The sequence below is a fragment of the Aneurinibacillus uraniidurans genome, from assembly GCF_028471905.1.
Taxonomy (GTDB): Bacteria; Bacillota; Bacilli; order Aneurinibacillales; family Aneurinibacillaceae; genus Aneurinibacillus; species Aneurinibacillus uraniidurans.
In genome coordinates, this window is record NZ_CP116902.1 from 532501 (window position 1) to 590171 (window position 57671).

General features: G+C 46.3%; 56 protein-coding genes, 18 tRNA genes and 3 riboswitches (2 of these 77 only partly in view). Of the genes, 62 read left to right on the forward strand and 12 right to left on the reverse strand.

Annotated features, from left to right (window positions below; genetic code table 11):
• The 26 genes from PO771_RS02655 to PO771_RS02780 form a co-directional block, all read left to right on the forward strand.
• Positions 1 to 51, forward strand: a tRNA-Met gene (locus PO771_RS02655); it begins 25 nt to the left of the window's first position.
• A 78-nt stretch (positions 52 to 129) separates the two neighbouring features.
• Positions 130 to 206, forward strand: a tRNA-Asp gene (locus PO771_RS02660).
• Between the two features lie 7 nt (positions 207 to 213).
• Positions 214 to 286: transfer RNA gene (locus PO771_RS02665), tRNA-Thr, on the forward strand.
• Between the two features lie 13 nt (positions 287 to 299).
• A tRNA-Tyr gene (locus PO771_RS02670) sits at positions 300 to 384 on the forward strand.
• Between the two features lie 7 nt (positions 385 to 391).
• Positions 392 to 466 (forward strand) — tRNA-Gln (locus PO771_RS02675).
• A 9-nt stretch (positions 467 to 475) separates the two neighbouring features.
• Positions 476 to 551: transfer RNA gene (locus PO771_RS02680), tRNA-Lys, on the forward strand.
• Between the two features lie 27 nt (positions 552 to 578).
• Positions 579 to 661 (forward strand) — tRNA-Leu (locus tag PO771_RS02685).
• A gap of 5 nt (positions 662 to 666) precedes the next feature.
• Positions 667 to 739: transfer RNA gene (locus tag PO771_RS02690), tRNA-Gly, on the forward strand.
• Positions 740 to 754: 15 nt separating this feature from the next.
• Positions 755 to 826 (forward strand) — tRNA-Cys (locus PO771_RS02695).
• 11 nt (positions 827 to 837) lie between these two features.
• Positions 838 to 922, forward strand: a tRNA-Leu gene (locus PO771_RS02700).
• Positions 923 to 926: 4 nt separating this feature from the next.
• Positions 927 to 1000: transfer RNA gene (locus PO771_RS02705), tRNA-Gly, on the forward strand.
• A 12-nt stretch (positions 1001 to 1012) separates the two neighbouring features.
• A tRNA-Arg gene (locus PO771_RS02710) sits at positions 1013 to 1089 on the forward strand.
• Between the two features lie 8 nt (positions 1090 to 1097).
• Positions 1098 to 1174: transfer RNA gene (locus PO771_RS02715), tRNA-Pro, on the forward strand.
• A gap of 17 nt (positions 1175 to 1191) precedes the next feature.
• A tRNA-Met gene (locus PO771_RS02720) sits at positions 1192 to 1265 on the forward strand.
• Between the two features lie 8 nt (positions 1266 to 1273).
• Positions 1274 to 1347 (forward strand) — tRNA-Trp (locus PO771_RS02725).
• A 15-nt stretch (positions 1348 to 1362) separates the two neighbouring features.
• Positions 1363 to 1451: transfer RNA gene (locus tag PO771_RS02730), tRNA-Ser, on the forward strand.
• Between the two features lies 1 nt (position 1452).
• A tRNA-Ile gene (locus PO771_RS02735) sits at positions 1453 to 1529 on the forward strand.
• A 14-nt stretch (positions 1530 to 1543) separates the two neighbouring features.
• Positions 1544 to 1626, forward strand: a tRNA-Leu gene (locus tag PO771_RS02740).
• Positions 1627 to 1792: 166 nt separating this feature from the next.
• The gene (locus PO771_RS02745) at positions 1793 to 2065 is read left to right on the forward strand and encodes a hypothetical protein (RefSeq protein ID WP_272561755.1); all 273 of its coding nucleotides are present in this window, start codon (positions 1793 to 1795) and stop codon (positions 2063 to 2065) included.
• A 238-nt stretch (positions 2066 to 2303) separates the two neighbouring features.
• Positions 2304 to 2828: a GNAT family N-acetyltransferase gene (locus tag PO771_RS02750; RefSeq protein WP_272561756.1), complete on the forward strand. Its 525-nt coding sequence runs from the start codon at positions 2304 to 2306 to the stop codon at positions 2826 to 2828.
• Between the two features lie 397 nt (positions 2829 to 3225).
• Complete coding sequence (locus PO771_RS02755; RefSeq protein WP_272561757.1) at positions 3226 to 3702, forward strand: GNAT family N-acetyltransferase; 477 nt, start codon at positions 3226 to 3228, stop codon at positions 3700 to 3702.
• 117 nt (positions 3703 to 3819) lie between these two features.
• Positions 3820 to 3888, forward strand: a complete 69-nt coding sequence (locus PO771_RS02760) for a tail fiber protein (protein ID WP_272563086.1) — start codon at positions 3820 to 3822, stop codon at positions 3886 to 3888.
• An 838-nt stretch (positions 3889 to 4726) separates the two neighbouring features.
• Complete coding sequence (locus PO771_RS02765; RefSeq protein ID WP_272561758.1) at positions 4727 to 5314, forward strand: phage tail protein; 588 nt, start codon at positions 4727 to 4729, stop codon at positions 5312 to 5314.
• The gene (locus tag PO771_RS02770) at positions 5314 to 5787 is read left to right on the forward strand and encodes a GNAT family N-acetyltransferase (RefSeq protein WP_272561759.1); all 474 of its coding nucleotides are present in this window, start codon (positions 5314 to 5316) and stop codon (positions 5785 to 5787) included. Before PO771_RS02765 ends, PO771_RS02770 begins: the two co-directional genes overlap by 1 nt.
• 79 nt (positions 5788 to 5866) lie before the next feature.
• Positions 5867 to 6145: a hypothetical protein gene (locus tag PO771_RS02775; RefSeq protein WP_272561760.1), complete on the forward strand. Its 279-nt coding sequence runs from the start codon at positions 5867 to 5869 to the stop codon at positions 6143 to 6145.
• A gap of 414 nt (positions 6146 to 6559) precedes the next feature.
• The gene (locus PO771_RS02780) at positions 6560 to 6814 is read left to right on the forward strand and encodes a hypothetical protein (RefSeq protein ID WP_272561761.1); all 255 of its coding nucleotides are present in this window, start codon (positions 6560 to 6562) and stop codon (positions 6812 to 6814) included.
• On the opposite strand, the gene PO771_RS02785 is transcribed toward PO771_RS02780, so the two are convergent.
• On the reverse strand, positions 6780 to 6959 hold the full coding sequence (locus tag PO771_RS02785; RefSeq protein WP_422664975.1) for a hypothetical protein: 180 nt from the start codon (positions 6957 to 6959) through the stop codon (positions 6780 to 6782). The genes PO771_RS02780 and PO771_RS02785 overlap by 35 nt on opposite strands.
• A 372-nt stretch (positions 6960 to 7331) precedes the next feature.
• Between PO771_RS02785 and PO771_RS02790 the strand changes: the two genes are divergently transcribed.
• From PO771_RS02790 to PO771_RS02925, 28 genes are all read left to right on the forward strand, one after another.
• The gene (locus PO771_RS02790) at positions 7332 to 13349 is read left to right on the forward strand and encodes a DUF4073 domain-containing protein (protein ID WP_272561762.1); all 6018 of its coding nucleotides are present in this window, start codon (positions 7332 to 7334) and stop codon (positions 13347 to 13349) included.
• 139 nt (positions 13350 to 13488) lie between these two features.
• Complete coding sequence (locus PO771_RS02795) at positions 13489 to 13737, forward strand: phage tail protein (RefSeq protein ID WP_272561763.1); 249 nt, start codon at positions 13489 to 13491, stop codon at positions 13735 to 13737.
• Positions 13738 to 13897: 160 nt separating this feature from the next.
• Positions 13898 to 14350: a redoxin domain-containing protein gene (locus PO771_RS02800; protein ID WP_096463781.1), complete on the forward strand. Its 453-nt coding sequence runs from the start codon at positions 13898 to 13900 to the stop codon at positions 14348 to 14350.
• Positions 14350 to 14730 carry a glycine cleavage system protein GcvH gene (gene gcvH / locus PO771_RS02805; RefSeq protein WP_272561764.1) on the forward strand — a complete coding sequence of 127 codons (381 nt, stop codon included), beginning with the start codon at positions 14350 to 14352 and terminating at the stop codon, positions 14728 to 14730. Before PO771_RS02800 ends, gcvH begins: the two co-directional genes overlap by 1 nt.
• A 74-nt stretch (positions 14731 to 14804) precedes the next feature.
• Positions 14805 to 15356 (forward strand): glycerol-3-phosphate responsive antiterminator, encoded by a 552-nt coding sequence (locus tag PO771_RS02810; RefSeq protein ID WP_272561765.1) that lies wholly within the window; start codon positions 14805 to 14807, stop codon positions 15354 to 15356.
• Positions 15357 to 15509: 153 nt separating this feature from the next.
• The gene (locus tag PO771_RS02815) at positions 15510 to 16319 is read left to right on the forward strand and encodes an MIP/aquaporin family protein (RefSeq protein WP_272561766.1); all 810 of its coding nucleotides are present in this window, start codon (positions 15510 to 15512) and stop codon (positions 16317 to 16319) included.
• Positions 16320 to 16344: 25 nt separating this feature from the next.
• Entirely contained in the window at positions 16345 to 17835 is a 1491-nt protein-coding gene (glpK, locus tag PO771_RS02820; RefSeq protein WP_272561767.1) for a glycerol kinase GlpK, read from the forward strand.
• 147 nt (positions 17836 to 17982) lie between these two features.
• Positions 17983 to 19653 carry a glycerol-3-phosphate dehydrogenase/oxidase gene (locus PO771_RS02825; protein WP_272561768.1) on the forward strand — a complete coding sequence of 557 codons (1671 nt, stop codon included), beginning with the start codon at positions 17983 to 17985 and terminating at the stop codon, positions 19651 to 19653.
• Between the two features lie 61 nt (positions 19654 to 19714).
• Positions 19715 to 19948: a DUF2553 family protein gene (locus PO771_RS02830; protein ID WP_272561769.1), complete on the forward strand. Its 234-nt coding sequence runs from the start codon at positions 19715 to 19717 to the stop codon at positions 19946 to 19948.
• A gap of 111 nt (positions 19949 to 20059) precedes the next feature.
• The gene (locus tag PO771_RS02835) at positions 20060 to 20485 is read left to right on the forward strand and encodes a hypothetical protein (protein WP_272561770.1); all 426 of its coding nucleotides are present in this window, start codon (positions 20060 to 20062) and stop codon (positions 20483 to 20485) included.
• A 125-nt stretch (positions 20486 to 20610) separates the two neighbouring features.
• Complete coding sequence (gene sigI / locus PO771_RS02840) at positions 20611 to 21477, forward strand: RNA polymerase sigma-I factor (protein ID WP_272561771.1); 867 nt, start codon at positions 20611 to 20613, stop codon at positions 21475 to 21477.
• On the forward strand, positions 21404 to 22597 hold the full coding sequence (locus tag PO771_RS02845) for an anti-sigma factor domain-containing protein (protein ID WP_272561772.1): 1194 nt from the start codon (positions 21404 to 21406) through the stop codon (positions 22595 to 22597). The genes sigI and PO771_RS02845 overlap by 74 nt, the downstream gene beginning before the upstream one ends.
• Positions 22598 to 22832: 235 nt before the next feature.
• A complete protein-coding gene (sufC, locus tag PO771_RS02850; protein WP_272561773.1) occupies positions 22833 to 23621 on the forward strand; it encodes a Fe-S cluster assembly ATPase SufC in 789 nt (262 codons plus the stop codon).
• A 17-nt stretch (positions 23622 to 23638) separates the two neighbouring features.
• Positions 23639 to 24928, forward strand: coding sequence for a Fe-S cluster assembly protein SufD (sufD, locus tag PO771_RS02855; protein ID WP_272561774.1), 1290 nt, complete (start codon positions 23639 to 23641; stop codon positions 24926 to 24928).
• Positions 24928 to 26151 (forward strand): cysteine desulfurase, encoded by a 1224-nt coding sequence (locus PO771_RS02860; protein WP_272561775.1) that lies wholly within the window; start codon positions 24928 to 24930, stop codon positions 26149 to 26151. The genes sufD and PO771_RS02860 overlap by 1 nt, the downstream gene beginning before the upstream one ends.
• Positions 26138 to 26569, forward strand: a complete 432-nt coding sequence (sufU, locus tag PO771_RS02865) for a Fe-S cluster assembly sulfur transfer protein SufU (protein WP_272561776.1) — start codon at positions 26138 to 26140, stop codon at positions 26567 to 26569. Before PO771_RS02860 ends, sufU begins: the two co-directional genes overlap by 14 nt.
• A 47-nt stretch (positions 26570 to 26616) precedes the next feature.
• Entirely contained in the window at positions 26617 to 28017 is a 1401-nt protein-coding gene (gene sufB, locus PO771_RS02870) for a Fe-S cluster assembly protein SufB (RefSeq protein WP_272561777.1), read from the forward strand.
• A gap of 109 nt (positions 28018 to 28126) precedes the next feature.
• Positions 28127 to 28954: a sulfite exporter TauE/SafE family protein gene (locus PO771_RS02875; RefSeq protein WP_272561778.1), complete on the forward strand. Its 828-nt coding sequence runs from the start codon at positions 28127 to 28129 to the stop codon at positions 28952 to 28954.
• A gap of 53 nt (positions 28955 to 29007) precedes the next feature.
• A complete protein-coding gene (locus tag PO771_RS02880) occupies positions 29008 to 29265 on the forward strand; it encodes a DUF6154 family protein (protein ID WP_272561779.1) in 258 nt (85 codons plus the stop codon).
• Positions 29266 to 29330: 65 nt separating this feature from the next.
• Positions 29331 to 29633, forward strand: a complete 303-nt coding sequence (locus tag PO771_RS02885; protein WP_272561780.1) for a YunC family protein — start codon at positions 29331 to 29333, stop codon at positions 29631 to 29633.
• An 80-nt stretch (positions 29634 to 29713) separates the two neighbouring features.
• Positions 29714 to 30805: an HD-GYP domain-containing protein gene (locus tag PO771_RS02890; RefSeq protein WP_272561781.1), complete on the forward strand. Its 1092-nt coding sequence runs from the start codon at positions 29714 to 29716 to the stop codon at positions 30803 to 30805.
• A gap of 28 nt (positions 30806 to 30833) precedes the next feature.
• Positions 30834 to 32231, forward strand: a complete 1398-nt coding sequence (locus tag PO771_RS02895) for an FAD-dependent thymidylate synthase (RefSeq protein ID WP_272561782.1) — start codon at positions 30834 to 30836, stop codon at positions 32229 to 32231.
• A 171-nt stretch (positions 32232 to 32402) separates the two neighbouring features.
• Positions 32403 to 33458: a SpoIIE family protein phosphatase gene (locus tag PO771_RS02900; RefSeq protein WP_272561783.1), complete on the forward strand. Its 1056-nt coding sequence runs from the start codon at positions 32403 to 32405 to the stop codon at positions 33456 to 33458.
• Positions 33459 to 33498: 40 nt separating this feature from the next.
• Complete coding sequence (locus PO771_RS02905; protein ID WP_272561784.1) at positions 33499 to 33966, forward strand: ATP-binding protein; 468 nt, start codon at positions 33499 to 33501, stop codon at positions 33964 to 33966.
• Between the two features lie 21 nt (positions 33967 to 33987).
• Positions 33988 to 35670 carry a methyl-accepting chemotaxis protein gene (locus tag PO771_RS02910; RefSeq protein ID WP_272561785.1) on the forward strand — a complete coding sequence of 561 codons (1683 nt, stop codon included), beginning with the start codon at positions 33988 to 33990 and terminating at the stop codon, positions 35668 to 35670.
• A gap of 28 nt (positions 35671 to 35698) precedes the next feature.
• Positions 35699 to 36001 (forward strand): STAS domain-containing protein, encoded by a 303-nt coding sequence (locus tag PO771_RS02915; protein WP_272561786.1) that lies wholly within the window; start codon positions 35699 to 35701, stop codon positions 35999 to 36001.
• Positions 36002 to 36101: 100 nt separating this feature from the next.
• The gene (locus PO771_RS02920) at positions 36102 to 37181 is read left to right on the forward strand and encodes an AbrB family transcriptional regulator (RefSeq protein ID WP_272561787.1); all 1080 of its coding nucleotides are present in this window, start codon (positions 36102 to 36104) and stop codon (positions 37179 to 37181) included.
• Positions 37182 to 37311: 130 nt separating this feature from the next.
• A riboswitch (cyclic di-AMP (ydaO/yuaA leader) is annotated at positions 37312 to 37443 on the forward strand.
• 5 nt (positions 37444 to 37448) lie between these two features.
• Positions 37449 to 37913, forward strand: a complete 465-nt coding sequence (locus PO771_RS02925; RefSeq protein ID WP_272561788.1) for a C40 family peptidase — start codon at positions 37449 to 37451, stop codon at positions 37911 to 37913.
• A 59-nt stretch (positions 37914 to 37972) separates the two neighbouring features.
• Here the strand turns inward: PO771_RS02925 and PO771_RS02930 are convergent, their stop codons facing one another.
• Genes PO771_RS02930 through PO771_RS02950 form a run of 5 tightly spaced genes read right to left on the reverse strand, consistent with a single transcriptional unit; the run spans position 37973 to position 43783 of the window.
• Positions 37973 to 39115, reverse strand: coding sequence for a universal stress protein (locus PO771_RS02930; RefSeq protein WP_272561789.1), 1143 nt, complete (start codon positions 39113 to 39115; stop codon positions 37973 to 37975).
• Positions 39116 to 39169: 54 nt separating this feature from the next.
• Positions 39170 to 39733 (reverse strand): potassium-transporting ATPase subunit KdpC, encoded by a 564-nt coding sequence (gene kdpC / locus PO771_RS02935; protein ID WP_272561790.1) that lies wholly within the window; start codon positions 39731 to 39733, stop codon positions 39170 to 39172.
• A gap of 25 nt (positions 39734 to 39758) precedes the next feature.
• On the reverse strand, positions 39759 to 41795 hold the full coding sequence (gene kdpB / locus PO771_RS02940) for a potassium-transporting ATPase subunit KdpB (protein WP_272561791.1): 2037 nt from the start codon (positions 41793 to 41795) through the stop codon (positions 39759 to 39761).
• Positions 41796 to 41825: 30 nt separating this feature from the next.
• Complete coding sequence (gene kdpA / locus PO771_RS02945; RefSeq protein ID WP_272563087.1) at positions 41826 to 43496, reverse strand: potassium-transporting ATPase subunit KdpA; 1671 nt, start codon at positions 43494 to 43496, stop codon at positions 41826 to 41828.
• A gap of 20 nt (positions 43497 to 43516) precedes the next feature.
• The gene (locus PO771_RS02950; RefSeq protein ID WP_272561792.1) at positions 43517 to 43783 is read right to left on the reverse strand and encodes a hypothetical protein; all 267 of its coding nucleotides are present in this window, start codon (positions 43781 to 43783) and stop codon (positions 43517 to 43519) included.
• Between the two features lie 127 nt (positions 43784 to 43910).
• A riboswitch (cyclic di-AMP (ydaO/yuaA leader) is annotated at positions 43911 to 44054 on the reverse strand.
• A gap of 207 nt (positions 44055 to 44261) precedes the next feature.
• Positions 44262 to 44413, forward strand: a riboswitch (cyclic di-AMP (ydaO/yuaA leader).
• Between the two features lie 6 nt (positions 44414 to 44419).
• On the opposite strand from PO771_RS02950, the gene PO771_RS02955 reads away from it, so the two are divergent.
• The 3 genes from PO771_RS02955 (at position 44420) to PO771_RS02965 (ending at position 45958) form a co-directional block, all read left to right on the forward strand.
• The gene (locus PO771_RS02955) at positions 44420 to 44800 is read left to right on the forward strand and encodes a Na-translocating system protein MpsC family protein (RefSeq protein ID WP_272561793.1); all 381 of its coding nucleotides are present in this window, start codon (positions 44420 to 44422) and stop codon (positions 44798 to 44800) included.
• 96 nt (positions 44801 to 44896) lie between these two features.
• Positions 44897 to 45625 (forward strand): sporulation protein YunB, encoded by a 729-nt coding sequence (gene yunB / locus PO771_RS02960; RefSeq protein ID WP_272561794.1) that lies wholly within the window; start codon positions 44897 to 44899, stop codon positions 45623 to 45625.
• An 87-nt stretch (positions 45626 to 45712) separates the two neighbouring features.
• Positions 45713 to 45958 carry a hypothetical protein gene (locus tag PO771_RS02965; protein WP_272561795.1) on the forward strand — a complete coding sequence of 82 codons (246 nt, stop codon included), beginning with the start codon at positions 45713 to 45715 and terminating at the stop codon, positions 45956 to 45958.
• 202 nt (positions 45959 to 46160) lie between these two features.
• On the opposite strand, the gene PO771_RS02970 is transcribed toward PO771_RS02965, so the two are convergent.
• Genes PO771_RS02970 through PO771_RS02985 form a run of 4 tightly spaced genes read right to left on the reverse strand, consistent with a single transcriptional unit; the run spans position 46161 to position 49440 of the window.
• Entirely contained in the window at positions 46161 to 46829 is a 669-nt protein-coding gene (locus PO771_RS02970; protein WP_272561796.1) for an ABC transporter ATP-binding protein, read from the reverse strand.
• Between the two features lie 6 nt (positions 46830 to 46835).
• Positions 46836 to 47684 (reverse strand): ABC transporter permease, encoded by an 849-nt coding sequence (locus PO771_RS02975; RefSeq protein ID WP_272561797.1) that lies wholly within the window; start codon positions 47682 to 47684, stop codon positions 46836 to 46838.
• A gap of 2 nt (positions 47685 to 47686) precedes the next feature.
• Positions 47687 to 48253 (reverse strand): nitrous oxide reductase accessory protein NosL, encoded by a 567-nt coding sequence (locus PO771_RS02980; protein ID WP_272561798.1) that lies wholly within the window; start codon positions 48251 to 48253, stop codon positions 47687 to 47689.
• Positions 48254 to 48285: 32 nt separating this feature from the next.
• Positions 48286 to 49440, reverse strand: coding sequence for a right-handed parallel beta-helix repeat-containing protein (locus PO771_RS02985; protein ID WP_272561799.1), 1155 nt, complete (start codon positions 49438 to 49440; stop codon positions 48286 to 48288).
• A 217-nt stretch (positions 49441 to 49657) separates the two neighbouring features.
• Between PO771_RS02985 and PO771_RS02990 the strand changes: the two genes are divergently transcribed.
• The gene (locus tag PO771_RS02990) at positions 49658 to 50953 is read left to right on the forward strand and encodes a pyrimidine-nucleoside phosphorylase (protein WP_272561800.1); all 1296 of its coding nucleotides are present in this window, start codon (positions 49658 to 49660) and stop codon (positions 50951 to 50953) included.
• Positions 50954 to 51120: 167 nt separating this feature from the next.
• Positions 51121 to 52074: an NAD(P)H-dependent flavin oxidoreductase gene (locus PO771_RS02995; RefSeq protein ID WP_272563088.1), complete on the forward strand. Its 954-nt coding sequence runs from the start codon at positions 51121 to 51123 to the stop codon at positions 52072 to 52074.
• Between the two features lie 123 nt (positions 52075 to 52197).
• Here the strand turns inward: PO771_RS02995 and PO771_RS03000 are convergent, their stop codons facing one another.
• On the reverse strand, positions 52198 to 52533 hold the full coding sequence (locus PO771_RS03000; protein WP_272561801.1) for a L,D-transpeptidase: 336 nt from the start codon (positions 52531 to 52533) through the stop codon (positions 52198 to 52200).
• Positions 52534 to 52886: 353 nt separating this feature from the next.
• Positions 52887 to 53801 carry a DMT family transporter gene (locus PO771_RS03005; RefSeq protein ID WP_272561802.1) on the reverse strand — a complete coding sequence of 305 codons (915 nt, stop codon included), beginning with the start codon at positions 53799 to 53801 and terminating at the stop codon, positions 52887 to 52889.
• 110 nt (positions 53802 to 53911) lie between these two features.
• Between PO771_RS03005 and pdxR the strand changes: the two genes are divergently transcribed.
• From pdxR to PO771_RS03020, 3 genes are all read left to right on the forward strand, one after another.
• Positions 53912 to 55402, forward strand: coding sequence for a MocR-like pyridoxine biosynthesis transcription factor PdxR (gene pdxR, locus PO771_RS03010; RefSeq protein WP_272561803.1), 1491 nt, complete (start codon positions 53912 to 53914; stop codon positions 55400 to 55402).
• 146 nt (positions 55403 to 55548) lie between these two features.
• Positions 55549 to 56862 (forward strand): phytoene desaturase family protein, encoded by a 1314-nt coding sequence (locus PO771_RS03015; protein ID WP_272561804.1) that lies wholly within the window; start codon positions 55549 to 55551, stop codon positions 56860 to 56862.
• A 340-nt stretch (positions 56863 to 57202) separates the two neighbouring features.
• Positions 57203 to 57671, forward strand: partial view of a DUF2935 domain-containing protein gene (locus tag PO771_RS03020; RefSeq protein ID WP_272561805.1) — the 5' portion only. The gene runs 338 nt beyond the window's last position; the window shows 469 of its 807 coding nt (coding positions 1–469); the start codon lies at positions 57203 to 57205; its stop codon lies beyond the right edge, outside the window.

Genomic DNA, 57671 nt, shown 5'->3' on the forward strand with positions numbered 1-57671 from the left:
GTCGGGCTCATAACCCGAAGGTCGCAGGTTCAAGTCCTGCCCCCGCAACCATAATATCATCCTAACTACGTCGGGTTATGTTCTAAGCTAGGATGAGACTGTAGTGCCTGAAAGGTGCAACCATAATGCGGAGCCGTGGTGAAGTTGGAGTTCACGCTGGACTGTCACTCCGGAGGTCGCGGGTTCGAGTCCCGTCGGCTCCGCCATGAATAAGCCGGTGTAGCTCAACTGGTAGAGCACCTGACTTGTAATCAGGGGGTTGAGGGTTCAAGTCCTTTCGCCGGCATTTAAATAAATATGGAGGGGTAGCGAAGTGGCTAAACGCGGCGGACTGTAAATCCGCTCCCTGTGGGTTCGGCGGTTCGAATCCGTCCCCCTCCACCAGTTTTATTGGGGTATAGCCAAGCGGTAAGGCAACGGACTTTGACTCCGTCACTCCCTGGTTCGAATCCAGGTACCCCAGCCATTTTATAGCGAGCCATTAGCTCAGTTGGTAGAGCACCTGACTTTTAATCAGGGTGTCACTGGTTCGAGTCCAGTATGGCTCACCATTTATCCATATGCGGTAAATGAATTATGCGGGTGTGGCGGAATTGGCAGACGCACTAGACTTAGGATCTAGCGCTTCGGCGTGGGGGTTCAAGTCCCTCCACCCGCACCATACATGCGGACATAGCTCAGTTGGTAGAGCACGACCTTGCCAAGGTCGGGGTCGCGAGTTCGAGTCTCGTTGTCCGCTTTTCTTGGTATTTCTGGAGGTATAGCCAAGTGGTAAGGCCAAGGTCTGCAAAACCTTTATTCCCCGGTTCAAATCCGGGTACCTCCTGTACATCTTATGCCGATGTGGCGGAATTGGCAGACGCGCACGACTCAAAATCGTGTTCCTTCTGGAGTGTCGGTTCGACCCCGACCATCGGTACCATATTGCGGGTGTAGTTCAATGGTAGAACATCAGCCTTCCAAGCTGAATACGTGGGTTCGATTCCCATCACCCGCTCCATCAAGTTCATATGTGCCCGTAGCTCAATCGGATAGAGTGTCTGACTACGAATCAGAAGGTTGGGAGTTCGAGTCTCTCCGGGCACGCCATAGTATGTCGGGAAGTAGCTCAGCTTGGTAGAGTACCTGGTTTGGGACCAGGGTGTCGCAGGTTCGAATCCTGTCTTCCCGACCATTTTTATGTCTACATATGGCGGTGTAGCTCAGCTGGCTAGAGCGTACGGTTCATACCCGTAAGGTCGGGGGTTCGATCCCCTCCGCCGCTACTTTATATAGGGGCATAGTTTAACGGTAGAACAGAGGTCTCCAAAACCTCCAGTGTGGGTTCGATTCCTACTGCCCCTGCCAGTTTTTCATACATGTGGAGGGATACCGAAGTGGTCATAACGGGGCGGTCTTGAAAACCGTTAGGGTGCAAGCCCACGCGGGTTCGAATCCTGCTCCCTCCGCCATGGGCCTATAGCTCAGTTGGTTAGAGCGCACGCCTGATAAGCGTGAGGTCGGCTGTTCGAGTCAGCCTAGGCCCACCATTTATATAGATTTTGCGGTCGTGGTGGAATTGGCAGACACGCTATCTTGAGGGGGTAGTGATCCATGATCGTGCGAGTTCGAGTCTCGCCGACCGCATCATATAAAGGCAAAAGTAACATAGCCCTGTGGTTCTCTATTAGATTGAGAGCACAGGGCTATGTTTGTATTATTTCACGCTAGTACAAAAAAGTTTCTTGATCTTTGTTACTTTTTAAAAATATGATGACAGTAGAATTGAATGATAGGTATAGGTGGGACGGATGTGTTAAGTGAAGTAATATTGGAATTGGTGTCAACACAGCAAAAAGACCCATATGCACTGATATGGAGAAGGCTATTTGTTATTCTATATAAAATAAAGCGTAATGCTGATTTAAAGGGAGATACGGTGACCTTATATCAAGTGAATGGGTATGACATGATCTACACACCTGATGAAAGAAAGTTTAAATTGCAAGCAGAAGGTATCACCTTTAATTTAAAAATTGATGAACTTGTTACGGGAATATGTGAAGGAAGGTTCTTACCTTCTTAAATTAAAGATAATAAGAAATAAAAGATGAGTAGGGTTATCCTGTAAGCAGTTGGTCGAATCGCTTGTGGGATACCCCTTTTTTAAATTTATCTATTGGATATAGTATCCACATCGCGTTCTTTTTTCGATGAGCTTCCTTTTATCTACTTACATCAACCCAATGTTCAGAAAATGTTCAGGACCGTTTGATAAGATGAAATTATGATTGTAAGAGTTCGAGGCTGGAGGTGAAAGTAGCTTGATTCATACACGCAATGTGACTGCCTATGATACATCCTTCCTTTATCAAGCCTATAAGGAGGCAAGAGAGAAGGAACTTTCACAAATGGGATGGGATGCAGAAGAGCAGGAAGGACTTCTTCGTGTGCAGTTCGACATGCAGAGACGTTCGTATGCGCTTCAGCATCTAGCGGCTGATCATAACATTATCTTGCTTGATACGGTGCGCATCGGTCAGATTATGACCAAAATCACGGATCGTTCTATCTGGATTATTGATGTTTCTTTGCTTGCAGAATACCAAAATAAAGGGATTGGTACGCGTTTGATTCATGATATTCAAGCGAGAGCAGAAGAGACGGGGAAGGCTGTACGTTTACATGTACTGCATAACAATCCAGCGCAATGTTTGTATGAACGACTTGGGTTTTATAGGGTAGGGGAGAAGTTTCCTTATGTTGCTATGGAATGGCTGCATAATCAAACAACAAGAGCAAGTAGAAAGGAAGAAGAGGTTCCACTTATGTTTGGTGACATGAAATGAGTGATGTTTGAACGGTATCAAACTGTTTATCTTCATCCTTGTGGAAAGAAACGAAGACATTGTCATGCTTCTTGGCCGTACACTCCAAACAATCTGTAGCTATTTAAAGTTTATCGAGAAAAAGGACTGGTAGGGCTTGAACTTCGACATTATCCTCTACATCACTAATGCAAGTTGTAAAAAAGAGTTTATCTCGAGAGAAGAAGTTGCGGCGATTGTTCAGCAACTTCTCCAAAAGTCTGAATTAATCAACTAAAGATCAAGAGAAAAAAAGGAAGAGGGTTATCCTGCAAGCAGCTCGTTCAGTAGCTTGTGGGATACCCTTTTTTGCATTTTATCTATCTGAATGTAGTCATTCACATCGCGTTCTTTGTTAGAGGATGGAGGTGAAAATAGCTTGATTCATACACGCAATGCGACTGCTGCTGATGCTTCTTTCCTTTATCAAGTCTATAAGGAGACAAGAGAGAAGGAACTTGTACAAGTAGGCTGGGGTGAGGAAGAACTGGAAGTATTTCTTCGTATGCAGTTTGCTATGCAGAGACGTTCGTACGAGCTTCAGCATCGAACAGCCAATCATAACATTATTCTGCTTGGTACGGTGCGTATCGGTCAGATTATGACTGAAGTCACAAATCAAGTCACAAATCAAGTCATATGGTTTATTGATGTGTCTTTACTTGCCGAATATCAAAATAAAGGAATTGGCACACGTTTGATTCACGATATTCAAGCGAGAGCAGAGGAGGCTGGGAAGGTTGTGCATCTACATGTACTGCATAACAATCTAGCGCAGCGTTTGTATGAGCGACTCGGATTTTATAGGATAGGGGAGAAATTTCCTTATATTGCTATGGAGTGGAAGCCTACCTGAAAAATCATTATGAAAAAGGGGGAAAGTTTTACGATGAGTGATCAATACATTGGAGAGATTCGTATGTTTGCAGGAAGCTATGCTCCGTAAGGCTGGGCATTATGTAAAGGGCAACTCTTGAGCATTTCGGAAAATGAAGCTTTATATACATTATTGGGAACGACATATGGTTGGATGGTCAAATAAATTTTGATTTGCCAGATCTGCGAGGACGACTTCCGGTTCATATAAACAATTCCATCAGTCTTGGCGCTAAAGATGATGCGAAGACAGTTACGCTGACAACTTCACATTTGCCAGCACATACCTATGTGGCAAATGCAATGTCGACAGCAGGGACTAAATCGTCGCTAACTAATGTCGTATGGGCTGATTCAACTCAAGAAAACTATTTGCAATAGGATAAGGTTTAATGTCTGCCTAAAAAGCGAAGAAAATCAAACCGTTTTTGCATAGGTTTTCTTCAAGGTAAACTTTCGTTGATGTTTAATATTGTAAAATAAAATAGATTTTTTGTTGTTACATTGTTCAACAAAATAATTGGTAACCCTTATTGCTTATTCATTTACCTGGAATTCTCCTTTCTCTGGTGTACGATCCTAACGTTCCATTTGATCATAGCTTTGCTGATAACTGTATAAGTTGAACTAAAGATTTTTTATTATTTTTGTCGAAGTAAAACTTTATCCTAAATTGTAACGATGGAGAGACGATTAAAAAATGAGTGAAAACCATGTGTGTATTCATCATGCCAAGCTCATTTAAGCGTTTTTACAGGAACATACAGCGTGTTTATCGCTTGTATTTCTATTTTTAGTTTACATAATTTTGTGATTTGTTCAGAAAATGTTCAGAGCGATTTGATAAGATGAAGAAGTAGTCGCAAGAGTATAGAGGGGGTATCTATGTTAAATAAATCTCATAAGTATTATATTACATAAAATTCTATATATTTAGATAACTATATTGTATTTTTGTGTTATTGTATTAGATGGTAATTAAATTGAAAAGAGGATGTGTAAAAATGGACGCTTTTATTGGGACGATTTTGCCGTGGGCAGTGAACTGGGCACCAGTGGGTTGGTTGCCGTGTAATGGTCAACAGTTGAACATCAATCAATATCAAGCGCTGTACTCCTTGATTGGCACCCAGTACGGTGGCAATGGCACGACTACCTTTAATTTGCCGGACTTGCGCGGGCGAGTTCCCGTTGGAATGGGGCAACAAGCAGGCGGTACCAACTTTGTCATTGGTACTACCGGAGGTGTTGAGAGTTCAACGCTGACCATCAACCAACTACCGCCGCATAATCATACTTTTTCCGGTACTGCGAATGTAAGCTTAGGGGCACCTGCGAATGCAGCAGCACCGACAACCAATACGCCTGCTGCGAACACGAGCCTTTCCGTGGCTAAAGATTCAACGGGTGATGTGGCAAACATTTACAACACAAGTGCTCCCACAATGATGACGGCAACGATGAATGTGGCGACTACGGTCAACGGAACTACGGCAGTAAGCGGTAACGGACAATCGTTCTCCAACATGCAGCCGTACCAGGTTATCAATTACATCATTTGTGTAGAGGGTCTGTATCCGTCGCGCCCATAATGTTCGAACACGTAGTAACTTTGCGAACTGTTGAAGAAGTGGATGAGACGATTCTTCTGCATCTTTTTTTCAACAGTAGCCCGGATTTGCAGAACATGCCAATCCCGGACGATGCCAAGAGCGTACTCGTTCGACAACAGTTCCTGGCCGAGCAGTATTTTTTAAAGACGCACTTTCCTGATGCTGATGTATGCGTGATCTTTTTGAATGAACAACCTATCGGGAGATTGAATGTGCACAGAGGGCAGGAAGCGTATCGAATTCTGGCGATTGCACTCCTTCCTGAATTCCGTAGCATGGGGGTCGGAAGAAGTTTGCTAGAAGATATACTGCAAGAGGCCGCGAACTGCAGGAAAAAGGTGTGTCTGCAAGTCGCCTGGCATAACGGTTTGGCGCGAGCTCTCTATGAGCGATTAGGATTTGAAATGGTTGAAGATAAGGGGGTTTATTGCGAGATGCAATGGATTCCCTGATCCTTGTTTTTGGGAATGGGAGATAGTGTAACAGGGTTAAAAATCAAAATCTTTACTCAGTTTAAAGGCAACGTTCTGTATGTTTGGTATTACTATTACAAGTAAGGGGGGAGGTTGCTATGGGAAAAAGAAAGTCATCTTTAAAGGGATGATATGGTTGTCCTTGCTTTGTATGGCCATTACTTTGGCATCACCAGTACAATTGGTGTTTTACCCGATATCGGCTTACGCGGCAACGACACCAGGGAGTGAGTATTTTGAAGGTGTAGCCGTGCAAGGTACAGCGATTGAAACCCAAGATATAAACGATTGGAATTTTAGTATGGTCAGTAATTCAGGACTTAGTGCGAAGACGTAAGTTAAAAACACTCCTAATCCCCCAGTTACGTCTAAGTGTTTATTTTTTTCGGCATCTAGTGGGCAAGGGCAGACTGATTATGGGCTAGTTTAATCAAAAACGGGAGCTGCTTTTAAACTTAATTATTTTAGAGTTATAGAACTAAATACTTCGGCCAATACGTATACAATTGTAGGATATCTTAATGGGCAACTTGTTTCAGGGGCAACGAAAACATTTACCCCAACTTATAATCTCTATACAGATGTTGACTTTTCTGCCGATACTGCCTGGAACAACATTAATGAGTTTAGAATTTATGCAAGTACAACGATTAAGCTGGTTTTTGACGATCTTACTGTCAGTGATCCAGTAACTTCTACGCCAACCAATGCGGCCACGCCGAGCATTGGTACGCAGCCAGCGGACAAAACAGTGAACGTGGAAGATTCCACGTCGCTGAGCGTGGCAGCAAGTGTAAGTGACAGTGGAACACTGAGCTACAGCAATACGACGAATAGTACTAGCGAAGGCACAGCTATTACCGAAGCGATGAACGAAACGTATGCACCACCGGCGGGCACAGCGGGAACGACGTACTACTATGTATATAAGTTTACTTTGGTGTTTCGACATCTGGATCGCTTTTTTATCTTTATGAAATCGATTGAAAATAACCGCCTCTTTTAGCTACTTCTTTTCCTAGATATCCTTCCATAATAAGGCGAACAATCATGACTCGTTGGCGAAGAAAGCTATCTTTTAGCATCCGTTCTTCTTTACGAAGTGATTTTATCGTCCATTCATGCGTATCTGTAATCGTTACTCGTTTCATGAAGTACCCACTCTTTCCTTTTCCTTAGGATCAATTTTTCCAGTTCGTCCAAGATTTACATGAATGTCGATACTTTAATGTGAATTTATATAGTATTTGTAGTTTTACAAGCAGAAATGACAGAAGTTGAAATTAAGTAGAAACAGGATATATCCATAAGGGAATGTCTGCAATAAGAACAGTGACCACAAAATAAAGTTTCTTGATGCTTATAGAATTCTTCACCTATACCATTAAGAAACTAGATTTGGTTCCCTATTTCTTAATGTGTGTGAACGATATTTTAAACAGGTTTACTGCAGCATTAGGAAATTGATGATATATAGGAGCTTCTTGAATGTTTTTTATGCACGAAAAAGAGGAGGTATCAAGTTGATAATAAGATATCAAAAAAAATTTCTGATTTGCTTGTTAATTGCCCAAATTTTATTATTAGTAACCCCGGTTGGTAAGATTTATGCGGCTCCAATTACTTTTTCAAAAGTAACTGGGGCAAATAATCCATTGAATGGAGTGGGAGCACAGACAGCTAGTACGACATCAGGAAGCATTGATTATAATAGCGATGGTTATGATGACTTGGCGATACGTACTAGTGATGATCGTTCAGTAGATGTATGGAAGAACAATGGGGATGGAACGTTTACAAAATTGACAGGGACGAGTTCACCATTTTATGGGATAAATTTTGGAGATGGGACAGCAAATCCGATTATATTTCAACCAGGTGCTTCATGTGTGTTTGGGGATTGGGATGGCGACGGTGATACGGACATATGGAATGCTAGGTATAATGAGATGTATCGAAATGACAATGGAGTATTCACAAAAGTAACCGGAACAAGCAATCCATTGAATGGAGTGGGAGCACAGACAGCTAATACGAAATCAGGAAGCATTGACTATAATAGCGATGGTTATGATGACTTGGCGATACGTACTAGTGATGATCGTTCAGTAGATGTATGGAAGAACAATGGGGATGGAACGTTTACAAAATTGACAGGGACGAGTTCACCATTTTATGGGATAAATTTTGGAGATGGGACAGCAAATCCGATTATATTTCAACCAGGTACTTCATGTGTGTTTGGGGATTGGGATGGCGACGGTGATACGGACATATGGAATGCTAGGTATAATGAGATGTATCGAAATGACAATGGAGTATTCACAAAAGTAACCGGAATAAGCAATCCATTGAATGGAGTGGGAGCACAGACAGCTAATACGACATCAGGAAGCATTGACTATAATAGCGATGGTTATGATGACTTGGCGATACGTACTAGTGATAATCGTTCAGTAGATGTATGGAAGAACAATGGGGATGGAACGTTTACAAAATTGACAGGGACGAGTTCACCATTTTATGGGATAAATTTTGGAGATGGGACAGCAAATCCGATTATATTTCAACCAGGTGCTTCATGTGTGTTTGGGGATTGGGACAGCGATGGAGATACGGACATATGGAATGCTAGGTATAATGAGATGTATGTCCAATCCGACTCGCCTCCTAAGTTGATTGGCTCAACACCAGTTAATAATGGAACAAACTTCACGCCGAGCGGAAATATTGTGTTGAACTTTAATGAACCGATAGCATCTGCAGGTAATAAAACGATAAAGATTTATCGTTCTTCGGATAAAAGTGTTGTTGAGAGTATAGAAGCCAATTCTGCTCGTGTGACAGGTATTGGTACGAATTCAATTACAATTGATCCGAATGTCACGCTATTGGATAATACAACTTATTATGTAACGATTGAAAAAAGTGCATTCTTTGATATTGATGGTCAAACGTATCAAGGTATTAAAAAAAGTAATCTATTTAAATTTACGACAGGTACTAGTACAACTCCGACGTATACAATTGCAACAATAGGAGATCAGTCTCTTACAGCTGTAACCGGGGGATACACAGGAGGAACGCAGGAAACGAAGTCCGTCACGATTACCCGGACCGGAACGGGAGATCTGGCAAATCTGGCAGTAGCGTTAAGCGGAACGAATGCAGCTGATTTTGAGATTACGCAGCCACTGGCCCCAACGTTAAATGGCGGAACGCCATCTACTACCTTTACGGTGAAAGCAAAAGATGGATTGGCAGCGGGAACCTACACGGCAACCGTTACCGTGACGGCCACGAACATGACGGCCCAAACGTTTACAGTAACACAGGTGGTAGGTGCAGCCCCAACCTATACGATCTCTCCGATAGCGGATCAAACCCTCACGGGATTGACGGCAGGATACACAGGAGGAACGCAGGAAACGAAGTCCGTCACGATTACCCGGACCGGAACGGGAGATCTGGCAAATCTGGCAGTAGCGTTAAGCGGAACGAATGCAGCTGATTTTGAGATTACGCAGCCACTGGCCCCAACGTTAAATGGCGGAACGCCATCTACTACCTTTACGGTGAAAGCAAAAGATGGATTGGCAGCGGGAACCTACACGGCAACCGTTACCGTGACGGCCACGAACATGACGGCCCAAACGTTTACAGTAACACAGGTGGTAGGTGCGGTCCCAACCTATACGATCTCTCCGATAGCGGATCAAACCCTCACGGGATTGACGGCAGGATACACAGGAGGAACGCAGGAAACGAAGTCCGTCACGATTACCCGGACCGGAACGGGAGATCTGGCAAATCTGGCAGTAGCGTTAAGCGGAACGAATGCAGCTGATTTTGAGATTACGCAGCCACTGGCCCCAACGTTAAATGGCGGAACGCCATCTACTACCTTTACGGTGAAAGCAAAAGATGGATTGGCAGCGGGAACCTACACGGCAACCGTTACCGTGACGGCCACGAACATGACGGCCCAAACGTTTACAGTAACACAGGTGGTAGGTGCGGTCCCAACCTATACGATCTCTCCGATAGCGGATCAAACCCTCACGGGATTGACGGCAGGATACACAGGAGGAACGCAGGAAACGAAGTCCGTCACGATTACCCGGACCGGAACGGGAGATCTGGCAAATCTGGCAGTAGCGTTAAGTGGAACGAATGGGAATGATTTTGAGATTACGCAGCCACTGGCCCCAACGTTAAATGGCGGAACGCCATCCACTACCTTTACGGTGAAAGCGAAAGATGGATTGGCAGCGGGAACCTACACGGCAACCGTTACCGTGACGGCCACGAACATGACGGCCCAAACGTTTACAGTAACACAGGTGGTAGGTGCAGCCCCAACCTATACGATCTCTCCGATAGCGGATCAAACCCTCACGGGATTGACGGCAGGATACACAGGAGGAACGCAGGAAACGAAGTCCGTCACGATTACCCGGACCGGAACGGGAGATCTGGCAAATCTGGCAGTAGCGTTAAGTGGAACGAATGGGAATGATTTTGAGATTACGCAGCCACTGGCCCCAACGTTAAATGGCGGAACACCATCCACTACCTTTACGGTGAAAGCGAAAGATGGATTGGCAGCAGGAACCTACACGGCAACCGTTACCGTGACGGCCACGAACATGACGGCCCAAACGTTTACAGTAACACAGGTGGTAGGTGCGGTCCCAACCTATACGATCTCTCCGATAGCGGATCAAACCCTCACGGGATTGACGGCAGGATACACAGGAGGAACGCAGGAAACGAAGTCCGTCACGATTACCCGGAACGGAACGGGAGATCTGGCAAATCTGGCAGTAGCGTTAAGTGGAACGAATGGGAATGATTTTGAGATTACGCAGCCACTGGCCCCAACGTTAAATGGCGGAACGCCATCCACTACCTTTACGGTGAAAGCGAAAGATGGATTGGCAGCGGGAACCTACACGGCAACCGTTACCGTGACGGCCACGAACATGACGGCCCAAACGTTTACGGTGACACAGGTGGTAGGTGCGGCCCCAACCTATACGATCTCTCCGATAGCGGATCAAACCCTCACGGGATTGACGGCAGGATACACGGGAGGAACACAAGAAACGAAGTCCGTCATGATTACCCGGACAGGAACGGGAGATCTGGCAAATCTGGCAGTAGAGTTAAGCGGAACGAATGGGAATGATTTTGAGATTACGCAGCCACTGGCCCCAATGTTAAATGGCGGAACGCCATCTACTACCTTTACGGTGAAAGCGAAAGATGGATTGGCAGCGGGAACCTACACGGCAACCGTCACCGTGACGGCCACGAACATGACGGCCCAAACGTTTACGGTGACACAGGTGGTAGGTGCGGCCCCAACCTATACGATCTCTCCGATAGCGGATCAAACCCTCACGGGATTGACGGCAGGATACACAGGAGGAACGCAGGAAACGAAGTCCGTCACGATTACCCGGACCGGAACGGGAGATCTGGCAAATCTGGCAGTAGCGTTAAGTGGAACGAATGGGAATGATTTTGAGATTACGCAGCCACTGGCCCCAACGTTAAATGGCGGAACGCCATCCACTACCTTTACGGTGAAAGCGAAAGATGGATTGGCAGCGGGAACCTACACGGCAACCGTCACTGTGACAGCAACGAACATGTCAGCTCAAACGTTTACGGTAATTCAAGTGGTGAGTACGGAATCAGCACAGAATGCTAGTCTGAGCCTCTCCACAGCGAACTTTGACAAGAAAACAGAGAATCAGTCGGATGTTGTTATCGCGATGACTTTGCATGGAAATATGTTTAACGGCATTCAGCATGGCGGGGCAATGTTAACTGAGGGTATGGATTACACGGTAACTTCAGGAGATACGGTCACCATTAAGAAGGAATACCTGGAAAAACAAAGCCTGGGAACAGTAACATTATTATTTATTTTTAATGGCGGCCAGCCTCAAAATTTGGCGATAACGATTAGTAATACGACGCCGATTCCAGCTGCACCGAGTGTAACAGCTAATGATATAACGAACAAACTGGTAGGTGCGGACGGGACAATGGAATACTCTACAAACAACGGAATGAACTGGATGACGTATGATCCAGGCAATGAGCCAGTGTTTAATGGAACCTTTACAGTCCTAGTGCGGGTAAAAGCAAGTGGACATATTCCTGCAGGAGCCACTACAAGTGTAAGCTTTACGACAAATCCTTCTGCAAACACCGGCGGAGGCGGTGGTGGCGGAAGTAGCACACCAACACAATCTACTACATCAAGTACGCCAAATACATGGGTTGAAGTACTGGTTAATGGGAAGGCTGAAAATGCAGGAATTGTCTCAACCACCAAAGTGAACGATCAAACCGTAACAACCATTGCGGTTGATCCGAAGAAACTCGACGACAAACTAGCAGCAGAGGGTCAACATGCGATCATCACCATTCCAGTGAAGACAAAGTCTGATGTTCTGGTTGGAGAACTAACCGGACAAATGGTCAAAAACATGGAACGAAAGCAGGCGGTCATCGAAATCAAAACTGATAAGGCATCGTATACGGTGCCCGCACAGCAGATTAACATTGACGCCGTATCTGAGCAAATCGGCAAGAGTGTGAACCTGCAAGACATTAAAGTAAAGATAGAGATTTCCAAACCGACAGCAGAAACCACCAAGATCGTGGAAAATGCAGCCGTAAAAGGAGAATTCACGATCGTAGCCTTACCGCTCAATTTCACAGTCAAAGGTACGTATGGGGATAAAACAATTGATGTTTTCAAGTTCAACGCATATGTAGAACGAACCATCGCCATTCCAGACGGAGTAGACCCGAACAAGATTACAACAGGCGTGGTCGTAGAACCGGATGGAACCGTTCGGCATGTACCGACGAAAGTGGTTAAAATCGATGGGAAGTATTTTGCGAAAATCCATAGTTTAACAAACAGTACGTATTCCATTGTCTGGCATCCTCTGGAGTTTAAAGATGTAGAGAAACACTGGGCGAAGAATGCGGTGAATGACATGGGTTCACGGATGGTGATTAGCGGCGTCGGTCATGATCTCTTTAATCCAGACCAGGATATTACGCGTGCAGAGTTTGCGGCAATCATGGTTCGTGGGTTAGGGATTAAGCAAGAGGATGGTGCTGTGCCATTTACAGATGTCAAAGCAGCAGATTGGTACAGTGGAGCGGTGCAAGCCGCGTACAAGTACAATCTGATCCGTGGGTTTGAGGATGGTACCTTCCGCCCGAACGACAAGATTACGCGGGAACAGGCGATGGCTATTATCGCCAAAGCGATGAAAATCACCGATCTGCAAGCAAAACTTCAGCCTAAAGAAGCAGGAGAACTGTTGCTTCCATTCATAGATGCGAAACAGGCATCGGAGTGGGCGAAGGAAGGGGTTGCAGATTGCGTGCAAGCAGGTCTGGTTTCCGGTAGAAATGGTCAGCAACTGGCACCAAAAGAGTTTATCTCGAGAGCGGAGGTTGCGGCGATTGTTCAGCGACTTTTACAAAAGTCTGAGTTAATTTAACGAAAGAGGCAAGATTTAAAGAGCCTGACATATTCTCTTATAGGGTAGTATGTTAGGCTTTTTTAGGTAACTTGAAATGATCGCATAAACGAATATCTCATTCAAAACGAAAAAAATTTCGAAAAGGAGTATAGGGGATATGGAATTTTTTATGGGGAGTATTATACAATGGCCAATGGATCGAGCACCTGAGGGTTGGAAGCTTTGTGATGGGCAATTACTACCAATTACTCAATATCAAGCACTGTATTCTCTAATAGGCAACAAATACGGTGGTGACGGAAGAACAAACTTTGCTTTACCCGACTTGCGTGGACGATCCGCCAATCCTGCGACAGCTATGAATTGCATTATTTGCATAGATGGAAGATATCCTGACAGACCATAACTATAAAGAATCCCCACTATCTAAGCTATAGGTATAGTGGGGATTTCTATTTCTAAGCCTCTTTAGTCTTGGATGCAATCACCCGCATCGAGTATAATTGTAATGGGTGTGCATAATACTATTATGTGGAAAAGCATCGAAAATAAGGAGGCTACTCTTCATGAAATTGCGTGATGAAATGCCGGAATTTACAGGTGTGGCTGAGTGGGTAAATGGCAGCGTGGCAAAAGCCGAGCTGGCAGGTGCGCCTGTACTTGTTCATTTCTGGTCGATTAGCTGTCATTCCTGTAAAGAGACGCTGCCACAGCTGATTGAATGGCGTGATCAGTACCGGGATAAGGGGCTTCGTGTAATCAGTATTCATATGCCTCGCTCGGAAAAAGACACAGAAGTTGGCCCTGTTAAAGAAGCGATTCAGCAGTATGGTTTAACGCACCCTGTTGCAATTGATAACAACCATAAAATCGTGGACGCGTATCAAAACCAGTATGTTCCGGCTTACTACCTGTTCGATGAAGAACAGAAACTCCGTCATTATCAGGCAGGAGAGAAGGGGCTTAGCATGCTTGCGAAACGTTTGAGCCGCGTGATGGGATCGGAGGAATTGGCATAATGAATCTACCAACCAATTTGAAATACAGCGAAGAACATGAGTGGGTGCGCGTAGAAGGAAATAAAGCGTATGTGGGCATTACTGAATTCGCGCAGTCAGAACTCGGTGATATCGTATTTGTTGAGCTTCCGTCTGTTGGGACAGATGTGAAGCAGGACGACCCGTTCGGAAGTGTCGAGTCCGTGAAAACGGTATCAGAACTGTATGCTCCGGTTAGTGGAAAAGTGATCGAAGTGAACAAGGGACTTGAGGACTCGCCTGAGCTTGTCAACGAATCACCCTATGAGAAAGCGTGGATGATTGCTGTTGAACTGTCTGACCCATCTGAATTGGATAAATTAATGGATGCGGCTGCATATGAAGCGATGACGAAAGAATAAAAGATTGGTACGATAGCAGGAGGAGGCCGCTGTGCCGACTCCTGTTTTTCATTCTGGTCACAAGGTGGGACGCCATGAGCTTTCACGGACAACATATTCTTCCAGCCGCACGCGATATGAAAGATTTTGAGAAAATCCTTGAGAGCCCCTATGAATATGGCGTTTTTCTCGATACGCATATCGCTCGGCTCAAAAGCCTGTACAAAGCCGCACACGATGCGAAGAAAAAAATGTTCCTGCATGCGGATCTTGTCCATGGCTTGAAAAATGATGAATACGCAACAGAATACATATGTCAGGAATTCAAGCCCGTCGGTGTCATCTCGACTCGAGCCAATGTCATTTTGAAAGCCCGGCAAAAAGGGGTACTGGCTATTCAACGTGTGTTTTTGCTTGATACAAACGCGCTTGAAAAAAGTTATACGCTTCTAGAGAAGACGAAACCAGACTATATTGAGGTGCTGCCAGGGGCGATGCCGCATATTATCACCGAGGTGAAGCAGCGGGCGGGCATTCCTATTTTTGCGGGTGGCTTGATACGAACAAGAGAAGATGTAGAGCGGGCGCTCGCTGCCGGTGCGACGGCGGTAACAACTTCTAATCGTGAACTCTGGGATATGTATTGACAACGTTTTCATTTTGACATATCATAGGAAACAAGTTAATACATGTGACGGAGAAATGGAGACTCACACGAATGTCCTTTTTACAAGAAAGGACGTTTCGTTGTGAGTCTCTTTTCTTTTGTCTAAAACAAAAAAAGAGAAGGGGACAGTACGATGACAGCTTTCTGGGGAGAAGTTGTAGGAACGATGATTCTCATTATTCTCGGGGGAGGTGTGTGTGCCGGCACTGCGCTTAAGAAATCATTCGCACAGAACTCGGGCTGGATCGTCATTACGATGGGCTGGGGACTAGCTGTGGCGGTGGCTGCGTATTCGGTTGGACGCATTAGCGGCGCACATTTGAATCCTGCCCTGACATTAGCGCTTGCGGCTGCGGGAAAATTTCCGTGGGCACAAGTTCCATCCTATATTGCGGGACAGATGCTGGGGGCATTTCTCGGCGCAATTGTCGTATACTTACATTATCTGCCGCATTGGGCGGAAACAGAGGATGCAGGTACGAAACTTGGTGTATTCTCGACGGGTCCCGCGGTGCCGTATACATTTGCCAATTTGCTTAGTGAAATGATCGGAACGTTTATTCTTGTACTTGGCATTCTTGCAATCGGTGCTAATAAATTTGCGGATGGACTCAATCCGTTCATTGTCGGGTTCCTGATTGTCAGCATCGGGCTGTCGCTCGGTGGTACAACTGGATACGCGATCAATCCGGCACGGGATTTGGGACCACGTATCGCTCATTTCTTGCTACCGATTGCAGGGAAAGGTTCATCGAATTGGGGATATGCATGGATTCCGGTTGTTGGTCCGATCCTTGGCGGTATGCTGGGAGGACTGTTTTATAAGGCAGTTTTTGAGCATCAGGTGACAGTTGGGCTGTGGTATGTGCTTGCTGCGATTGTCATTGTGCTGGGGATTGCCCGTGTTGCTGGTGTGAAGCCTGTTTCTGGACAAGCAAACTAAACTAGAAAATAGAGGGGATACGGACATGGAAACATACATCTTATCACTCGATCAAGGGACAACAAGCTCTCGTGCGATTTTATTTAATAAAAAAGGGAGCGTTGTGCATGTGGCACAGCGCGAATTCACGCAGCACTTCCCACAGCCAGGCTGGGTAGAGCACAATGCGAATGAAATTTGGGGCTCGATCCTATCTGTGATTAGCTCTTGCTTGTCTGAAGCAGGTGTCAAACCGGAGCAGATCGCAGGTATCGGCATCACGAATCAGCGAGAAACGACGGTTGTATGGGACAAACATACAGGCAATCCGATATACAATGCCATTGTATGGCAGTCCCGCCAGACGAGCGGCATTTGTGATGCGTTAAAAGAGCAAGGATTGAATGATACATTCCGAGCGAAAACAGGTCTGTTGATTGATGCGTATTTCTCAGGCACAAAAGTGAAATGGATTCTCGATCATGTTGAGGGAGCAAGAGAGAAAGCGGAAGCAGGCGATTTGCTATTTGGTACAATCGACACGTGGCTGATTTGGAAGCTGTCGGGTGGCCAGGTGCACGTTACCGACTATTCAAATGCATCCCGTACGCTGATGTACAACATTCATGAATTGAAATGGGATGAGGAGCTGCTCGATATTTTGACCGTTCCGAAATCCATGCTGCCGGATGTGCGCCCTTCCTCTGAAATATATGGCTATACATCTGATGATTTCTTCTTTGGTCATCGGGTACCGATTGCAGGGGCAGCTGGTGATCAGCAGGCTGCACTGTTTGGGCAGGCGTGCTACGAAGAGGGGATGGCGAAAAACACATACGGAACAGGCTGCTTCATGCTGATGAACACAGGCGAGAAGGCTGTTGCCTCTGAACATGGTCTGCTGACAACGATTGCCTGGGGCTTGAATGGAAAAGTCGAGTATGCGCTGGAAGGCAGTATTTTCGTGGCAGGGTCGGCAATTCAGTGGCTGCGTGATGGTTTGCGCATGCTGAAAAACGCATCGGACAGCGAAGACTACGCGGCTCGTGTAGAATCGACAGAAGGCGTATACGTGGTACCGGCGTTTGTTGGACTTGGTACGCCGTACTGGGATAGCGACGTGCGCGGGGCGATGTTTGGTCTAACACGCGGTACAAGCAAAGAGCACTTCATCCGTGCTGTGCTCGAATCATTGGCTTACCAGACAAAAGACGTGTTGATGGCCATGGAGGCAGACTCCGGTATTTCACTGAAGACGCTTCGGGTCGATGGTGGTGCCGTGAAAAATAATTTCCTTATGCAGTTCCAGAGCGATATGTTGAGCGTTCCGGTTGAACGCCCGGATGTAAATGAAACAACGGCACTTGGGGCAGCGTATCTAGCAGGTCTTGCGGTTGGCTACTGGCAAGATACCGCAGAGATCTCTGAACAGTGGAACCGTGAGCACTGCTTTACGCCAGAGATGGCGGAAGCGACACGCGATCGTCTTTATGAAGGATGGAAAAAAGCTGTTCGTGCCGCGCTTGCTTTTAAATAATCCGTAACTGTGATACAATAAACACAAGTTAATAAATCGGTTGGAGCTTAGGAGAGACCACACTGCGCGATGATGATTCATGAGAATGATCGTCGTGTATGTTGTGGTCTCTTTTTTTGCATCCTTATGCCCATAGGAGGAATAAACATGGCACAACAATTTTCTGGATTGAAACGAGCCGAACAACTGGCGGCTATAAATAAACATGTATACGATATGATCGTAATTGGCGGCGGGATCACAGGGGCCGGGATTGCGTTGGATGCCACGACGCGTGGGATAAATGTGGCGGTATTTGAGATGCAGGATTTCGCAGCGGGTACATCAAGCCGCTCTACGAAGCTTGTGCATGGTGGATTGCGGTATCTGAAACAGTTCGAAGTGAAAATGGTGGCAGAAGTCGGTAAGGAACGGGCGATTGTGTATGAGAATGGTCCACATGTAACGACACCGGAGTGGATGCTTTTGCCGATGCACAAAGGCGGTACATTCGGCCCGTTCAGCACATCGATTGGCCTGCGTGTGTATGATTTCCTCGCCGGAGTAAAACGTTCAGAATGGCGTTCGATGCTGAGTCCGGAGCAGACGCTTGCGAAGGAGCCGCTTGTGAAACAGGAAGGTCTTAAAGGTGGCGGCTATTATGTAGAATACCGGACCGATGATGCGCGTCTGACGATTGAAGTGATGAAAGAAGCGGTACATCGTGGTGCGACAGCGATGAATTACGCGAAAGTGGATGCGTTCATTTATGATGAAGCAGGCAAAGTAAAAGGAGTGCGTGTCATTGATGTGCTGACAGGTACGGAATATGAAGTATACGCGAAAAAAATCGTCAATGCAGCTGGTCCGTGGGTCGATACGCTGCGGGAGAAGGATGGCTCGAAAACAGGCAAGAAGCTGCAATTATCGAAAGGTGTGCACCTTGTGATTGACCAGTCACGCTTTCCACTGAAGCAGGCGATTTACTTTGATACACCGGACGGGCGCATGGTATTTGCGATTCCGCGCGATGGGAAGGCGTATGTCGGAACAACGGATACGTTTTATAAGGAGGACGCGGTACATCCAAAAATGACGGTTGCAGACCGTAAGTATGTCATTGATGCGATTAACTATATGTTCCCAAGTGTAAAGATTACGGAAGACGATATTGAATCAAGCTGGGCAGGTGTTCGCCCGCTTATTTATGAAGAAGGAAAATCTGCTTCCGAGATCTCGCGCAAGGATGAAATCTGGCAGTCTGCGTCCGGTCTTATTACGATTGCAGGCGGCAAGCTGACAGGCTACCGCAAGATGGCCGAGTTAGTGGTAGACCTGGTGGCGAACTTGCTAAAGCAAGAAGGAAACGGCAGCTACAAGGCGTGCAGTACGAAGCATATGCCGATTTCCGGCGGTGCTGTTGGCGGCTCGGCAGGGTTCCCGGCATTTGTGCAGCGAAAAGCAGATGAAGGGGTTGGGCACGGTCTGACGCGTGAGCAGGCACAGCATCTGGTGCACATGTACGGCTCAAACGTTGACCATCTATATGACATCATCGCCAAGCGCGGAACAGAAGCCAAAGAGGCAGGGCTTGCACCTGATGTATTTGCACAGCTTGTCTATGCGATCGAACAGGAAATGGTCGTAAAGCCGGTTGATTTCTTTATTCGCCGTACAGGTGCATTGTTCTTTAATATCAGCTGGGTGAGAGCGTGGAAAACGCCGGTCATCACGTATATGGCAAATGATCTCGGCTGGAGTGATGAGGAGAAGCGGGCATACACAGATGAGCTTGAGCAGCGCTTAACAGAAGCTGTTGTGCCTGAGGAGCTTTTGTAAGGAGTAAGTTCGGCTGACTTTGCGCATCCTATTGGTACACTGTAGGAAAGGTGGGAGGCGCATGTCAGATATGAATCGTATTGATGTGACCAATAAAGTGCGCGGTGAAGTAACGGAAGATTGCATTGTGCTGACATTGAACGGTCAGGAAATCGGCCAGGTTCCGTTCAACGCAGCTGACTGCTGTATGAATGCGGGCTATGCCATTGATCAGCAGCGTATTTTTCGGATGGATACGACGGACACGGTACATCGGTCGAGTTATGTGGATGGTTGTGACATGGGGTGGTGCTAGTGAGCATCGCCCTTTTTTACCTGAATTTATCGGTGTTAAAAAAGGATACAGATTGATAGAATAGAATATAGATAGAGTAATAGCGTTGCTGTACGCAGAGGAGGAGTCTGGATGAGCTTTTGCTGTGGAGCGAGCATGATTGGCGCACTGGGAAGCCTGCGTCATTACAAAACACAGATTCATAATGTTCCGATTTTATATTGTCCGGTATGCAACCGTATTGATGTTCATCCTGATATAGAGGAAGAATATGAAATTCTCGCTGAATATGCACATGCGGACTTGGCTCCCGAAGTTGATTTCCGCGAGTATGTGACAGGTGATAGTGTAGAGCAGCTTTTTGAGAACTGTGTATCTGTTGATAATGGAAATATTTCGCAAATTTTACGTATGCAAATCGATAACGCCCTTGATTTGCTGACGATTGCTAGACAGCTTGATGATAAGGTATGGACGGAAGAATTGAAGAATCGACTAAATAAATTGAGCCGCCGATTAAGTCGTTGGGAGGCCCAAAGTAACAAATCTATGCCGTAAGACCTGCTTGCCGAACGGGAAACCATCGCTCTACAATAGAGTGATGGTTTTTTGTATTTGCATACATTTGCTCCCCTCATAAAACGTGGAGAGCAAACGAATGTATATGAAACGAGGTGAACATCGTGTTACTCACGCTTTTCCTGGGGAAATGGCGCCGGAAATCACAAGCTCTCAGGGAAAATGACAATCAGTATGTACATAACTTGATTGAACGAATACACCAGGGAGAGGATGAGTGGCGCAATGAGCTTCTGACACAGTATCGACCGTTTATCGGTACAGTTGTTTCTAAGGTATGTAAACGATACATTGATCAGTCACAAGATGAGGAGTTTAGCATTGGACTGGAAGCATTTAATGAAGCGATTACCGGGTATTCCGCACAGAAAGGAAGCTCATTCCTGTCCTTTGCTGATCTGGTTATCCGCCGCCGTGTGATTGATTTTATTCGAAAAAATAGACAACGAATTGTAACGGTGTCGCTTGATGAAGCGCTAGACCCGGAAGCCCCTGAATACAACGTATGGGATGCACAGGCGGCGGTAGATCGGTATCAGCTTGATCAAGAGGCTGAGTACCGACGGGAAGAAATCTTCCATTATCGCGAGCGGCTGGAGCAGTTTGCGATTAAGCTAGAAGAATTACCGGACCATACGCCGCAGCATGCGGATGCCCGGAGTAATATGATTCAGATTGCTCGCGTAATTGCCGAAAAAACAGAGCTTCGGGAATCTTTCCTGGAAAAGAAGAAAATCCCGGTTAAGTATTTGCTTCAATATGTTCCCTTTTCGCGTAAGACGGTGGAACGGAACCGTAATTATATTGTGGCGATTACTTTACTTTTTATTGAGGATTATCAGTATTTACGCTCCTACATTCAGACAGAGGATATAGAGGGAAAGGGGGAGCCGCGCGATGAAGAAGGGCATCGTGCTCAAACGACAGGATCATCATTGGATTGTGATGACGCCGGACGGGAGATTTCATAAAATCCGCTCTGATGGTCGTGACGTGATAGAGGGTGAAGAAATTGAATTTGCCCTGCCTCAGGAACAACGGATTCGAACGATGCGTCGTCCGTGGAGAAATGTAACGTATGCGGCTGCGGCTTGCCTGCTGCTTTTGTTATCTGGTATACCGCTCTGGAATTTGTTATTTACGACTGCATATGCTGCTGTTTCCATTGATATTAATCCAAGTTTTGAGCTTGAAGTCAACAAACAGTATCAGGTGACGGACTTGCATCCGTTAAACGAGGAAGCAAAGACACTAGCCCCTTCAATTGCATGGAAGGATAGAGAGTTGACCGCTGTGACATCTGACATTATTCAAGATGCGAAGAAAAGCGGCTTTCTAAAGCAGAATCAAGATATTTTGATTGTGCCGGTTGGACTTGACAATGCAGACGCGTCTCGGGAAGTTCTTCATAAAATTGAACAGCAAGCATCTGTATTAGCTCAGCAGGGAGGCGAAGGTGTAACCGTTACGTTGATGGAGGGGACAAAGGAAGCGCGTGAGGCAGCACAGAAGGAGGGGATGTCTGTCGGAAAGTACGCACTGTATGATTCCGTGCGGCACATGGACAGTTCTTTCTCAGCCGATCAGATCAAGAAGCTGAGTATTACCGAGATCTCATCAGCAATTGGTGGAATCGACCGTGTACCAAATGCAAAGCATTATACGAGTCAACCTACACGTAAACCAGATGATATACTGAAACCGACTGTACAGCCAGAAGTGAAAAGGACGACGGAGCCAACTGCTACCCAGCCGGATAAGGTAACGAAAGTAGATACAAGTAAGCACGAGTCGGTATCTTCTAAAAAGGAAAATCATATGCCTGATACACAGGAAAGTGGGCCGAAGACAAAGGTGATTCCAAAAGCTGTGGTGGAAGAGACGAAGCGTAAGGCGGCAGCACAGGAGAAGAAAGAATCGGGTCGTACAGAGGAAGAGAAAAAGTACAAGTCAGAGTACGGCCAGCTTCAGCAGGAGCAAAGTCAAGGCGGGCAAGCTGCTGATGATGAAGAAAAGAAGCGCAATGACTCTTATAAAAAAGAACGGGAGAAAAAACAGCCTCATTTTTCAGATCCGCTGCAAGACGAATGAGGAAAGGAATAAAAACAGGGGTGTCACGAGATGATAAGTTCATCTCGATGACACCCCTTTTATACGTGCACACAACACTTTCCAAACAATTTTGTTTAAAAAATATGGCTATATGTCTTTCCTTGATTTTCAACTATGTTATACTATATATTAAAAGATGGATTTGTACAATTTGTTTACAATACGTGGCACGATAATGCCATGTTTACCTTGTATAACTGGAGGGAATTCAACTATGGCAGGAACACCGCATTTACAGATAAAAGACTTACGCGTTGCAATTGATAATAAACAGATTCTCAAAGGATTGAACCTTGAAATTAAGGGTGGCGAAGTACACGCGATTATGGGACCGAACGGAACGGGTAAATCGACACTCGCTTCTTCTATCATGGGTCATCCAAAATATACAGTTACAGGCGGCTCGGTTGTTCTTGACGGTGCAGACGTACTGGACATGGAAGTGGACGAGCGTGCACGCAAAGGATTATTCCTCGCGATGCAATATCCAAGTGAGATTAGTGGTGTAACGAATGCTGATTTTCTGCGCAGTGCCATTAACGCACGCCAGGAAGAAGGCAAAGAGATTTCTCTGATTAAGTTCATTCGCCAAATGGATAAGCAAATGGAAATGCTTGAGATGGATTCTTCTTTCTCGCAGCGCTATGTAAATGAAGGCTTCTCCGGTGGGGAGAAGAAACGTAATGAAATTCTCCAGATGTCGATGATCAAGCCGCGGATCGCGATTCTTGATGAAATCGATTCTGGTCTTGATATCGATGCATTGAAAGTAGTAGCTCGTGGCGTAAACGAACTGCGCAGCCCAGAAATGGGTGTACTGATGATTACCCACTACCAGCGTCTGCTTAACTACATTAAGCCTGACTTCATCCACGTTATGATGCAAGGACGAATCGTGAAATCTGGTGGCCCAGAACTGGCACTTAAACTTGAAGAAAACGGCTATGACTGGATTAAAGAAGAGCTTGGCATTCAGGATGAAACTGTAGACGCAGAAGCGTAAGTAAGGAGGGTACAAACATGAGCGTAGAAACGAACGTGCGATTCGATAAGGAAAGCATGGCGCGTTTTTTCCAGGGAGAGCCGGAATGGGTAGCACAGCTTCGCGAAGCTGGATATGCCGACTATCAGCAGCTGCCGCTGCCGAAGCTGGAAAAAACGAAGCTTGATAAATGGAACGTAGACCAATTCGTTCCCTATAAAGAAGAAGCATCTGTTGCTTCGATAGAAGAACTTCCGCAGAACGTTAAAGACTTGCTTGAAGAAAACAACCCAAACGTACTCGTCCAGAAGCATTCTAGCGTGATCTGTACACAGTTCGACGCTGCACTTAAAGAACAGGGCGTTCTGTTCATGCCGTTAACACAGGCGGTGCGCGAACATAGTGATCTTGTGCAGAAGTACTTGTTTGCAAGTGGCGTGGAAAAACATAAAGTATCCGCATTGCATCAGGCGCTCTGGAACGGTGGGGTATTCGTCTACGTACCGAAAAATGTAGAAGTAAAACAACCGTTGCAGATCGTTGTATGGGGCGAAGATGAGGAAGTAGCTCTTATGCCGCATGTCCTGATCGTAGCTGACACGAACAGCCAGGTAACAGTGGTGGAAAATGTACTCGGCGCTGATTATAAGCAACCGGTTGTATACAACAGCATGGTGGAAGTATTCGCACAAGGTGGAGCGAAAGTGCAGTATGCGTCGGTTCGTTCCCTCGCAGAAAATGTAACGGATTATACGTATCGTCGTGCTATTACGGAAAACGATGCGCGTGTTGAATGGCTTTTTGGTGATATGAACAACGGTAACACCGTATCCAATACGACAACGATCCTTAAAGGAAACGGTTCTTCTACAGATGCCAAATCTGTTGCAATCGGAACCGGAAAACAGAAAGAAAACTTTACTGTTCGGGTGCTTCACCTTGGCACACATACAGACAGTAATATCCTCTCACGTGGAGTTATGACAGAGGAATCAACCGCTATTTTCAACGGCATTACCGAGATGAAAAAGGGTGCCGAGAAATCAAATGGTGAACAGGCCGAAAACTTACTCATGATTGGTGAAGGCGCACGCGGGGATGCGAATCCGATTCTTCTGATTGATGAAGATGATGTAATGGCAGGTCACGCTGCTTCTGTTGGCCCGGTTAGCCCACTTCAAGTCTATTATCTCATGTCGCGTGGGATTAAACGTCGCGAGGCAGAACGTCTGATCATTAATGGATTCCTTGCACCGGTAACAGATACACTGCCACTTGAGAGCATGCAGAAGCGTCTGAGTGCGATCATTGAAAGGAAGCTGTCGTAATGAATGCTAAAGAGATTCGTGAACTGTTTCCCATTCTAAACCAGCAAGTGAACGGACATCCGCTTGTTTACCTCGATAGTGCGGCTACTTCCCAGAAGCCGGTTCAGGTCATTGAAGCGATTGACCGTTATTATCGTGAATATAACTCCAACGTTCACCGGGGTGTCCATACACTTGGCACATTGGCGACAGACGGATATGAAGGTGCACGTGAAAAAGTCCGCGGCTTCATTAATGCGAAGGAATCAGCCGAAATCATCTTCACACGCGGCACCACAACAGGTGTAAACTTCGTGGCGCATGGCTATGCCCGCAACTTCATCAAAGAGGGCGATGAGATCGTCATCACTCAGGTGGAGCACCATAGTAACTTCATTCCATGGCAACAAATTGCCAAGCAAACGGGCGCTACACTGAAGTTTATTCCGCTTGCAGAAGACGGAACGATTACGGTAGAAGCGGCAGAACAGACGATTACACCGAATACGAAGCTTGTCGCGCTGGGCTACGTGTCCAACGTACTCGGTTCAATCAACCCTGTGAAGGAAGTGGCTGCGATCGCACACCGCCACGGCGCTGTGATATTTGTAGATGCTGCCCAGGCAGCTCCGCATATCAAAGTCGATGTACAAGATATCGACTGCGACTTCCTCGCATTTTCTGGCCACAAAATGGCAGGTCCGACAGGCATCGGTGTTCTGTACGGTAAGCGCAAATGGCTGGAGAAAATGGAGCCGGTTGAATTCGGAGGCGAGATGATCGACTTCGTTGATTTATATGATTCAACATGGAAAGAACTTCCGTGGAAATTCGAAGGCGGCACACCGATCATCGCAGGTGCGATTGGACTCGGTGCTGCGATTGACTTCATCGAATCGATTGGTTTAGATGCGATCCGTGCGCATGAGCACAAGCTTGTACAATATGCGATGGATCAATTGAGCACGATTGAAGGTCTTACGATTTATGGGCCAAAAGAACGGAGCGGTCTCGTAACGTTCACGATGCAGGAAGCCCATCCGCATGATATTGCAACAGTACTCGACACAGAAGGAATTGCCGTGCGTGCCGGACACCACTGCTGCCAACCACTCATGAAATGGCTGAACGTATCGTCGACAGCCCGCGCCAGCTTCTATGTGTATAACACAGAAGAAGACGTGGACGCGCTCGTGAAAGGGCTAATTAAAACAAAGGAGTACTTCGGCAATGTCTTCTCTTGATGATTTGTACCGCCGCGTCATTATGGACCACTATCAAAAACCGCGCAATAAAGGCGAGTTTGGTGACGGGGCTTTAACAGTCAATATGAATAACCCAACCTGCGGTGACCGCATTCAATTGCAGATGAAGGTAGAAGACGGCAAAGTGACGGAAGCACGCTTTACCGGCGAAGGATGCTCGATTAGCATGTCATCCGCATCGATGATGACGGAAGCCATCACAGGTATGGACGTGGATCGTGCACTGAAAACAGCTGAACTTTTCTCACGTATGATGAAGGGTGAGGCAACAGAGGACGAAATTGAGGAGGCCGACCTTGGCGATATTGAAGCGCTACAGGGTGTAAGCAAGTTCCCGGCCCGGATTAAGTGTGCGACTCTGGCATGGAAGGCGATGGAGAAAGGATTGCGGGAGTAGCATCACGACCATGAGGAGGCGTAGCGCCTCGCAAGGAGGAACGATCAATGAGTAAAAAAGCACCTGAGTTATCTTCAGAGTATCAATATGGATTTCATGATAAAGACATTTCTGTCTTCCGTGCTAAGAAAGGTCTAACACGAGAAATCGTCGAAGAAATCTCTCGGATTAAAGGTGAAGAACAGTGGATGCTCGACTTCCGTCTGAAATCCCTTGAGATTTTTGAGAGCCTTTCGATGCCACAGTGGGGCGGAGATTTGACAGAACTTGATTTTAATAGCATTACGTACTATGTTAAGCCGTCCGAGAAACAGGGACGTGACTGGAGCGAAGTGCCGGAAGAAATCAAGAATACATTCGATCGTCTGGGCATTCCAGAAGCGGAGCAGAAATACCTTGCAGGTGTATCTGCCCAGTACGAATCTGAAGTTGTGTACCACAATATGCAGGAAGACCTCGAAAAAATGGGGGTTATCTTCTGTGATATGGATTCGGCTGTTCGTGAACATCCAGAGATCGTTAAGCAGCACTTCAGTAAAGTAATTCCACCAACGGATAACAAGTTTGCCGCATTGAACAGCGCCGTTTGGTCAGGCGGAAGCTTTATTTATGTACCACCGGGCATCAAATGCGAAACACCGCTGCAGGCATACTTCCGCATTAACTCCGAGAACATGGGGCAGTTCGAGCGTACGTTGATTATTGCAGATGAAGACAGCTTCGTGCACTACGTAGAAGGCTGTACAGCGCCAATCTACGGTACCGATTCTCTTCACAGTGCGGTTGTTGAGATCGTCGTGAAGAAAGGTGCCCGTTGCCGTTATACAACGATCCAGAACTGGTCATCGAACGTTTACAACCTCGTTACGAAGCGTGCGGTTGCAGAAGAAGATGCGACAATGGAATGGATTGATGGCAACATCGGCAGTAAGCTGACGATGAAATATCCAGCTGTTGTGATGACAGGCCCTCGTGCGAAAGGTGTTGTCATCTCGATCGCGGTAGCAGGCAAAGGTCAGCATCAGGATGCGGGTGCCAAAATGGTTCACTTAGCGCCGGATTGCAGCTCAACAATTGTATCGAAAAGTATCAGTAAGCATGGTGGTAAAGTAACATACCGTGGACTTTCAAGCTTTGGCCGTAAATCGGAAGGGTCTAAGTCCAACATCAAATGTGATACGATTATTCTTGATAAGTTGTCTACATCCGATACGATTCCGTACAACGAAATTTTGAATAATAACATTACACTTGAGCACGAAGCAACGGTTTCGAAAGTAAGCGAAGAGCAGCTCTTCTATTTGATGAGTCGTGGTCTTAAAGAAGAGGAAGCGACTCAGATGATTATCATGGGCTTTATCGAACCGTTTACGAAAGAACTTCCAATGGAATATGCAGTAGAGATGAACCGTTTGATCCAGTTTGAAATGGAAGGCTCAATCGGCTAATCGATCTTAATATGTGCAGGAAAACTCCCGAATCAATCGTTCGGGAGTTTTTTGTGTGTTATGATAATCATATACTATAGAGAAAGTCCAACAGGAAGCGAGGGAAGATATGTCTGTTTTTAGTCTCGTCATTCTGACGCTCGTCGGGATTTTTGCGGGGGCATTCGGGAGCATGCTGGGCTTAGGCGGTGGAATTATTCTGGTTCCAGCTCTGTTCTACCTTCCATCCCTTATATCCGGTGTACCACCGATTACGCCGCAGCTCGCAGTCGGCACATCGCTTATGCTAATTATTATTACGTCGTTATCTTCTACGCTGAGCTATTCAAAAAAGAAGCTGATTGATGTTTCCAGCGCATTGCTGTTTTTTGTTGGAAGCGCACCGGGTTCTATACTAGGTGCCTGGCTGTCCACACGCTTTGATTCGAAATCATTTACGCTTTATTACGGATTATTTATGTTACTGATGCTTGTCATTCTTACATACCGAAAGCGCTTGTCTCCGCGTAACATGAATTGGAAAATAACAAAGACGTATGTCGATGTGTCCGGACAAACTTATACATATGGATACTCGCGGTCGCTGGCTATTATCATTGCGTTTGTCGTGGGAACGATGTCGAGTGTATTTGGCATCGGCGGCGGTGCATTACTTGTTCCGTTCATGCTGGTGCTGTTTCGCTTCCCGCCACATATGGCGGCTGCGACATCGATGCTTGTTATTTTGCTGTCTTCGATTGTCGGTAGTGTGACGCATGTCGTTCTTGGACACATCATCTGGAGTGCTGTTCTTGCGATCGCTCCTGGTGCCTGGATTGGCGGCAAGCTGGGCAGTGCACTGGCAGGCAAACTGCCGGGTAACCGAATTGAATTGATCTTGCGATTAGTCTTGCTGTTTCTTGCGATCCGCATGCTTTGGCATGGCTTGGTGGCGTAGTAGATGACTTAGATAGATAGAAAAGATCGAAATATTAGGAGGGGAATGCTTGTATGAAACTGGTAAATGACATTTATAACATGTATCGTGATAAATTGATTGGAGAAGAAGAAGATGTAACGATGCTTGTGATGGGGCTTTTGCATGAGCGTACGAAAGAAGAAATGATCAACTGGGTTAATGAAATGCAAGAGACGGAAGTGTATCAGATGCTCGGATTATATCTGCTGGAGATGCTGCGTCTGAAGCTGGCAGATGAAGGGATTGCCGTTCCAACCCATCATGATGTTGGGACACAGCGTTTTCATTAGAACAGACACCCAAACTTTGTGGGTGACATACTGTAAAGAGAAGTGGGAAAGGGGAGTATACGATCATGATGGAGATGAAGCCACTGCTGATTGAGGGACGTCCAGTAACAGCTATTACGGTACAGCTTCCAAAAACAACGCTGCTTGCGATTACAACAGATAAGGGCTATATCATGTGCGGAGCACTTGATATCGGGTTATTGAATGCGAAGCTGGCTGACAGAGGAATTCTTGCAGGACGTGCGGTTGGCGTTAGGACGATTGAACAGCTTCTGGAAGCCCCGTTGGAATCCGTAACGATTGCGGCTGAGGAACTAGGTATCACGGCCGGAACGATTGGCAGAGATGCGCTGCTAAAAATGATGTAAATTGTATGAAAAGCTTTCCATTTGGAAGGCTTTTTTATGTATAATGGGCATATGAAACTAAAGACAAGGGGCAAAAGATTATGAGACTGCTCTCCATAACTCGTTGTGAGCCTGGAATGAAGCTTGCTAAGCCCATTTTTACCGACACAGGGGCGGTGTTACTAAATACAGAGGTTTTGCTTACAAGCACAATGATCCGTCGCCTCCAGGAAAAGGGGATCAATACTTTATACATATATGACGATGCAACCAAAGATATAGAAGCGGGGGAAGTGATCTCCGAGAAAGTCAGACGGACAGCCGCACGTACGATTTATCATACTTTCAATGAAATTTTGGGGTCGGACCAGAAATGGAGAGCCCGGCTTTCACCAAGTGCGATTGCAGATTTTCGTAATATATTTGAAGATATTTTACTAGACTTGAAGCAGAATCGGCAGGCGATGAACTTGCTGACAAATATTTGTGCACAGGATCATTATATTTATGCACACTCTTTAAATGTAGCCATTTATGCGGCAGCACTCGCACTGCATCTTGGATATCCCGACAAGGATATTGTTGAGCTTGGAATGGGAGCACTTCTTCATGATATTGGAAAGTTACGCGTTCCAGGCGAAGTGCTGTATAAACCGGGGCGTCTGACAGATGATGAATTTATTGAAATGAAAAAGCATGCTGAATATGGCTTTGAATTTTTACGCAATCAGGAAGGTGTGTCTTTGCTTGCCGCACACTGTGCCTTTCAGCATCATGAGCGACTGGATGGAACAGGGTACCCGCGGGGGCTAAAAGGGGATGAGATTCATCGTTATGCCCGCGTTTTGGCTGTGTGCGATGTATTCGACGCAGTAACAACGAATCGCGTGTATCGATCTGCCATGCTGCCGCATGACGCGATGGAGATTTTATATACGGGCTCGGGCACACATTTTGAACCGGAAATAGTAGATGCCTTCCGGCGGACGGTTGCGATTTATCCGATTGGGTTAACGGTGCAGCTTAATACAGGAGAAACAGGAGTTGTGGTTGATTATAATCGCAATGTACCGGCACGCCCGGTTGTGCGTGTGACCCGACTTCCAGATGGTAGTGTACCGTCCCGTTATTACGAGATTGATTTAGCCAAAGAGTTGACAGTCATGATTGTGAAATGCGATGCTATCCTATAACGCATTTTTTGAATGAGGTGTATCGATCATGGGTCTGGAAAACTATGTAACCAGTATAGAGGATAATGTATATGCGATTAAGAATGTGCCGACGGAAGTAGTCGGCACTGTTTTTGCTAAAGTAAGTCGTAGCCCACGCAGTTTTCGCGACAATCTATTCGACTTGATCAAGGAAGATATGCTGAATTTACCGGATGCGGATATGATTGCAATGTTTAAGCAGTCGAATGCACATGCCGGTGGATTCATGAAAAAATGGGGTGTCGACTATGGGCACTCAAGTATCAAGGAGCATGCGTTTGCACAGTTTTGTATTGAAGGGGTATCCCGCTGGTTTACCGAAGCGTTAGAGACTGTACAGGCAGCGAAGTGGCTGTCATTTACCGAGTTTAGTCTGCGCTATCAGAAGCCAGAAGACTTTGTCGTTCCTGTTGAATTAGACAAGCACACGGAAGTAAAAGAACGGTATCTAGCATTTGGTCAGAAATGCCTTGCACGCTATGAAGAGCTCGTGCCGCTCTTTTTTGAATTGATTAAAGCGAAAAATCCAGCGATCACAGACGGTGCCGCAGAGAAATTGGCGTATGAGAATGCGCGTAATGCACTGCCGCTTGCAACGAAATCAAACGTTGCGATTACGGGCAATGCACGGGCGATCTCAGATGCGATTGCCGAGCTTCTTGCGCATGAAGGGTATAGTCAAGAGTTTGTAGAGACCGCCGAGAAGGTACGGCTTCATACGACGGAAGTTTTGCCATCTTTGATTAGTCATACGGAAGCCACACCGTTCCACCGTTCATACGTGGCAGATTTTTATCATCGTCGTGCAGCTGAACAGAAAGAACTGCCGCTATATAGTGGTCCGTTTGTGGAAATAGAAGACGATGCGCCTGCCCTTACATTTGTGCATACGGATGATATGACACTAGGGAATGTCTCGCTGATGAACCGCTTCAATGAACTGCCAGCGGTAACACGTGCGTTTGGCAAGCGGGTAGCGGTTGTATGTTCAGAGGGTTGTCACCATCAGATTATTCGTCACCGCGCATTTGATTTCTCGATTCAGCTTCCAGATACACGTTATGGCTTTATTTTGCCGCAGGAAGTTGTAGACGCGACTGGTACTGAGACAGCGGATCGTATTACGGATATTTTCCTATCCTTGCACGCTGAGTCGCATGAATTGTACGAAGCACTCATGGCGGCTGGACTTATTGGAGTTGCTCCGTACGTTGTTCTGAACGGCAATGCACGTCGACTGCCGTTCTATGCTAACATGTACGGACTTGCGCATTTCATTACCTTGCGTAAGGAGGAATACGCTCAGGATGAAATCCGCAGCGTAGCCGGTCAGCTTGAGCATATCTTCGCTGCTATGCAGCAGCAGCTGCCAGGCTTTGCGCTTGACCGTCACATAAAAAAATAGCTTGTTTTGCCGAGGGGCAGCCTCATACATCTATGGAGCAGCTCCTTTTTGTATAACATTTTTCCTATCGTTCGTAAAACTGTTAGAATTATTATGATACTAAAGGTTGTATACCTGCTATAAATAAAGAAAAGGGATTATCGCAGAGAGGAGCTGAAAGGATTGCGTGGGGTGGGAGAAGCAATAGATGTGAAAGACCATCTTTATCTGGCTTCAATTGTATTTGAGCACTCAAGTGACGGGATTTTAATTACAGATGCTTCTGCTATCATTATTAGCGTGAATCCTGCTTTTACGCGTGTAACGGGTTATCGATCTCAGGAGGTAGTTGGTAAGACGCCACGCATTTTGCGTTCGGGAAAACAACCGCCAGCTTTTTATTATCATATGTGGCGTTTATTAAAGGAGAAAGGAAGCTGGCAAGGCGAAGTATGGAACCGACGCAAGAATGGGGACGTCTATCTAGAATGGCTTCGAATTACGGCAATTAAAGACCGGATGGGCAGAGTAGTGTACTACATGGCGGTATTTGCTGATATTACGGAACGGGAACAGCTGCGTAATGAGCTGCTGCAGACAGCGAAAATTCAGCGCGATCTCCTGCCAGCGCCACTTGAAGATGACAGACTTAGATTAAAAAGTATTTACAGGCCATATCGATATGTAAGTGGAGACTTATACGGGTATAAGTGGACGCGGGACAAAACAAAATTGTTTGGATTTTTGATTGATGTGATGGGACATGGAGTTGCAACGGCCTTGCAGACATCAGGGCTGCGTATCCTGTTTCGCCAAGCGTTTGAGAGCAGCCGTTCACTTGCCGAGAGACTTGCTTATATTAATCATGAGGCGATGTGTTTGTTTACGGACGAATCATTTGCTGCAGCGATTTGCTTCGAAATTGATTTTACAACACATACACTTACGTATGCATCAGCTGGTATTACGTATTTTCTAGCATATACCGGGCAGGTAGAGGGACTTATTAAAGCATCGGGTATGTTTCTTGGTATTATGGATGGCGTACAGTATGAGCAGCATGAGCTAGCATTTGGCTCAGGAGATCGCTTCTTCTTTCTCACAGATGGCCTGTTTGATATGTTGCCGCTTTCATTTGCTGGAGAAGGAAAAGGATCATTCCGTTCTACGGTTGAGATGCTTGAGCGAATGGCATACAGCAAGGAATGCAGTGATGATGCGTCAGCGATTTGTCTGCAGATCCGATAGATAGATGATAGATAGATGGAGTGTAATAGGGGGGATACGCATGCGGGAGCTGCAGCTTGTCTGTATCAGGAAACAGGAGCTTCCATTCATACGGGAACAAATCCGTATATTCATCCAGGAAACAGTAACCGATGATAACATTTTGCTAGAGATTGCTGTCAATGAGGCCATTAATAACGCAATGCGGTATGGAAACAGAGGAGAGCATAGGGCGGTGACCATTCGGCTGCACAGCACAGGGAAGCGTCTGATGGTTCGGGTGCGGGATGAGGGAGAAGGGTTCGAGGGGAATGAACGATTGCAAAGGCTATCATACGCGCATTATTCTACCTCTGAGGAATTATATAAAGAATCAGGACGAGGTCTCTATATTATGAAGAAAGTAACCGATTATATAAAATATAATCAAAAAGGTAACGAGGTTATGCTAGTGAAATATACAGATTCATGTCGGAAGTCAGTTTCTGTACGGAATGACGCACTCGTTGCCTTAGGGGATAATGGCTAGAAGAACAGGAGGGAAAATTGCTTGAATATTAGACAAAAGCTAGTCATTGCAAATCTGTGTATTGTCGTATTTATGTTGGCTATGGCAGGATACTCCAATGTTTCGTTAGTACGAATTAATGAAAATGGCGATACAATGTATCATAACCGGGTGGTTCCCATATCGCAGCTTGGAGTGATTGGTAAATATGCGGAAAATACACGGGTGAATATGTTGTCCTCGGTTGTCTTTCAAAAACCAGAGCTGACAGATAAGGCCGAAGCAAACCTTGTACAAATTGCTAAAATTATGAAAGAATATAGTAGTAGTAACCTAACAGAAGAAGAAAGAAATATATTTACCCGCTTTACTACTTCCTGGACCGAGTTTGAAACGATTGTGCGCAACAATATAAAGCTTGTTAAAGCAGGCAAGTATGCAGAGGCACGAGCTGGGTTGCAGAAGGGAGGCGCACCATTCGGCAAAGCAAGTGAGGAGCTTGCGAGCCTGATGAAGCTGAATGAACAAATAGCGGAACAGCTTATGAATCAAAACGAGGAATCGTACCAGTTTACTCATTTTATTCTGATCGTTTTAAGTGTAGTATCTGTTCTTACAGCAATCGGGGTGGCGCTGGCATCTGGCACAGTCATCTCGAAACCACTGCAAAAATTGGCAGAGCAGGCTAGACGGATTGCAGAGAATGATTTAACGGTAGAAGACATAGAAGTAAAAAGTAAAGATGAGATTGGTCAGCTATCTAACTCTTTTAATCAGATGAAGAAAAATCTGCATGCTGTTGTGGGCGGTGTATATCGCGGTGTAGAAGAATTGTCAGCTACGTCGCAAGAAATGGCTGCTTCAAGTGAGCAGGTGAGTGCAGGGGTTCATGAAGTAGATAATAGTATTCACGAAGTAGCGACTGCTGCGGAAGCAGGAAGTCAGGCGGTGGTGGATGCTTCCAAAGTACTGTTAGAGCTCTCTTCTCTGATTCAGATTGCGAAGGATAAAGCGAACAGCGCGGCCGAGAACTCTGATGAGACGCTACGTACAGCTGAAAATGGCAAAAATATTGTAGCCGATACGGTGCGACGCATGGAAAGCATTCAGAACCGAACGGCAGAAACAGAGACATTAATTGCTACCCTGAATGAGTACTCCAAGGAAATCGAACTGATCACTGATACAATTACACAGCTTGCAGCTCAGACCAACCTGCTGGCGCTGAATGCGGCGATTGAAGCAGCGCGTGCTGGGGAAGCAGGAAAAGGATTTGCTGTGGTGGCAGATGAAGTGCGCAAGCTTGCGGAGCAATCGAATGCAGGAGCGGTTCAAGTGGCTGAGCTTGTACAAAAAATCTCCGAAAGTACGCTTCGAGCGGTTACTGCAACCCAGCAGAGCCGAACAGAGGTAGAAGAAGGTACGGTCATTGTGGCACAGGCGGGAGAAGCGCTATCTGCTATTTTACGGGCTGTATCCGCTACTGAGAAAGAAGTGCGCAGCATTGTCGCAGTAACGGATGAAGAAGTAGCTGGCTCTGATAAAATTATCGAATTGATTCATTCTTTGGCGACAATTGTGGAGAATACAGCCCATCATGCGCAGCAAGTATCCGCTACGACAGAACAAGTGTCTACATCGATGGAGACGATTGCGGCTAGTGCGGAACAGACAAGCGCGATGGCAATTGAACTGCGTTCGAGAGTGGACCAGTTCAAAATGTGAGAACAGGAGAGGAGTGTCAGTTGTACATATGATAGAAGATATTGTATTAGCTAACCAACAAGTACATGTTACACTGCGGGGCAACATTTATGTAGAACAGGCATCCTCTATTCGCGAGCAATTGCTTACCTATATGGAAGAGGGCCATAAAAATTTCATGATTAATGTTGCTGCTGTAGACTATATTGATAGCTCGGGGCTTGGCGTGCTTGTGGCACTTCACAAGCGGACGCAGCAGGTAGGCGGGCAGCTTACGATTCAAGGGCTGCGCGGAGTTGTCAAAGAGTTGTTTGAGCTGACGCGGCTTACCAAAGTATTTACGATTGTGTAATTCTATACAAGCATGCTCGCTGTTACAAGCGAGCATGCTTTTTTTATGCGGTTGTAAAACTATGAGGAGAGGGATACGATTGGGGGTGGAGGAGAGAAATATGAATACAAAACAAAAGAGAAAAGCAGGGATCGAAGCGGCTGTTGTGGGATTAGCTGGAGCACTGCTGTTCATGCTGCTGTATATTCCACTACCCTGGATTCTTGGACCGCTTACCGCTGTGATGGTGTGGAGACTGTCTACTGGACGCACATTGTATTGGTCGACTGCTTTGCGTTCATCCGGGCTGCTTGTACTTGGCTCTATGCTAGGGGCGGCTTTTACACATGAAACGGTTGTACAGATTATTCAGCAGCTTCCATATATGGCTGTTTCTACAATCGCTACGGTTGTGTTTAGTCTTTCACTCGGAGCATGGGTAGCATATCGAACGGGTCTTACGCTGCCGAGTGGTGTGTTTGGTAGTGTACCGGGCGGGTTATCACAGATGCTTGTCCTGAGTGAGGAAGTCGAAGGAGTAGATGCGACTGTAGTCGCATTTATGCAGACAATTCGCGTCATGAGTGTCATTTTTGCCGTTCCATTTCTGACGATCCATGGTATAGGAGTCGAACAAGCTGTGCCTATAGCTTCTAGCAGTGGGGGAACGGGTAATATAGACGGTTGGATGTATGCTTTGTATGCGGTGATTGCGCTTGGAGGAGCATGGATAGGCAGAAAAATCGGGCTGCCGACTAGTGTGCTTACCGGACCGCTGTTAGCAACGGCATGTTGTGCTATTTTTTATAGGCCTGTTCCACCGCTACCGCATACGATTATTTTGCTATCCCAGTTTGCGATCGGTGTTCATATTGGTTTGCAGATGAAGCCGCATATGCTTGGAAACGTTAAAAAGCTGGGCGGATATACGATAACAAGCAGTTTGCTGCTCATTTTATTTTCGTTACTCGTTGCCTGGCTGCTGACAAAAGTATCGTCGATGACGCTTTCCACTGCATTTTTAAGTACTGCTCCGGGTGGAATTGCTGAGATGGGAGTAACGGCGGCGATGGTCCATGCTGACCTGTCGATGGTAAGTGGGTATCAACTTTTCCGGGTCTTTTTTGTGATTTTTGCCGTTCCTCCGGTGCTTACCTGGTGGATGCGCCGCCTGCAAAAGCAGAAAACAAGCATATTATAAATAAGTTGCAAAAAAAAACCTATAAATATGTCTAAATTTTGAACATTATCCAGAAAAACTTCTTTTTTTCGCCAATATTCGATAGAATAAGAGCGTTGTTACGAGAGAGAAATAAAGGTGTGAAGTTACAAAAATTTACTTGCCGAATTCACGTACTGTGAAGCGGGGGAAAGTATTTCTTTTGGGGTGAATCTGCGCATGCGGACAGAGACCTTATCCTCTGAACCCGTCAACTAACCTCGTAGGCTCGAAGGGAGTAAATCGTTCTTGAAAAGAAAGAATTTTTGGTCTTTTTTACTTGCCGCCTCTATTACAGTCACTGGTCTATCTTTATCATTTGGAGCTGAGACAGCGTCTGCTGCTTCGACAGCGACACTTGCTTCAAAAGCGAAAAGCCTCATTGGAATACCGTATAAGTTCGGAGGCACAACACGTCAAGGATTTGATTGTTCAGGGTTTTTAAATTACGTATTTAAAAGCGAGAACATTACGCTTCCGCGTACAGCAAGCGGGATGTATCAAAAGGGCACGCCGGTTTCACGTTCAGCATTGCGGACAGGAGACCTCGTCTTTTTCAAAACATCGCGCAGCGGAGGGATTTCTCATGCTGGTATGTATATTGGCAATGGGAAATTTGTACATTCCGCAAGCAGCAGCGGCGTATCGATTAGCAGTCTCAATGATAAGCATTATTGGGCTAGTCGTTATGCGGGTGCGCGTCGCGTGAATTAACATCCATACATAACTTTCGCAAAGAACTCTCAACTGCAAATGTGCGGTTGGGGGTTTTTTTATTCCCGGTAATCGACGTCATCGGCTACGATTAAAATATCGACAAAGCGGGTATTTTTCATGATTCGGTTTATGATGGAGCCTTTGATGATTTCTTCCCAGCGGGAGCGGGCAGATTGCCCAAGGACCATCTGGGTAATGCCTTTTTCATTCACGAAGTCGATCATGATTTGTTCGGGCTTTTTTCCTCCTAACGCTCGAATGTGAAATTCTGCACCGAGGTCACGCGCGATTTGTTCCAGCTCAAGATGCTGTTTGCGAGTTGTTGCATTGAGACGATCAACCGGAGCGAGTGGAATAGTCAAAATGTACAGCTCGCATTTCAGGCGGCGGGCAATTCGCCAGCCACGGCGGATCAGGCGTTCAGCATTCGGTCGGTAGTTGACGCAGACAAGAATTTTTTCGTTTGCGCCTTTCATTAGTTCAATGCCTCGCTCAAGTTTGTATGACTCAAGCCTTTCGTCGACATCGTCGGCTACTTCTCGGAGTGCAATCTCTCGCAGGGCGTTCAGATTGCCGATGCGGAAAAAGTTATGGAGCGACTGCTCTACTTTTTCGGGACGGTAGATTAGACCGGATTTTAGTCGCTCGCGCAGCTTTTCTGGTGAGGTATCAATCAGTTGTACTTCATCTGCCTCACGTAGAATCCAATCTGGAACCCGTTCCCGCACTTTGACGCCTGTTAGCTGTTCGACGGTACAATTTAAACTTTCGAGATGCTGAATATTGACAGCGGTTAGGACATTAATGCCAGCTTTGATCATTTCCATTACATCTTCATAGCGTTTTTGGTTTTTTGTGCCGGGTACATTGGTGTGCGCCAGCTCATCAATGATGACGTACTGGGGATGACGAGCGAGAATGCCTATAAGATCGAGCTCTTCTAACTCTTTTCCCTTGTAGGAAATAGTCTGAAGGGGGAAGAGCGGCAAGTTTCCAATCTGACTGGCTGTCTCGCTACGGCCATGTGTTTCCACCAATCCGACAATAATATCCACTCCTTGGGTAAGCAGGTCATTGCCCTCCCGCAGCATTGCATACGTTTTTCCGACACCAGGAGCAGCTCCGACAAAAATTTTCAGATGGCCCCGGCTTTCTTTTTCAATCAATTGCAAGTATTGTTCTGGTGATTTTCGCTTCATCACATATAACCTCCAACAGCCGTCTTCCTGCAGCAGGAAGGCGGCTGTGTGTACTTATTTAATAGAAGAAAGAAGGTCCTGATTCAGAGCTAATACGTTCACACGAGGTTCTCCAAAAATGCCAAGTGAGCGATTTTCCGTGTGAGCATCCACAAGTTGATTCAGCTTCTCTTCCGTGAGACCTGTTGCTTTAGCAATACGAGGAATCTGTGCTCGGGCAGCGGCAGGTGACAGATGCGGGTCAAAGCCGGAACCAGATGTCGTAACGAGATCGGCCGGGATCGAAGACACAAGGGCCGGATTGTCTTGTTGAACGGTATGGATTGCCTGCTTTACCGTTTTGACGTAGTCAGGGCTTGCAACGGCGGCATTAGTAGCCGCTGATGCCGTTGGATCATAGTTTGCCGCCGATGCACGCGGATGGAACAGCTTCGGCGATGTGAAGTTTTGGGCGAGCAGTTCAGAGCCGACGATATGTCCATTCTCTGTTACGAGACTTCCTTCAGCTTGATGCGGGAACAATACTTGAGCGACTGCTGTTGTGGCGAGTGGATAAATCAGCCCACACAGCAGCATGAGAATAAGCGAAGTACGAAAAGCCGTCCATACAGATGTCATGTGAATTCTCCTTATCATTCGCCTGCTACAGAAGCGTGGCGAGAATGAGATCAATTGCTTTAATACCGACGAATGGGACAAGAACACCGCCTACTCCATAGAGCAGAAGATTGCGTGTTAGCAGTCGGTTTGCGTCCATTGCTTGATACTTTGTGCCGCGCATCGCAATCGGGATGAGCAGCGGGATGATCACAGCGTTGAAAATGAGTGCCGAGAGAATCGCGGATTGCGGTGATGCGAGATGCATAATGTTAAGCCACTGAAGCTGTGGAAGAGCCAGAATGAACAAGGCTGGAATAATCGCGAAATATTTGGCGATATCATTGGCGATTGAGAATGTTGTCAGTGAGCCGCGTGTGATCAGCAGTTGTTTGCCAATGGCGATGACGGACAAAAGCTTGGTTGGATCAGAGTCGAGATCGATCATGTTGGCGGCTTCTTTCGCAGCCATCGTACCGGAGTTCATGGCGAGACCAACATCGGCTTGTGCGAGAGCAGGTGCGTCGTTTGTGCCGTCTCCGGTCATCGCGACTAATTTGCCCTGCGCCTGTTCTTTTTTGATGGCGGCAATTTTATCTTCTGGTTTTGCTTCTGCGATGAATTCATCTACACCCGCTTCTTTTGCGATCGTAGCGGCGGTAAGTGGATTGTCGCCGGTACACATAACGGTTTTGATTCCCATGGCTCGCAATTCCGCAAATCGTTCTTTCAAGCCTGGTTTCACCGTGTCTTTTAAGTAAATCAATCCAAGTATGCGATCATTAAGGGCAACCGCAAGCGGTGTTCCACCTGCGCGAGCGATCTGACCGGCTTTTTCATCGAGATCAGGTGGGATGATACCGTTCTGAGCAGTGATCCATTTTTTGATGGCATCGACTGCGCCTTTACGAATGGTTGTGCCGTTCGACAAGGTAAGACCGGACATGCGTGTCTCGGCGGTGAATTCGATCGTGTCCGCTCCTTCATATTCATGCTCGTTCCAAGTGGTGCCATTCTGGTGGGCCAGATCGACAATCGAGCGGCCTTCTGGTGTTTCGTCTTTGACGGATGACTGAAGGGCGGCTTGTGTCATTTCTGAATGAGATATCCCTGTAACAGGGATAAACTCGGCTGCCATCCGATTGCCGAATGTGATCGTGCCTGTTTTATCCAGAATCATCGTATCGATGTCCCCGGCTGCTTCTACCGCCTTACCGGACATCGCGAGTACGTTAAACTGTGTGACCCGGTTCATACCGGCAATTCCGATGGCGGATAATAAGCCACCAATTGTCGTTGGGATCAGGCAGACGAGCAGGGCGATGAGCGTTGCTACGTCTAGTTGGACCTTTAAATAGTTTGCGAGTGGAACAAGAGTGACAATTACGACCATAAAAATGAGCGTAAGAACAGTCAGTAATGTCGTCAGAGCAATTTCGTTCGGTGTTTTCTGGCGAGATGCGCCTTCCACTAGCGAGATCATTTTATCGAGGAACGACTCGCCAGGATCGGTAGTAACACGCATAACGATGGAGTCCGATACGACTCGTGTGCCTCCTGTGACCGATGAGAAATCGCCACCTGCTTCTTTAATAACGGGAGCTGATTCCCCGGTAATCGCAGACTCGTCAATAGAAGCTAGGCCTTTGATGATCTCACCATCAGCCGGAATCAGATCATACGTATCGACACGGACGATATCGCCTTTGCGTAACTGAGTGGACGAGACTTCACGAATGGTCCCGTCTTTTTGTACCAGACGTGCGATCGTGTCAGACTTTGCCTGACGTAGACTATCTGCCTGTGCCCGACCACGTCCTTCCGCCAGTGCTTCGGCAAAGTTGGCGAATAGGACGGTAAAGAGAAGAATCAAAAATACGGCGATGTTGTAGCTCCGGCTGACCGTGCTTGGCCCAAAGGCATCTGGCAGCAGAGATAAAATGAGTGTAATAAAGGTGCCAATTTCGACAATGAACATGACAGGATTTTTCATCATGACCATTGGATGCAGCTTTTTGAATGAATCAATGATCGCTTGCGAGATAATGTGCTTATCCAGCAGTGACTTCGCTTGATTGGCCATTGTGGCTTCCTCCTCTTGTACGTCTAATTCCTAAAACATTCCCAGATGTTCTGCGATCGGGCCAAGGGCGAGCGCCGGGAAAAAAGTCAGGGCACCAATGACCATAATGATGACGAGCAGAATCATCGTGAATAGTGGTGTATCCGTCCGGAATGTACCGGCTGTCACAGCGACAGGCGGCTTCACAACGAGCGAACCTGCAATCGCAAGCATGGCGATAATGGAGATGTAGCGTCCGAACAGCATAACCAGCCCGATGACGATGTTATAGAAATTTGTGTTAGCGCCAAGACCGGCGAATGCTGACCCGTTATTTGCTGCTCCTGATGTGAAGGCGTAGAGTATTTCGGAAATGCCGTGCGATCCACCGTTTAAAATCGATGCCATTGATTCCGGGCGCAAGAATGCAAGCGCTGTGGGAACGAGAATGATGACAGGATGAGTAAGCAGGGCAATGGAAGCAAGCTTAATTTCTTTTGCTTCAATTTTTTTGCCGAGGAACTCCGGTGTTCGTCCGACCATCAAGCCGCAAATAAATACGGTCAGGATGACATAGAGCAAACCGTTTAATAACCCGACACCTTTGCCGCCGAACACGTTATTCAGCATCATTTGTGCGAGCGGAACCATGCCGCCGAGCGGGGTAAGGGAATCGTGCATATTGTTAACAGAGCCGGTTGTGGCCGCTGTGGTTACGGTTGTAAACAGAGCCGAGCCAGCGAGTCCGAAGCGAACTTCCTTGCCTTCCATATTGCCGCTGACCCCAAGTGCTTGCAGGGCTGGCGTACCTTTGTATTCGGCAAAAAATACGACGGAGAGCATAGTGAGAAAAATGATGCTCATCGCAGCAAAAACGCTCCAGCCTTGCCGTTTGTTTTGTACCATTACACCGAATGCGTACACAAGCGCAGTCGGTATGAGCATCATGCATATCATATGAACGAGATTCGTGAGTGCGGTTGGGTTCTCAAATGGGTGAGCTGCATTCGTGCTGAAGTAGCCGCCGCCATTCGTGCCCAGATGTTTGATGGATTCAAGCGAAGCGACTGGACCGCGTGTAATCGTTTGTTCCGCTCCACTAAGCGTTGTAGCTGTTACAGCTCCGTGAATCGTTTGCGGTGATCCTTGAAAAATGAGGAACAGCGCAACGAAAAACGAGAGTGGAAGAAGAATTCGTGTAATGGTGCGGGTGAGATCAACATAGAAGTTACCCAAATCATCCTTGCGCCCGGAAAGCCCGCGAATAAAAGCGATCGCTACGGCAAGGCCGGTTGCTGCCGAGGTAAACATCGGAAATGTGATCGCAAGCATTTGTGAGAAATAAGAGAGGCTGTTCTCTCCGCTGTATGCCTGCCAGTTTGTATTTGTGATGAATGAAGCTGCTGTATTAAAGGCAAGTGCGCTCGGCATATTGTCGATGCCATCCGGGTTAAACGGCAAATATTTTTGCAGGCGCAGTACAGCATACATCAGCAGAAGCATAATAAAATTACTCAAAAGTACAGCCAGGGTATACGCTTTCCAGCCCATTGACTCTTTTTCGGTAACACCCATGAGTCGATAGATCAATCGCTCAAACGGTCCAAAGACGCGATCAAGCGCAGTTTGGTTATAATCAAATGCATTTACAAGGTAGCGCCCCATTGGTTTTACTAGCAAAAGAAAAATTGCCAGCGTAATCGCTACCTGTACAAATCCCATTGTCATGTAGAATTCCTCCCTTACGCTTTCTCGCAAAATATGGTGAATCCGAAAAACGAAAGAAATGATACAGCAAATAGTCCAACCGTTACAAAATCATTGAACAAGCGTGATCCCTCCTTTCCTGAAAAATGGAATAAAAAATAGACCGACAATATCTCCTTCTCCATCAGAAAATGGCATGCGGAAACGAGCGCTGTAAACGCGCATCCTGCATGATCAATCTGATAGAGAAAAAGCATCATCGGTCTACCGAATGCCCATCCGTGCCTGGCACGGACCTGCATCAAGTCCCCCTGTTCTTTTTTGCTCTAAATAATAAGCAAAGAAAAAAAGACCTGCAAACAACTTGAATAAATGGTTTGATTTACCTTAAAAAGGCAACAAAAAAACCATCCTCAATAGGCGGTCTATGACCTCCTTCGCTTTAGCCGACGAAGTTAGCTGACGGGTAGGATGGCGAAAGAGTATTCTCATCCCTCTCTGCAAAAGCAGAGATTAACCCCAAAAGATTGGTTCCTCCGTTCCCGGCGCGCCGGGACTAGGCCGAATATGCGGTTGCTTCATGTGCTTAATTATACGAGCGGACTCGAATAAAAATAAAACCGTGAATATGAGGAAAATAGGAACAAAAGCAATGATTTAGGCGGAAAAATGAGGATAAAATACTCGCAATCAAATGAAATCTCTTTTTTTTAGCGTTTTTTATCACTTTACAAAGTTCTAGCAGCGGGAGTAAGATACTACCATCATTTTAATACATATATCGTTAGATCGCTGAGTCCCGGATCGGGAACGGGGGAACCAACTGTACAAGATAGATATTTGTACACGGGGTGAATCGCGGCAGAGCCGTGTAGGGTGACTTTTCACATCCGAATCCGACAGCTAACCTCGTAAGCGTATGGGGAGGAATTAGAGGAATGGGGCAAGTAGTAAAAAGCCACATGGAGTCGACAATTAGTGAGGCATACATTAAATTTTTGCGCGGTATACTTGGCAGAGGACCAAAAGAAACTAAAACATACATTATTCGCGATATGGTAATTGTTCGCTTAAAAGATGTGTTAACGCAAGAAGAAAAGGCATTAGCTCATACAGAACGGGGACGTCCGCTGGTGAAGCAAATGCGGCGGATTCTTCGCGAGACGCACAGCGTACAGACGGAAGAGATCATCTCGACCATTACAGGCTGCCAGGTTATTTCAAGCCACAGTGATATTAGTACAAAGCTTGGGGAGCAAGTTGAGATGTTCATATTAGATTGCGATCTAGAAAAGAAATGCAAAGTCAAAATGGAATAGAATGGAGGCCGTCCGAGTGAGGACGGCCTCTTTTTTGCTGCATCTTCTAGCAATGACCGGCTGTGCATATACTTAGCAGGGGAGAGGAGGGGACAGATGAAGCGGCGAAAAAAACGTTCGGTGCGTGCACCAATACCGTCACGTTATATGTTTCTTATCTCTCTTGCCGTTTTTCTCGGATTATCAATTCAGACGTTCTATTATATCGAGAAGAATCTTGAGCCGGTTATTCGAGATATTGCTCGTGCCCGTGTAGAGCAGATGGCGACGAAAACACTTCATGATGCGATTAGTGAAAAGATCGTAAAACAGACGAATTTTAAAGAACTTGTTCAGGTACAAAAAGATAAAAACGGAAAGATACAAGTGGCGTCATTTGATTATAATCGTTATGCGCCTATTGTAGCTGATGTTACCGAAAATGTCGGGCGCACGCTAGAAAAATTAGAACAAACACCAGAAAAAATTCCACTTGGGCAGGCGTTACGAAGTAATTTGCTTGCCCAGTATGGACCGGACATTCCGGTCACACTTGTTCCATATGGAAGCTCCCATGTAGAGCTGAAGCCAGAAGTAAAAGAGGCAGGTATTAACATGGTGCTTGTTACCGTTTATGTGGTTGTTCATACGAAGATTAAAATTGTGATTCCGTTTACGACAGAGCCTACCTCGCTTACGATGGAAATTCCGATCTCGAATACATTGATTGTAGGGGATGTCCCACAGTTTTATTATGATGGTAACGGGAAAGCTGTTGGAAGTGAGGTCCCTGGTGCTGTACCGCCTGCCATTCCCCCTGTTCAAATGAATGTCAAAAACGAATAATAGTAACAATTTTGTAACAATTAACCCCCGATATTTATTAAATTTCTCGCATTATTTTTGTAATATTATAGAAAAAGGAGGGGGAATATGGGAGGAGTAGTAAGTAATTGTGAATATCATATGTCACAAGATCGGAAGCAAAGTTTATTGCAAACACTTTTAGAGTATGCCTATTGCGAACCAAGTAGTCTTGTAGAAGAATGCATGGAACGTACAGGAATTTCTCACTTGTTTGAACTTGAAAAATTATGTACAGAGCTGAAATCCGAGCGTAAGCTGTATGATTATTATATTTATGACGATTACCGACGAATCAAAGTAGCTCTTTATTAAAGGGCTATCATAATCCCCTAGGAATCATTTGGAAGGTATTACTTTTGGTACACCGAGCATGGATATTCATGAAACTAAATTTTGAATAGATGTTTAACAAATGGGGATAAAGGGCATACTATACAATAGTAGCATGAAAATTTTCTCTCTCTTTCTCCCCCTATACATTCGCCCCTGCCGGAAAAATGGCAGGGGCGCTTTTTTATGCCCGAAGCAGGTCAAGAAAACGCTGTTCCGGTGTACGAGTATCCTGTTTCCAAGCCTCCGCAGGTTCATCTACGATCAGGCGACCTTCATGCAATAGAATAATCCGATCGGCTACAGCCAGTACATCGTGCAGCAAGTGAGAGGAGAATACAATCGTTTTACCTTGTTCCCGGCAGGTGAGCACTTGCTGTTTCCACTCCTCTACCCAGAACGGATCAAGCCCATTACCTGGTTCATCCATCAAGAGGATGTCCGGATTGCCAAGCATCATCTGAGCGAATAGCAGGCGCTGCAGCATGCCGCGTGAAAAGGCAGCAGGTTCTTTATCCGCCGCGTGCGTGAGTCCTGTCATAGTTAGTACACTATCGACTTCGCCCCGGTCGCATCCTTTCAAGTCAGCCAGATAGAAGAGCCAACGACGGGCACTTACACCAGGTGGGACATGAATGGCATCAGGCATGAAGCCGGTGCTGTTGCTGGTAAGCCCACTAATCGTACCACCATCTGCGTGAAGTGTGCCGGCCATCATATGAAGCAAAGTGCTTTTACCTGCGCCATTGCCGCCGCACAGTGCGACACAAGAGCCGGATGCAATCGACAGGCTCAAGGGTTCGAGTGCGGTCTGAGGACCGTATTTTTTCGTAATTTGTTCAATGGTAATCATGAAGCATCATCCTCTCCCGCGTCGTATGCGTGCTGCTGCAAAATGAAGTGGAGTAGCTATATACAGAAGTATAATGATGGTTGCTGTCGCAATCCCAGCAGCGGAGTTAAACCACTGCTCCCAGTAGTAGAAGGCAGGGCCATAAATATAGCCATCCCCCCGCCAGAATACGGAAGCAACTCGGACGGCTTCCACTGGATTCAGCACAAGTGCACCAGCCAGAACTGGCTGCTGTGCCGAAGTTGGAGCAAAAGGCAGGGCGACCATGAGAACCATGCTGTATACATAAACAGAAACAAACCAGATTAGCAGGCTAGCTGCAACGGCACCAAGCCGACTTTGGACCCTTCCCCCGATCCAGAGACCAATCGCACTGCATATGCCGCACAGAGCAATCCCCATAGCGAGGAGTGGAAGTGTGTGTGAGACGGTAGCTCCAGGTAGAAGAAACAGACCGAGAAGCTGAGCAATTCCAAAACCGACGAGCAATGTCAGCAGGAATGCACCGAATAGCCCGAAGAATTTGCCCAGGATATAGCAAGCTGGTGGCAATGGATATGTGCGCAAAAGTCCGGTCATGCCGTCGTTTCGTTCCGATGCAAGCGAAAGAGACGCAATGGTAAGACTCATAAGTGGCGCGAGCTGGAGCATGAGATTCATCTGGGATGCTGCCTGACGGGTGAAGCCGGACGCATCACCACCAGCGGGCATTAGGCGAGCTTCCCAGATCAGCATGAACATGTTCAGCAGAGCGAATAAGACAGCGAATGCTGCCAGCCAGCGGCTGTGCAGCAAGGTTCGCAGTTCATAAGCAGCAACGGCTGCTAGTTGTCGGAAAACAGTTGGCTGTTTCATTCTTATTGATGGGCCGGTTTCATATCGCTCTGCTGCATTTGGTGTTGTCCGGTTTCACCTTGTTTCATTTGACCGTGTTTCATGCCTTCCATCGGCATCATGTTGCCCTTGTCCATTTTCCAGTCATGCTTTTGTAGGTCAGTATAACTCATTACCGTGCCTGTCCCTTTTTCTTTTATAAAAGCATTAGCTGCAGCAGTGTCTTTAAAAGCATGTACGCCATAGCCCATTGGTGTCGGAACGGTACTTGCAAGCACATACGATGCATTTTCAAGCTTCAACCAGTCTTTAGATTGATTGTCTTGAACGAACTGAGCGGCAATTTTGTCTTCTTTATGTTCGCTTTCATATTTGTGAAGACAACCAAGGTCATCGAACTTTAAAGCTTTGCCGTCTTCTGTTACGTATTGGGCAGCATAGCCGTTGTTTTTAATCGCCATATGGCATTGAGCGCATGTATCTACCTTTTCGTCAATCGGCTGCGGCTGTGCTTCTGCCTTTTGGCCGCAGGCTGCCAGGATCGCTACTAGACAGAAAGAAAGAATGCTTAGTAAGAATCGTTTTGTCATGTTTGTTCCTCCTTAGTATTGTAGGTAAAAAATTATGAAGTGGTTGGTGGTAAAAGCAACGGGTAGTGATCGAATGTTCCATCGGCCCCGGTTAGCTGTTCGAGCAATTGTTGAAGCGGACTCGCATAAAAAATCGCCAGCAGCGGGTTCTGATCCATTGTCTTCAGCATGTCGTCTGCCATGCGGTATGGACTGTCTCCGATCTGGTCTCCATTTAGATCAAATCCACTGTAGTCATCCCAGTAGTTCCCTACTTTGTTCAAGCTCCATACATCCGCTGGCCATGTCGCTTTACCACCAATTGGGCGAACATTGCCTGTAAAAACATTGCGGGTTAGATGAGTATCCAGTACGTTGCCAACACGCTTGACGCCAATTGCGTTCTCTGCGATGCGATTGTTGCTGATGGTCACACCATCGGTCATGTCAAGCGCAAGTCCGATTGAGTTGCGTGTTAACTGGTTGTTGGTGACAGTTGCGCCGCGCGCATCATACAGAAACAGGGCATATCCCTGACTGTTGCGCTGACCGGAAAAAGTGTTCCCTACGATTCGTGTGTTTTCCGCATCCATGACCATTGTCCCGATCGTACTATTCGTAGCTTGATTATGTTCCAACGTATTGCGGTCAGAGAACATGACGTGGTAGCCGTAGCGTGAGTTTGCTACAGAATTGTTGCGAACGATATTGTCATACGTACCGTCAAAATAAACACCGTCTTGCATGTCATACATGTGATTGTTTTCTAATATGTGTTTTCCTTTATTTGTTAACTGGATTCCGTTTCCCCGCTGAGGGAGTGGAATGTCGTTACGACCTTTGATGGTGTTAGACTCAGCTTTTGACCCGGTGCTATGATCAAAATGAATCCCAAACGCATCGGTCTGAATGGTATTGTTACGCAGGATGACGTGATTGCCCGAGACTTTGATTGCAGCGTCGAAATTGGCTACTGATTCTCCTGTCCCACGGATGGTCAGGCCCTGCACCGTTACGTTATCCGCTTCAATAAGGAGTACGCTTCCCTCGTGGTTGCCTTCTAGTACGGCACCTGGCTTAGCAAGAAGCGTGACAGGTTTGGTGATACGGATGGGTCCTTCATATGTGCCGGCGGGAAGTGTTACAGTATCTCCAGGCTTCGCGGATGCAAGCATGGAGGAAAGTGATGGTGCTGCCTGAGCGTGCACAGGTATTCCTGCAAGCAGGGCGCACATCATCAAGATAGCAAGCCAGTAGGTGCGAATACGGCATCTCCTCCGTTCATCATGTGAATTCGTTTACAAGCATACCAGAGTGCAGTGAGAAGCAGGTGAAAAAAATGTGAGGAATTTTTCACAAAATGACGCTGCATTTATGATGTGATAAGATGGCTGGTATTATAGGAAGAAAAGGGAGGAATCGGATATGAGAATGGTTGATATCATTGAAAAGAAGCGAGATGGAGGCGAGCTCAGTCCGGGCGAGATCGAGTTCGCAATCAGTGGCTATACACGCGGCGAAATACCGGATTATCAGATGGCTGCCCTAGCGATGGCGATTTTTTTTCAAGATATGACTTCGACAGAGCGGGCTGAACTGACGATGGCGATGGTACGCTCGGGGGATCAGATTGATCTATCCGGCATTGAAGGCATTAAGGTCGATAAGCATAGCACAGGGGGAGTCGGGGATACAACTACGCTTGTTCTGGCTCCGCTTGTCGCATCGGTCGGTGTTCCGGTGGCGAAAATGTCTGGACGCGGTCTCGGGCATACTGGTGGTACAATTGACAAGCTTGAATCCATTCCTGGTTTTCATGTGGAAATTGACAACGTTACGTTTAACGATCTCGTAAATCGTAATAAGGTGGCAGTCGTTGGACAGAGCGGGAATTTGACACCAGCTGATAAAAAACTGTATGCACTGCGCGATGTGACGGCAACAGTCAGTTCGATTCCACTGATCGCAAGCTCCATTATGAGTAAAAAAATCGCATCCGGGGCAGATGCAATTGTGCTTGATGTGAAAACAGGAAGCGGAGCGTTCATGAAAGACATCGAGGCGGCGAGAGAGCTGGCCCGTGCGATGGTGGAAATCGGTAATAATGTAGGGCGTCGTACGGTAGCCATCCTGTCTGATATGAGCCAGCCGCTCGGCTATGCGGTCGGTAATGCGCTGGAAGTAAAAGAGGCGATCGACACGCTGCGCGGTCAGGGGCCAAAAGATTTGGAAGAACTGTGTCTCGTGCTTGGTAGTGAGATGGTGTATCTCGGCGGGAAAGCAGATAGTCCAGAAGCGGCTCGTGCCATGCTTTTGGAATCGATTCGGAGCGGCAGAGCGCTTGAGACATTCCGAACGTTTATTTGTGCCCAAGGAGGAGACCCGTCTATAATTGAGCATCTAGATCAATTGCCAACAGCTTCTTATCAGATTGAGGTTAAAGCAGAGGAAGGCGGATATGTTTCATCCATTCAGGCAGATGCGATCGGGACAGCTGCGATGCTGCTCGGAGCGGGACGTGCTACGAAAGATTCTGTGATTGATCTGGCGGTCGGCATTGTACTGGTAAAAAAAGTTGGGGATTCTGTCGCACAGGGCGATACGCTGGCGCTACTTCACAGCAATACGCAGCAGATAGAAGAAGTAGTGCGGCGTGTGCAGGAGGCGTATGCAATCAGTCCGCAAAAAGTATCCACCCCTTCACTATTGTACAAGTTGTGAAATGCAAGCAAATAAATCGAACAATATACAAAAAATCCGGAAACGGACAGGAATTTACGTGAATTTTATGCTATAGTTTAAATCATTATAGGGAGTTAGTTAAGAGGGTTTAGAAATTTCTTTAGGGGGTTATGGGTTTGACAATTCCATCATTAAAAATTGCACATATGACAGCGTCGGTTCCGGTTATGCAGGGAGGCATGGGGGTTAAGATCTCGCTGAGTAATCTGGCCGCTGCCGTAGCGAATGCGGGAGGGATCGGGATTATCTCGGGAACCGGCATTCCAATCGAGGAAATGAGAGCCCATATCCGCCGTGCACGTGAATTGACAAATGGAAAGGGATACATTGGAGTTAACGTTCTGTTTGCGATGAATCATTTTCCGGAGACAATCAAAGCCGCGATGGAAGAAAAAGTGGATTTTGTTATTTCCGGTGCTGGTTTTTCTCGTGATATGTATGCCTGGGGCCGTGAATATGGTGTCCCAGTTATCTCGATTGTATCATCGGCTAAGCTGGCTAAGCTGGCGGAGCGCCTTGGCGCTGCTGCGATTGTAGTCGAAGGATTTGAAGCGGGTGGACACTTAGGTACAGACCGTCCGTTGTTTGATATTCTTCCAGAAGTCATTGAAGCGGTTAACGTTCCGGTTATTGCGGCAGGCGGGATTATGACAGGCTATGATATTGACCGCGCCCTTCGTATGGGAGCTGCCGGTGTGCAGATGGGTACTCGTTTTGTAGCGAGCGTAGAATGTGATGCGCCAGACGTATTTAAGCAGAAATACGTTGAAACAACAGAAGATACAGAAGTTGTGCTTGTGAAAACAACCGTGGGCTTACATGGTCGAGCGATTCGGAATGCATTTACGGATTCGATTAGCGGGGATAACAAGCTCAAAATTGATAAATGTCATGACTGTTTGAAACATTGTTCGTATCGCTTTTGTACACTCGATTCCTTGCTGAGATCTGTTGAAGGCGATGTAGATACCGGACTTGTATTCTCGGGTGCTCGTGTGCAGGAGATTAAGGAAATTCTTCCGGTGCAGACGATTATCGATAACTTAGTACGGGAATATGAAGACGCACAGCAACAACAGGAAATTGCGGTGAATAATTAAAACAATAAGGCAGTTATTCCATTGGGGATAACTGCCTTATTCTGTTTGGCGAGAAAGTATCTTTTCACAAATTGACACACAAACAACCGACCTGCATTGCGGTCGGTTGTTTGTATTGTGCTTCTACTGGGCTCGAATCGTGACTTGTGTACCGATTGGAACGATGGCTGCAAGCTGTAATACGTCGTTGTTGTACATGCGGATGCAGCCATGGGATACGAGGTGCCCGATTGACCACGGGGCATTTGTCCCATGGATGCCGTAATGCGGACGGCTGAGCCCCATCCACATCGCCCCGAATGGGCCTCCAGGGTTGGGAGCTTTGTTGATGATTGTGTATACACCAAGCGGCGTCGCTGTCAGGATTTTGCCGAGTCCTACCGGATAGGAGCGGATTACTTTGTTGTCTTGTAGGAGATGAAGTTGTCTTTGTTGCAAGGATATGATAATTGAGTACATATGTCTCACCTGGATTATCGTATTCATGCAGGAAGTGCTGTGCTCCTACGAACTATTCCTTGGTGTAGTAGGTTTTCCAAAAGTGTGGTGGAGGAGCGGGATCAGGCGGGGCCTCGTCACTTCAGTATGCTTACAAAGAAGCGATGACTGTCCGCTCCAGGTGCCAGGCGAACTCGCCCACAAAAGAGGACCCACGATGTATTTGCATCGAAGCATTGTGGGCAAAAATCCGTTCACCTGGCCCCTTCCGCTGGGGAGTCGCATACAGGCGTTCCGTTGCCCCGCCCAATCCCGCTCCTAGCATACTTTGGTTAAACACTATCAAGCAATATCAAGAAGCAGCCTCTTTTGATTTAGGTCGTAAGCTTTTGCTTTGAGCCCATCGTTTTTTGCCAAGTGTAATAATTGGTCAGGAATACCCCTGCAAGCACGACAGCTGCTCCGACAAGTGTGAATCCATGAACGGTTTCACCGAGCAGGAGATAGCCGACGATCACAGCGATTACCGGTGATACGTACGTCCATGTAGCAGGAAATAGCGGATTCGTAACTTTTACGAGCCAGTAATAAATGCTTGAGGCAATCAGAGAGCCAAATACAATCATATACAGAAGCGGTAGAATAGCTTCTAGTGTGAGTCCAGTTGATGGAAGTGGATGGGGTTCGAACCAGAATGAAAGAATAAAAAGAAACAAACTTCCTGAGAGCATCTGAACCCCGTTCATAACGGCGGGTGAAACACCGCGATCAATTACATGCCGAGCTTGCACAGTACCGAGTGCATAAAAAAACTCAGCGATCAAAATAATGACAACACCAATCAACCATTGCTTCGTTACGACCATACCTTTTGCAAGTTCAGGCCATACAATAAGAGCGACACCGACAAATCCGAGCAGCATACCGAGTTTCTCCACTTGCGGCACCTTTTTGCGATACACCATAACAGTTGTGATGGTTACCATAAGAGGAGTAGAGGCAGCAAGCAGAGCAGTGAAGCTCGAGGAGACGAATTGTTCTGCCCAGTAGACAGCAGCAAATTCAATTCCTGTCATGCATAGCCCAACAGATGCCATCTCAAGATAGTCGCGCAGGCGGGACGGGAAGCGCTGGCGTCTGAACAATAAAAATAGCAGGATGAGCAGAGATGCCGTGGCAAAACGCGCTCCAGCGTACCAGAACGGTGAAAATCCAGCATTTAGCCCCAGCTTAATTCCGAGAAATGTAGTGCCATAAATGAGGCACATTAGTAGATAAGCAAACAACATCGTATCCTCTCCTTGTTTAAAAAAACATTGTATATATGTTGGATCTACTATACGATGAGTGTGACCATAACAGTAAACGGTACACTATAACACTTTTGGGGGAGAGAAGGATGCATATTGATCTGGATCGGAAATCAGGCATTCCGCTTACTGAACAAATTCGGCAGTCCATTGCCGATCGTATCCGCTGTGGACTGCTTGTGCCTGGTGTACGTCTGCCTTCCGTACGAAAGCTTGCAGCAGAGCTTTCCGTCAGTCTTGTCACAGCTGTTCAGGCATATGAGCGGCTTGAGCAGGATGGATTGATTATCAGACAGCAAGGAAGGGGAACGTATGTATATCAAGATGGGACAGAGGCAGAGGGGGAAGCGCAGACGGATTGGCAGTTGTCGATTATGGACTATGTGCCGCGTGCCCGGTTCTGGCAGCACCATCATCTACAGTCTTCCGTTGTTCCATCTGTGCAGCTCAAACTGTCGGCAGCAGAAATTAATCGGGAGCTGTTTCCGATTGGGGAGATGGCAGAAGAATTATATCAATTGATTCAGAAAGAGCCGTGGATTACAAGCGAATACGGTCCGATTCAAGGCGATGCCCAACTGCGGGGAGCGATTGCTGGGTATTTGCATCGTCATCATGGGATACGAGTTACGAAGGAAGAAATGCTTGTGACGAATGGCTCCCAGCAGGGGATTGATATTGTGGCCCGGACATTTGTCGGGCCGGGGGATGTAGTGGCGGTTGAAGCTCCTACCTATATGGCTGCCATTGATGTATTTCGTGGGCGAGGGGCGACCATTCTGTCTGTTCCGGTAGATGAGGAAGGGATGCGGGTTGACTTATTGACTGCCATGTGCGATGTACGTCCACCTAAGCTAATTTATACAACACCATCGTTTCATAATCCAACAGGTAGCGTGTTAAGCATGCGTCGTCGAAAGCAGCTGCTCGATCTGGCACAGAGTTATAATTGTCTGATTGCAGAAGATGATGCATTCAGTGATATGTATTTCAGCCAGGCTCCACCTCCATCGCTTAAAAGTATGGATCAGAGCGGGCATGTCATTTACCTTAAAAGCTTCAGTAAGCTTCTCTCGCCTGGTGCACGGGTCGCCATCGCCGCTGCGACTGGAAGTGTACTGACGCGTCTCGTTAGCTCGAAGGCAATTACAGATTTGGGGACCCCGCTTTTGACGCAGAAGGCGATGTTACCTTTTTTTCAGAAAGGTCGTATAGAAGCGCATCTCGTACGCATGCGTGCACGTCTCTATGAGAAACGGAATATTGTGTTGAATACATTGAAGCGCTATGCTCCACCTGGCGTGACATGGACGAAGCCGATGGGCGGGCTTAATCTATGGGTGAGTGTTCCTCCGCGTATTCAGACGGATATCGTACTCGGAGAAGCACTCAGGCGTGGGGTTACCTTTTTGCCGGGTTCTGTGTTTTATGCGGGAGAGCCGGAGAATCATCATTTGCGGATTGTCTTTTCCTATTTGCCCGACGATCAATTGCAGGAAGCTGTTCAAATATTATGTGAGGTGCTAGCTCAGGCTATCGAGCAAAAAAAAGAGGAATATCGCATAAATCCGCTTGTTTAAGAATTTTTTGAATAGATTTCGACAGTTTGGAAACATATATCCATTGTTTCATTTGTCTGAACACGGTAAAATTGCATACTTGGATGGTATTATAAAATGTGTCTATATAGTGAAAAATCGCTTGCTTGATGGGAGATGTTATCATCATGGAAACAAACGAAGCACAACATTTCGATGCCGTGATCGTAGGTGGCGGGTTAGCTGGTTTATCAACAGCAGCGTACCTGGCGAAGAACGGAAAAAAGGTAGCGGTCCTCGAACGTGGAAACCTAGGAGGACGCGCTGTTACATTGAAACTTAAAGGATTTTCGTTTAACTTTGGCGCACATGCCATTTATGGACGCGATTCGTCTGTACTTAGGAAATTTGAAAAAGATCTTGGGATTCAGATTACGTGGAAAGATTTTGAACCGAGTAAGGCGAAATATGACATTGGAGATCGGCTGTCAGCTATGCCAGCTAACATTCAAGGTTTGTTCCGTACGTCGATTCTGAACAGTCTGGGTAAGGTAAAATTCACCTTCAATATTTTCAAAACGATGCTTCATATGGAAAAAGGTCATCCACATATGTCGATTGAGAAGTGGATGGAAGAAAAGCAAGTAAGTGAAGATGTAAAAAACATGATGCTTACACTCGCTTCCTCTAATTTCTTCACCCGTGAGCCGGAGCGCATTCCATCTGATGTGTTCTTTACGTATTACCAGCGCCTGTTTACCTCTAATAAGCCGGTAGCTTATATTGGGGGCGGCTGGCAGGCTTTGATCGCTGAATTTGTCCGAGTGATCGAAGAGAATAATGGTGTAGTGATTACGAAAGCAAAGGCAGAGTCCATTGAGGATGACGGTGATCGTGTAACAAAAGTACACACTACACAGGGGATTTTTGAAGCGGATGAATTCGTGTTCTGTATGCCACCGAAAGAGTTGGAGAAAGTTGTAATCAACACAAAAGTAGAGCATTTCATTAAGCAGTATTCCAGCTATGAACCGAGCTATGTGTATGTGTATGATATTGGATTAAGTGAGCGAATTGATGTACCGTATACGTACATTTATGATAAAGCGAATAAAATGTTCATTACAGATATCTCGCATTACGACGAGACATGTGTGCCTGAAGGTGGGCAGATGCTGCAGGCGATTGCGTATTTGTCCGAGTCTGATCTGGCAGATAAGGAAAAAGTACAAGAGTACCATGAGAAAATCGAAGCGTTGTATGATAAACACTTTGCAGGCTGGCGCGATAAGCTTGTCGTTCCGCGTGTATCCAAGCGTGCAGCAGCGCAGGAAATCAAGTGGACAATGAATCAGAAACCGATGCCGGTGTATTTGCCGGATTACCGTAATGTTTTCTTTGCGGGTGACTGGTGCGAAGGGAAAGGCCAGCTGTCTGAGCTGTCATTTTCCAGCGCATACGAGGCAAGTCGTCTGATTCTCGGAAAATATTCGCATGTATAAATAAAAAAATATGTATCAGATTCGGGGGAAGCGGGAATAACAAGAATAGTTGTAGGAAAGTGTCTCCCTATATTCTCCCCCTTTTCCCTTGCCGCCAATTTGGCGGCTTTTTTGTTTTTAATACCCCCCTAGTGATGTAGGTGGATTCAAATGCTGTGAGTATCTCGTATAGATTTGATCTAGGTATGTAAGAATTTCATTCTATAGTTCGTGAATTTGGCTACTGTTTGTATGTTTCATAAATACCCTCCTTAAAATCTCCATTTAGGGCATGACAATTGAATTGCTCACTTTTATATGCACTTATACATAAAGTGGTTGAAGCAAAGGAGTGGGCAATATGAATAATTTTATGGCAGATGTACGATTTGAGCATCGTTTTTGGCTTCAAATATTAGGGGATCATGCTCGTTTTATTTTTACTACTCTTGCAGTTACTGAAAAACAAGAAATCAATAAAGCAAATATGTTTATTCATGCATTTGATTCATTACTTGAAAAATCTCGTCATCCTTTATTAGGACCAGAACTTTCTTTATTGAACCAAGAAGCATATCAACTTACATGTCAACTAAGGGCATTTAAACTTCATCTTTTACGAAGACATTTGATTGGGAAAATTAAGATTCAGTTACCCCCCACATTCCTCAATCATATGGTAAATGAATTAGAGGAATATGTACGAATATTATCGTGTCTATTACAAGGGAATCCAGTGCCAACCTACCACCCGATTCATCATCATTTGTTATGGTTACAGGATGCCGTAGGTCATGCAGCCACCATAACGTGTTCTGTTGATGAAGTGG

What these genes read in the sequence shown, in the direction of transcription:
- PO771_RS02765 (WP_272561758.1), top strand. Translation starts at nt 4,727, where the DNA reads ATGGACGCTTTTATTGGGACGATTTTGCCGTGGGCAGTGAACTGGGCA.
- PO771_RS02770 (WP_272561759.1), top strand. Translation starts at nt 5,314, where the DNA reads ATGTTCGAACACGTAGTAACTTTGCGAACTGTTGAAGAAGTGGATGAG.
- PO771_RS02775 (WP_272561760.1), top strand. Translation starts at nt 5,867, where the DNA reads ATGTTTGGTATTACTATTACAAGTAAGGGGGGAGGTTGCTATGGGAAA.
- PO771_RS02785 (WP_422664975.1), bottom strand. Translation starts at nt 6,959, where the DNA reads ATGAAACGAGTAACGATTACAGATACGCATGAATGGACGATAAAATCA.
- PO771_RS02795 (WP_272561763.1), top strand. Translation starts at nt 13,489, where the DNA reads ATGGAATTTTTTATGGGGAGTATTATACAATGGCCAATGGATCGAGCA.
- PO771_RS02800 (WP_096463781.1), top strand. Translation starts at nt 13,898, where the DNA reads ATGAAATTGCGTGATGAAATGCCGGAATTTACAGGTGTGGCTGAGTGG.
- gcvH (WP_272561764.1), top strand. Translation starts at nt 14,350, where the DNA reads ATGAATCTACCAACCAATTTGAAATACAGCGAAGAACATGAGTGGGTG.
- PO771_RS02810 (WP_272561765.1), top strand. Translation starts at nt 14,805, where the DNA reads ATGAGCTTTCACGGACAACATATTCTTCCAGCCGCACGCGATATGAAA.
- PO771_RS02815 (WP_272561766.1), top strand. Translation starts at nt 15,510, where the DNA reads ATGACAGCTTTCTGGGGAGAAGTTGTAGGAACGATGATTCTCATTATT.
- glpK (WP_272561767.1), top strand. Translation starts at nt 16,345, where the DNA reads ATGGAAACATACATCTTATCACTCGATCAAGGGACAACAAGCTCTCGT.
- PO771_RS02825 (WP_272561768.1), top strand. Translation starts at nt 17,983, where the DNA reads ATGGCACAACAATTTTCTGGATTGAAACGAGCCGAACAACTGGCGGCT.
- PO771_RS02830 (WP_272561769.1), top strand. Translation starts at nt 19,715, where the DNA reads ATGTCAGATATGAATCGTATTGATGTGACCAATAAAGTGCGCGGTGAA.
- PO771_RS02835 (WP_272561770.1), top strand. Translation starts at nt 20,060, where the DNA reads ATGAGCTTTTGCTGTGGAGCGAGCATGATTGGCGCACTGGGAAGCCTG.
- PO771_RS02845 (WP_272561772.1), top strand. Translation starts at nt 21,404, where the DNA reads ATGAAGAAGGGCATCGTGCTCAAACGACAGGATCATCATTGGATTGTG.
- sufC (WP_272561773.1), top strand. Translation starts at nt 22,833, where the DNA reads ATGGCAGGAACACCGCATTTACAGATAAAAGACTTACGCGTTGCAATT.
- sufD (WP_272561774.1), top strand. Translation starts at nt 23,639, where the DNA reads ATGAGCGTAGAAACGAACGTGCGATTCGATAAGGAAAGCATGGCGCGT.
- PO771_RS02860 (WP_272561775.1), top strand. Translation starts at nt 24,928, where the DNA reads ATGAATGCTAAAGAGATTCGTGAACTGTTTCCCATTCTAAACCAGCAA.
- sufU (WP_272561776.1), top strand. Translation starts at nt 26,138, where the DNA reads ATGTCTTCTCTTGATGATTTGTACCGCCGCGTCATTATGGACCACTAT.
- sufB (WP_272561777.1), top strand. Translation starts at nt 26,617, where the DNA reads ATGAGTAAAAAAGCACCTGAGTTATCTTCAGAGTATCAATATGGATTT.
- PO771_RS02875 (WP_272561778.1), top strand. Translation starts at nt 28,127, where the DNA reads ATGTCTGTTTTTAGTCTCGTCATTCTGACGCTCGTCGGGATTTTTGCG.
- PO771_RS02880 (WP_272561779.1), top strand. Translation starts at nt 29,008, where the DNA reads ATGAAACTGGTAAATGACATTTATAACATGTATCGTGATAAATTGATT.
- PO771_RS02885 (WP_272561780.1), top strand. Translation starts at nt 29,331, where the DNA reads ATGATGGAGATGAAGCCACTGCTGATTGAGGGACGTCCAGTAACAGCT.
- PO771_RS02890 (WP_272561781.1), top strand. Translation starts at nt 29,714, where the DNA reads ATGAGACTGCTCTCCATAACTCGTTGTGAGCCTGGAATGAAGCTTGCT.
- PO771_RS02895 (WP_272561782.1), top strand. Translation starts at nt 30,834, where the DNA reads ATGGGTCTGGAAAACTATGTAACCAGTATAGAGGATAATGTATATGCG.
- PO771_RS02905 (WP_272561784.1), top strand. Translation starts at nt 33,499, where the DNA reads ATGCGGGAGCTGCAGCTTGTCTGTATCAGGAAACAGGAGCTTCCATTC.
- PO771_RS02915 (WP_272561786.1), top strand. Translation starts at nt 35,699, where the DNA reads ATGATAGAAGATATTGTATTAGCTAACCAACAAGTACATGTTACACTG.
- PO771_RS02920 (WP_272561787.1), top strand. Translation starts at nt 36,102, where the DNA reads ATGAATACAAAACAAAAGAGAAAAGCAGGGATCGAAGCGGCTGTTGTG.
- PO771_RS02930 (WP_272561789.1), bottom strand. Translation starts at nt 39,115, where the DNA reads ATGAAGCGAAAATCACCAGAACAATACTTGCAATTGATTGAAAAAGAA.
- kdpC (WP_272561790.1), bottom strand. Translation starts at nt 39,733, where the DNA reads ATGACATCTGTATGGACGGCTTTTCGTACTTCGCTTATTCTCATGCTG.
- kdpB (WP_272561791.1), bottom strand. Translation starts at nt 41,795, where the DNA reads ATGGCCAATCAAGCGAAGTCACTGCTGGATAAGCACATTATCTCGCAA.
- kdpA (WP_272563087.1), bottom strand. Translation starts at nt 43,496, where the DNA reads ATGGGATTTGTACAGGTAGCGATTACGCTGGCAATTTTTCTTTTGCTA.
- PO771_RS02950 (WP_272561792.1), bottom strand. Translation starts at nt 43,783, where the DNA reads ATGCAGGTCCGTGCCAGGCACGGATGGGCATTCGGTAGACCGATGATG.
- PO771_RS02955 (WP_272561793.1), top strand. Translation starts at nt 44,420, where the DNA reads ATGGGGCAAGTAGTAAAAAGCCACATGGAGTCGACAATTAGTGAGGCA.
- yunB (WP_272561794.1), top strand. Translation starts at nt 44,897, where the DNA reads ATGAAGCGGCGAAAAAAACGTTCGGTGCGTGCACCAATACCGTCACGT.
- PO771_RS02965 (WP_272561795.1), top strand. Translation starts at nt 45,713, where the DNA reads ATGGGAGGAGTAGTAAGTAATTGTGAATATCATATGTCACAAGATCGG.
- PO771_RS02970 (WP_272561796.1), bottom strand. Translation starts at nt 46,829, where the DNA reads ATGATTACCATTGAACAAATTACGAAAAAATACGGTCCTCAGACCGCA.
- PO771_RS02975 (WP_272561797.1), bottom strand. Translation starts at nt 47,684, where the DNA reads ATGAAACAGCCAACTGTTTTCCGACAACTAGCAGCCGTTGCTGCTTAT.
- PO771_RS02980 (WP_272561798.1), bottom strand. Translation starts at nt 48,253, where the DNA reads ATGACAAAACGATTCTTACTAAGCATTCTTTCTTTCTGTCTAGTAGCG.
- PO771_RS02990 (WP_272561800.1), top strand. Translation starts at nt 49,658, where the DNA reads ATGAGAATGGTTGATATCATTGAAAAGAAGCGAGATGGAGGCGAGCTC.
- PO771_RS02995 (WP_272563088.1), top strand. Translation starts at nt 51,121, where the DNA reads ATGACAGCGTCGGTTCCGGTTATGCAGGGAGGCATGGGGGTTAAGATC.
- PO771_RS03000 (WP_272561801.1), bottom strand. Translation starts at nt 52,533, where the DNA reads ATGTACTCAATTATCATATCCTTGCAACAAAGACAACTTCATCTCCTA.
- PO771_RS03005 (WP_272561802.1), bottom strand. Translation starts at nt 53,801, where the DNA reads ATGTTGTTTGCTTATCTACTAATGTGCCTCATTTATGGCACTACATTT.
- pdxR (WP_272561803.1), top strand. Translation starts at nt 53,912, where the DNA reads ATGCATATTGATCTGGATCGGAAATCAGGCATTCCGCTTACTGAACAA.
- PO771_RS03015 (WP_272561804.1), top strand. Translation starts at nt 55,549, where the DNA reads ATGGAAACAAACGAAGCACAACATTTCGATGCCGTGATCGTAGGTGGC.